At 44.7% G+C, this 57,671-nt stretch carries 50 protein-coding genes and 1 other RNA gene (1 of these 51 cut by a window edge); 6 read left to right on the forward strand and 45 right to left on the reverse strand.

What is annotated here, in order from left to right; translation table 11 throughout:
• Nucleotides 1–60: 60 nt before the first annotated feature.
• From sigE to M2444_RS09120, 27 genes are all read right to left on the reverse strand, one after another.
• A complete protein-coding gene (gene sigE, locus M2444_RS08990; protein WP_028530613.1) occupies nucleotides 61–783 on the reverse strand; it encodes an RNA polymerase sporulation sigma factor SigE in 723 nt (240 codons plus the stop codon).
• A gap of 91 nt (nucleotides 784–874) precedes the next feature.
• Nucleotides 875–1,822: a sigma-E processing peptidase SpoIIGA gene (gene spoIIGA / locus M2444_RS08995; RefSeq protein ID WP_094873089.1), complete on the reverse strand. Its 948-nt coding sequence runs from the start codon at nucleotides 1,820–1,822 to the stop codon at nucleotides 875–877.
• A gap of 273 nt (nucleotides 1,823–2,095) precedes the next feature.
• Nucleotides 2,096–3,217 carry a cell division protein FtsZ gene (gene ftsZ / locus M2444_RS09000; protein WP_094873067.1) on the reverse strand — a complete coding sequence of 374 codons (1,122 nt, stop codon included), beginning with the start codon at nucleotides 3,215–3,217 and terminating at the stop codon, nucleotides 2,096–2,098.
• Between the two features lie 61 nt (nucleotides 3,218–3,278).
• Entirely contained in the window at nucleotides 3,279–4,541 is a 1,263-nt protein-coding gene (ftsA, locus tag M2444_RS09005) for a cell division protein FtsA (protein ID WP_094873069.1), read from the reverse strand.
• Nucleotides 4,542–4,885: 344 nt separating this feature from the next.
• Nucleotides 4,886–5,644 (reverse strand): cell division protein FtsQ/DivIB, encoded by a 759-nt coding sequence (locus M2444_RS09010; protein WP_280786761.1) that lies wholly within the window; start codon nucleotides 5,642–5,644, stop codon nucleotides 4,886–4,888.
• 63 nt (nucleotides 5,645–5,707) lie between these two features.
• Complete coding sequence (gene murA / locus M2444_RS09015) at nucleotides 5,708–6,991, reverse strand: UDP-N-acetylglucosamine 1-carboxyvinyltransferase (protein ID WP_094873072.1); 1,284 nt, start codon at nucleotides 6,989–6,991, stop codon at nucleotides 5,708–5,710.
• Between the two features lie 308 nt (nucleotides 6,992–7,299).
• The gene (gene murG / locus M2444_RS09020) at nucleotides 7,300–8,412 is read right to left on the reverse strand and encodes an undecaprenyldiphospho-muramoylpentapeptide beta-N-acetylglucosaminyltransferase (RefSeq protein WP_094873073.1); all 1,113 of its coding nucleotides are present in this window, start codon (nucleotides 8,410–8,412) and stop codon (nucleotides 7,300–7,302) included.
• A 5-nt stretch (nucleotides 8,413–8,417) separates the two neighbouring features.
• Nucleotides 8,418–9,515 (reverse strand): stage V sporulation protein E, encoded by a 1,098-nt coding sequence (spoVE, locus tag M2444_RS09025; RefSeq protein WP_042130238.1) that lies wholly within the window; start codon nucleotides 9,513–9,515, stop codon nucleotides 8,418–8,420.
• 54 nt (nucleotides 9,516–9,569) lie between these two features.
• Nucleotides 9,570–10,991, reverse strand: a complete 1,422-nt coding sequence (murD, locus tag M2444_RS09030; RefSeq protein WP_280786762.1) for a UDP-N-acetylmuramoyl-L-alanine--D-glutamate ligase — start codon at nucleotides 10,989–10,991, stop codon at nucleotides 9,570–9,572.
• A 3-nt stretch (nucleotides 10,992–10,994) separates the two neighbouring features.
• On the reverse strand, nucleotides 10,995–11,960 hold the full coding sequence (mraY, locus tag M2444_RS09035; RefSeq protein ID WP_042190854.1) for a phospho-N-acetylmuramoyl-pentapeptide-transferase: 966 nt from the start codon (nucleotides 11,958–11,960) through the stop codon (nucleotides 10,995–10,997).
• Nucleotides 11,961–11,981: 21 nt separating this feature from the next.
• Nucleotides 11,982–13,388, reverse strand: a complete 1,407-nt coding sequence (locus tag M2444_RS09040; RefSeq protein ID WP_280786763.1) for a UDP-N-acetylmuramoyl-tripeptide--D-alanyl-D-alanine ligase — start codon at nucleotides 13,386–13,388, stop codon at nucleotides 11,982–11,984.
• Nucleotides 13,385–14,872: a UDP-N-acetylmuramoyl-L-alanyl-D-glutamate--2,6-diaminopimelate ligase gene (locus M2444_RS09045; protein WP_280786764.1), complete on the reverse strand. Its 1,488-nt coding sequence runs from the start codon at nucleotides 14,870–14,872 to the stop codon at nucleotides 13,385–13,387. The genes M2444_RS09040 and M2444_RS09045 overlap by 4 nt, the downstream gene beginning before the upstream one ends.
• Nucleotides 14,873–14,927: 55 nt before the next feature.
• Nucleotides 14,928–16,853 (reverse strand): stage V sporulation protein D, encoded by a 1,926-nt coding sequence (locus M2444_RS09050; RefSeq protein WP_076284763.1) that lies wholly within the window; start codon nucleotides 16,851–16,853, stop codon nucleotides 14,928–14,930.
• 80 nt (nucleotides 16,854–16,933) lie between these two features.
• Entirely contained in the window at nucleotides 16,934–19,165 is a 2,232-nt protein-coding gene (locus M2444_RS09055; protein ID WP_280786765.1) for a penicillin-binding transpeptidase domain-containing protein, read from the reverse strand.
• 45 nt (nucleotides 19,166–19,210) lie between these two features.
• On the reverse strand, nucleotides 19,211–19,603 hold the full coding sequence (locus M2444_RS09060) for a septum formation initiator family protein (protein ID WP_094873081.1): 393 nt from the start codon (nucleotides 19,601–19,603) through the stop codon (nucleotides 19,211–19,213).
• Nucleotides 19,604–19,626: 23 nt separating this feature from the next.
• Nucleotides 19,627–20,580, reverse strand: coding sequence for a 16S rRNA (cytosine(1402)-N(4))-methyltransferase RsmH (rsmH, locus tag M2444_RS09065; RefSeq protein ID WP_042190866.1), 954 nt, complete (start codon nucleotides 20,578–20,580; stop codon nucleotides 19,627–19,629).
• A 37-nt stretch (nucleotides 20,581–20,617) separates the two neighbouring features.
• Complete coding sequence (mraZ, locus tag M2444_RS09070; RefSeq protein ID WP_036683674.1) at nucleotides 20,618–21,055, reverse strand: division/cell wall cluster transcriptional repressor MraZ; 438 nt, start codon at nucleotides 21,053–21,055, stop codon at nucleotides 20,618–20,620.
• 365 nt (nucleotides 21,056–21,420) lie between these two features.
• Nucleotides 21,421–22,692, reverse strand: coding sequence for an adenosylhomocysteinase (locus tag M2444_RS09075; RefSeq protein ID WP_280786820.1), 1,272 nt, complete (start codon nucleotides 22,690–22,692; stop codon nucleotides 21,421–21,423).
• A gap of 224 nt (nucleotides 22,693–22,916) precedes the next feature.
• Entirely contained in the window at nucleotides 22,917–24,548 is a 1,632-nt protein-coding gene (gene bshC / locus M2444_RS09080) for a bacillithiol biosynthesis cysteine-adding enzyme BshC (protein WP_280786766.1), read from the reverse strand.
• Between the two features lie 231 nt (nucleotides 24,549–24,779).
• Nucleotides 24,780–25,700 (reverse strand): ABC transporter ATP-binding protein, encoded by a 921-nt coding sequence (locus tag M2444_RS09085; RefSeq protein ID WP_179281599.1) that lies wholly within the window; start codon nucleotides 25,698–25,700, stop codon nucleotides 24,780–24,782.
• Nucleotides 25,697–26,692, reverse strand: coding sequence for an ABC transporter ATP-binding protein (locus tag M2444_RS09090; protein WP_094870344.1), 996 nt, complete (start codon nucleotides 26,690–26,692; stop codon nucleotides 25,697–25,699). The genes M2444_RS09085 and M2444_RS09090 overlap by 4 nt, the downstream gene beginning before the upstream one ends.
• Before the next feature lie 11 nt (nucleotides 26,693–26,703).
• A complete protein-coding gene (locus tag M2444_RS09095) occupies nucleotides 26,704–27,618 on the reverse strand; it encodes an ABC transporter permease (protein ID WP_042194363.1) in 915 nt (304 codons plus the stop codon).
• Nucleotides 27,619–27,651: 33 nt separating this feature from the next.
• On the reverse strand, nucleotides 27,652–28,584 hold the full coding sequence (locus M2444_RS09100) for an ABC transporter permease (RefSeq protein ID WP_076284768.1): 933 nt from the start codon (nucleotides 28,582–28,584) through the stop codon (nucleotides 27,652–27,654).
• A gap of 222 nt (nucleotides 28,585–28,806) precedes the next feature.
• Complete coding sequence (locus M2444_RS09105) at nucleotides 28,807–30,516, reverse strand: peptide ABC transporter substrate-binding protein (protein WP_094870343.1); 1,710 nt, start codon at nucleotides 30,514–30,516, stop codon at nucleotides 28,807–28,809.
• A 151-nt stretch (nucleotides 30,517–30,667) separates the two neighbouring features.
• Nucleotides 30,668–31,054, reverse strand: a complete 387-nt coding sequence (locus M2444_RS09110; RefSeq protein WP_280786767.1) for a DUF3397 domain-containing protein — start codon at nucleotides 31,052–31,054, stop codon at nucleotides 30,668–30,670.
• A gap of 27 nt (nucleotides 31,055–31,081) precedes the next feature.
• Nucleotides 31,082–32,038, reverse strand: a complete 957-nt coding sequence (locus M2444_RS09115) for a ketopantoate reductase family protein (RefSeq protein ID WP_280786768.1) — start codon at nucleotides 32,036–32,038, stop codon at nucleotides 31,082–31,084.
• 164 nt (nucleotides 32,039–32,202) lie between these two features.
• Complete coding sequence (locus M2444_RS09120; RefSeq protein WP_042130271.1) at nucleotides 32,203–32,853, reverse strand: RsfA family transcriptional regulator; 651 nt, start codon at nucleotides 32,851–32,853, stop codon at nucleotides 32,203–32,205.
• A gap of 345 nt (nucleotides 32,854–33,198) precedes the next feature.
• Here M2444_RS09120 and M2444_RS09125 point away from each other — a divergent pair, with 345 nt between their 5' ends.
• Complete coding sequence (locus M2444_RS09125; protein ID WP_042130273.1) at nucleotides 33,199–33,435, forward strand: DUF2626 family protein; 237 nt, start codon at nucleotides 33,199–33,201, stop codon at nucleotides 33,433–33,435.
• A 324-nt stretch (nucleotides 33,436–33,759) separates the two neighbouring features.
• Nucleotides 33,760–34,887: a coiled-coil domain-containing protein gene (locus tag M2444_RS09130; RefSeq protein ID WP_256989818.1), complete on the forward strand. Its 1,128-nt coding sequence runs from the start codon at nucleotides 33,760–33,762 to the stop codon at nucleotides 34,885–34,887.
• On the opposite strand, the gene M2444_RS09135 is transcribed toward M2444_RS09130, so the two are convergent.
• The gene (locus M2444_RS09135) at nucleotides 34,879–36,105 is read right to left on the reverse strand and encodes an extracellular solute-binding protein (protein ID WP_280786769.1); all 1,227 of its coding nucleotides are present in this window, start codon (nucleotides 36,103–36,105) and stop codon (nucleotides 34,879–34,881) included. The genes M2444_RS09130 and M2444_RS09135 overlap by 9 nt on opposite strands.
• A gap of 383 nt (nucleotides 36,106–36,488) precedes the next feature.
• Nucleotides 36,489–37,820, reverse strand: a complete 1,332-nt coding sequence (locus M2444_RS09140; RefSeq protein ID WP_094870338.1) for a PhoH family protein — start codon at nucleotides 37,818–37,820, stop codon at nucleotides 36,489–36,491.
• A 105-nt stretch (nucleotides 37,821–37,925) separates the two neighbouring features.
• Between M2444_RS09140 and M2444_RS09145 the strand changes: the two genes are divergently transcribed.
• Entirely contained in the window at nucleotides 37,926–38,501 is a 576-nt protein-coding gene (locus M2444_RS09145) for a YhcN/YlaJ family sporulation lipoprotein (protein ID WP_280786770.1), read from the forward strand.
• Between the two features lie 29 nt (nucleotides 38,502–38,530).
• Here M2444_RS09145 and M2444_RS09150 read toward each other — a convergent pair whose 3' ends face one another.
• The 6 genes from M2444_RS09150 to M2444_RS09175 form a co-directional block, all read right to left on the reverse strand.
• Entirely contained in the window at nucleotides 38,531–38,983 is a 453-nt protein-coding gene (locus M2444_RS09150; protein WP_094876444.1) for a PNPOx family protein, read from the reverse strand.
• 101 nt (nucleotides 38,984–39,084) lie between these two features.
• Nucleotides 39,085–40,182 carry an LCP family protein gene (locus tag M2444_RS09155; protein ID WP_280786771.1) on the reverse strand — a complete coding sequence of 366 codons (1,098 nt, stop codon included), beginning with the start codon at nucleotides 40,180–40,182 and terminating at the stop codon, nucleotides 39,085–39,087.
• A gap of 86 nt (nucleotides 40,183–40,268) precedes the next feature.
• A complete protein-coding gene (locus M2444_RS09160; RefSeq protein ID WP_280786772.1) occupies nucleotides 40,269–40,565 on the reverse strand; it encodes a YlaH-like family protein in 297 nt (98 codons plus the stop codon).
• Nucleotides 40,566–40,690: 125 nt separating this feature from the next.
• Nucleotides 40,691–42,532 carry a translational GTPase TypA gene (gene typA, locus M2444_RS09165; RefSeq protein WP_042190900.1) on the reverse strand — a complete coding sequence of 614 codons (1,842 nt, stop codon included), beginning with the start codon at nucleotides 42,530–42,532 and terminating at the stop codon, nucleotides 40,691–40,693.
• A gap of 206 nt (nucleotides 42,533–42,738) precedes the next feature.
• Nucleotides 42,739–43,248 carry a hypothetical protein gene (locus tag M2444_RS09170; RefSeq protein ID WP_094870335.1) on the reverse strand — a complete coding sequence of 170 codons (510 nt, stop codon included), beginning with the start codon at nucleotides 43,246–43,248 and terminating at the stop codon, nucleotides 42,739–42,741.
• A gap of 183 nt (nucleotides 43,249–43,431) precedes the next feature.
• Entirely contained in the window at nucleotides 43,432–44,091 is a 660-nt protein-coding gene (locus M2444_RS09175) for a TerC family protein (RefSeq protein WP_280786773.1), read from the reverse strand.
• A 173-nt stretch (nucleotides 44,092–44,264) separates the two neighbouring features.
• Here M2444_RS09175 and M2444_RS09180 point away from each other — a divergent pair, with 173 nt between their 5' ends.
• Complete coding sequence (locus tag M2444_RS09180) at nucleotides 44,265–44,957, forward strand: TerC family protein (protein ID WP_094876447.1); 693 nt, start codon at nucleotides 44,265–44,267, stop codon at nucleotides 44,955–44,957.
• A gap of 37 nt (nucleotides 44,958–44,994) precedes the next feature.
• On the opposite strand, the gene thiI is transcribed toward M2444_RS09180, so the two are convergent.
• The 6 genes from thiI to M2444_RS09210 form a co-directional block, all read right to left on the reverse strand.
• The gene (gene thiI, locus M2444_RS09185; RefSeq protein ID WP_280786774.1) at nucleotides 44,995–46,281 is read right to left on the reverse strand and encodes a tRNA uracil 4-sulfurtransferase ThiI; all 1,287 of its coding nucleotides are present in this window, start codon (nucleotides 46,279–46,281) and stop codon (nucleotides 44,995–44,997) included.
• Nucleotides 46,282–46,284: 3 nt separating this feature from the next.
• Nucleotides 46,285–47,436 carry a cysteine desulfurase family protein gene (locus M2444_RS09190; RefSeq protein WP_094876448.1) on the reverse strand — a complete coding sequence of 384 codons (1,152 nt, stop codon included), beginning with the start codon at nucleotides 47,434–47,436 and terminating at the stop codon, nucleotides 46,285–46,287.
• 127 nt (nucleotides 47,437–47,563) lie between these two features.
• The gene (locus tag M2444_RS09195) at nucleotides 47,564–48,274 is read right to left on the reverse strand and encodes a lytic transglycosylase domain-containing protein (protein WP_280786775.1); all 711 of its coding nucleotides are present in this window, start codon (nucleotides 48,272–48,274) and stop codon (nucleotides 47,564–47,566) included.
• 182 nt (nucleotides 48,275–48,456) lie between these two features.
• Nucleotides 48,457–48,870 carry a hypothetical protein gene (locus M2444_RS09200; RefSeq protein ID WP_280786776.1) on the reverse strand — a complete coding sequence of 138 codons (414 nt, stop codon included), beginning with the start codon at nucleotides 48,868–48,870 and terminating at the stop codon, nucleotides 48,457–48,459.
• Between the two features lie 12 nt (nucleotides 48,871–48,882).
• The gene (locus M2444_RS09205) at nucleotides 48,883–49,104 is read right to left on the reverse strand and encodes a DUF1540 domain-containing protein (RefSeq protein ID WP_042190912.1); all 222 of its coding nucleotides are present in this window, start codon (nucleotides 49,102–49,104) and stop codon (nucleotides 48,883–48,885) included.
• A gap of 240 nt (nucleotides 49,105–49,344) precedes the next feature.
• Nucleotides 49,345–49,842, reverse strand: a complete 498-nt coding sequence (locus M2444_RS09210) for a YpuI family protein (protein ID WP_042190914.1) — start codon at nucleotides 49,840–49,842, stop codon at nucleotides 49,345–49,347.
• Between the two features lie 309 nt (nucleotides 49,843–50,151).
• Between M2444_RS09210 and M2444_RS09215 the strand changes: the two genes are divergently transcribed.
• Complete coding sequence (locus tag M2444_RS09215; RefSeq protein ID WP_094876450.1) at nucleotides 50,152–52,092, forward strand: S8 family peptidase; 1,941 nt, start codon at nucleotides 50,152–50,154, stop codon at nucleotides 52,090–52,092.
• Nucleotides 52,093–52,095: 3 nt separating this feature from the next.
• Here the strand turns inward: M2444_RS09215 and pdxR are convergent, their stop codons facing one another.
• On the reverse strand, nucleotides 52,096–53,535 hold the full coding sequence (gene pdxR, locus M2444_RS09220; protein WP_280786777.1) for a MocR-like pyridoxine biosynthesis transcription factor PdxR: 1,440 nt from the start codon (nucleotides 53,533–53,535) through the stop codon (nucleotides 52,096–52,098).
• 93 nt (nucleotides 53,536–53,628) lie between these two features.
• Between pdxR and M2444_RS09225 the strand changes: the two genes are divergently transcribed.
• Nucleotides 53,629–54,849, forward strand: a complete 1,221-nt coding sequence (locus M2444_RS09225) for an aminotransferase-like domain-containing protein (protein ID WP_094870328.1) — start codon at nucleotides 53,629–53,631, stop codon at nucleotides 54,847–54,849.
• A gap of 533 nt (nucleotides 54,850–55,382) precedes the next feature.
• Here the strand turns inward: M2444_RS09225 and rnpB are convergent.
• The 3 genes from rnpB to M2444_RS09240 form a co-directional block, all read right to left on the reverse strand.
• Nucleotides 55,383–55,798: RNase P RNA component class A (gene rnpB / locus M2444_RS09230), an RNA gene on the reverse strand.
• Between the two features lie 64 nt (nucleotides 55,799–55,862).
• Entirely contained in the window at nucleotides 55,863–56,978 is a 1,116-nt protein-coding gene (locus M2444_RS09235) for a Nif3-like dinuclear metal center hexameric protein (RefSeq protein WP_094876451.1), read from the reverse strand.
• On the reverse strand, nucleotides 56,954–57,671 hold the 3' portion of the coding sequence (locus M2444_RS09240; RefSeq protein ID WP_280786821.1) for a tRNA (adenine(22)-N(1))-methyltransferase. The gene runs 53 nt beyond the window's last position; only the last 718 of its 771 coding nucleotides appear in the window; its start codon lies beyond the right edge, outside the window; its stop codon occupies nucleotides 56,954–56,956. The genes M2444_RS09235 and M2444_RS09240 overlap by 25 nt, the downstream gene beginning before the upstream one ends.

Consider the following 57,671-nt stretch of genomic DNA (forward strand, 5'->3'; position numbering starts at 1 on the left):
GAGAAACATTACTGTACATTATCTCCCGGGTTGGCCATTTTATTCCTTGCTAATTTCACCTTATACCATCTTGTTAAACTCCTTACGCAGCCGCTTAATAATTCGTTTCTCCAGACGAGAAATGTAAGATTGGGAAATTCCGAGCAGATCCGCCACATCTTTTTGCGTCTTTTCTTCGCCCCCACGCAGTCCGAAACGCAGCTCCATAATGAGTCTTTCCCGTTCACTCAGCTTTTCCAGCGCCTTTTGCAGCAGCTTGCGATCGACCTGTTCTTCAATGTTCCGATAAATGGTATCATTTTCCGTTCCTAATACGTCTGAGAGCAGCAACTCATTACCATCCCAATCGATATTAAGAGGCTCATCAAAAGAAACCTCACTTCGTGTCTTGCTATTACGCCGCAGATACATCAAAATTTCATTCTCTATGCAACGTGATGCATAAGTTGCTAGTTTTATTTTTTTCTCGGGATCAAAAGTGTTAACCGCCTTAATTAATCCGATAGCCCCTATCGAAACCAGGTCTTCAATATTGATTCCGGTATTCTCGAATTTACGAGCGATATACACTACGAGGCGCAGGTTACGCTCAATCAGCATCGCACGAACAGCTGCATCGCCGCTGGATAGCCGCTGAAGCAGATACTCTTCTTCTTCCCGTGTCAGCGGTGGAGGTAGAGCCTCGCTCCCGCCGATATAATAGATTTCCTGACTCTTCAACCCCAGTAGAAACAGCATGCGGTAATATTGCAGCTGCAGAGCAATTTTCCATTTGACCATTATTGTTCCTCCTCCAAGAAGTACACGGTTAGCGTATAAAGCTTTTAATTCCCGCTTTCAGCCATCAGAAGTTTGGTTCAGCTAGCTTTAAAGATTAGGAAGGTAGTGCTGCATCAGTGGCGCTCTCTTTTTGAGTTAAATCTGGATGTATGACCGCCCGATAGGCTCCATCTCCTGAGAGTGTCCCGCCATCCAGCCCAATTAAGACTCTTTTACTATAAAAGATATCTTCACCGAGCTTTATCGTCACAAGGTCTGGCTTCAGTGCGAGCATAAATGATGCCCCTCGGTTAATCCCCCTGTAAGGTACTAGTCGCATCCTATCCTGCCAAGCAAACGACTGCCCGTCCGTTTCTAGCAAAAGTTTGTCCGCACCATCCTGAGTGAGTCTCCCTTTCCATGCAGCAGGCAGATGCCCCTCCCAGAGCGTCGATTCCATCACCATCACCGGTATGCGGGTCAAAGGATCACAGAGACGATTACCTGTGTCTAACAGGCCAGGACAGGAAACACTTACACCATCAATTTCAACAACCACCTCACCGATATAGGTTTCAAGCTGCTCCCTTCTGATTCGTGAAGAATGCACTGCCTTGAAGCAGATTAACACCAGGGGGAATACTGCAATGACAAACCAAAAGCCGATCTTTAAGCCGTAGGCATGCCCTCCTGAAGCAGTGAACATAATACCATTCCAAATGTCGCTGGAGCTCTGCAGCAAATAGTGAATACCAACAATTCCACCTGCGGCTGCAAAATTGATAATATAGAAAGCTCCCATAGTGCGAAGATAGCTTTGCAGACTCCCAAAACCAAAGGCAATCCATAACATAACTACCGACAATCCAAACTTGATAAGGAAGGTATACATGAAAGACAGCTCCGGTACAAACATCATCACTACATACAGTGCGCCAACGAGAGCTGAGACGATTAAACGCCACCATGAGATTCTCAGCTTAACCATCCAGCCTGTCAGCCACAAAAGAATTCCGTCGATCACTAGATTGGCGGCGAATATCAAGTCAATATAAACAACCAGTGCATTCACCTGCTTAATGGCGGAATCTATCCTCTAGCCAAATTGGATCAGGCTCTGTTTTTTGGACGATATGATTAGTATAGAAAGTCTCGCTTTCAAAGTCTGTCTAAACTTGGGGGGCATTCTTGCGGTTTTTTTGTCGAGTTATAGCGCGTGAGGATTTATTCCTTCTTCATGGAATTTTCGGATCTTTTATTTCAAAAAAAACACCGTACCGCCATAGCTAATTAGCTAAGCGATACGGTGTTCTCGTATTAACTTGATTCTCTTTAATTAATCGTTGTTGCCCCGAGTACGATTACGCAGGAACGTCGGAATATCGAGCTGGTCAGAAGAACTCTGATTGCCGAAAGGACGTAAATTTGCTGCGCTCTTATCCGGTGCTGCCGCAGGCTCGTTATTCGTCGAGACCGGACGACGTCCTGGAGTTTCAGGCGAAGGTTTATGTTCAAAGCCAGTAGCAATTACTGTTACTTTGATATCATCCTTCAGATCCTCATCTATAATCGCACCAAAGATCATATTCACTTCAGGGTCAGAGGCGGATGTAACGATCTCAGCCGCTTCATTCACTTCGTATAGAGAGAGGTTGGATCCTCCCGTAATGTTCATAATTACGCCACGAGCACCTTCAATAGACGTTTCTAAGAGTGGGCTCATGATGGCTTTGCGTGCGGCTTCTGACGCACGGTTCTCACCATTTGCGATACCAATACCCATGAGCGCTGAACCGCGCTCGGTCATGATGGTCTTCACATCCGCAAAGTCAAGGTTAATTAGACCAGGAACCTTAATTAGATCAGAGATACCTTGAACAGCCTGCCGGAGAACATTATCTGCTTCACGGAAAGCTTCTAACATCGGTGTTTTCTTATCAACGATCTCAAGCAAACGGTCATTTGGAATGACGATTAGCGTGTCGACTTTTTCTTTCAAAGCTTCGATACCAAGCATTGCCTGGTTATAACGTTTTCTTCCTTCAAAGGTGAACGGACGAGTAACTACACCCACAGTCAAGGCTCCGCACTCTCTAGCAATTTCAGCTATAACTGGCGCAGCACCTGTACCGGTACCGCCACCCATTCCTGCAGTAACAAACACCATGTCTGCACCTTTAAGGGTATTCGAAATCAGATCACGGGATTCCTCCGCTGCTTTCTTACCGACTTCAGGGTTGGCGCCTGCACCCAAACCGCGGGTTAGCTTGTCCCCAATCTGCAGCTTGTGCTCCGATTTGGCCATATGCAACGCTTGGGCGTCTGTATTAACCGTAATAAACTCTACACCCTGAACGCCGTTTTCAATCATCCGGTTGACAGCATTACTACCTCCGCCGCCCACGCCGATGACTTTTATTTGCGCCAAGCTCTCCATTTCAAAATCAAATTCTAACATATAGTTCCATCTCCCCCTCAATGTGCTTGGATGGCCGGTCCAAGTATATCTGGACTTACACTTATATAAACTCGCTGAACATGTTCTTTAGACGCTCGACAAACCCGGTCTTCTGAGCCGTTTCCTGATTTGGAGTGGCGTTCTGCTTACTCCGGTTGACCGTCTTTTTGTTGCTGCTTCCACCACTGCTTCTTCCACGGAAGCTACGGACAACATTATGCAGGATACCAACACCTCCGGTAAACCCAGGGTCCCGTACACCGATATAATCCGGTACAGCGATGCGTACAGATGCGGCCAATTCAGTCTGGGCCGCCTTTAATACGCCAGGCATCGAAACAGTTCCACCCGTTAGTATATAACCTCCAGGTAGTTCACTGTAACCAAGCCGTTTCACTTCCTGTTTAATCAGATGGAAGATTTCTTGCACCCGTGGTTCGATAATTGCCGCTAAATCCTCTTGGTTAAATTCCTTCTCTACATTACTGCCAATGCGCAGCACCTTGAAGACAACGTCAGAGGCTGCATCGTCAATCCATGCGCAACCATACTTTAGCTTTACTTTCTCCGCTTGATCAGTAAGTGTACGTAGTCCGTATGCAATGTCATTTGTTACAAATTCTCCGCCGATCGGAATCGTAGAGGTTGCACAAAGGGAACTTTCTTCGTATATGGCTATCGTTGTCGACCCGGCACCGATATCAACCAGAACAGATCCCATCGATTTCTCGTCCTTGGAAAGCGCCAATCCACCAGCACCAAGAGACATCAGCACAAGATCCTTCACTTTCAGCCCTGATTTCTCAACACAGCGCAGTAGATTATGTATTGGCGTCTTAGCACCCGTAACGATGGTTGCGTCCACTTCTAAACGAACACCAATCATTCCGCGCGGGTCCTGAATACCTTCGAGACCATCGACGATAAATTGTTTAGGAACAACATCAATCACTTCTCGCTCCGGAGGCATAGCGATGACTTCCGCAGCTTTAATAACGCGATCGATATCATCCTCACCGATTTCACGATCCTCATTCTGAACGGCCACGACACCGTGGCTGGATTGCAGGCCAATATGATTACCGGAAATGCCTACATAAACCTCTGATATTTGAATACCCACCATTTGCTCTGCATGATCTATAGCACTTTTGATCGATTGCACAGTTTGGTCGATATCTACAATCGCGCCTTTACGTATTCCTTCCGAATCAGCAGATCCAACGCCAATAATATTAAAGGTTCCATTGGTAACTTCCCCAATTATTGCCCGAACTTTGGATGTACCGATGTCCAAACTAACAATGATGTCATTGTTGCTCAAGTCCTATGGCACCTCCTGTTATAATCGAAATAATTTGCATAACCTTATCCCGGTCCCGGGAAACTTCTCTGTACATATTCAACATACCTAACCCTTTCCCTCTTTTTTCTACAAATTTTTTGAACGGAATAATATTCCAACATCCCTAAATGTGATTAGTTACTCATAATTTTTTATAAGAATGATAATTATCACAAGAAATATAAGCCTTTTTGGTTATTACTAACCATATATAGTATTATATTTCAAAAAAATCGAAGAAAAAAGAGGGATATAGCTTCTTGCCCGTAAATCCGATTGTAGCATTTTTTGAACTCTATTAGTAGGGACTATTGACCTCTACTCTACTCTTGCTCATCGCCCTTTTGCTCCTCACTTTCGACCTGAAAAGGAACATACGAGTCGGCTTCAAGCATCGTGATAAGTCCAGGCTCCTTTGTCTCTATTACCTGATTCAAGTATGACACTTTGCTCTTTAATAAAGAGATGGATGTGATCACTTCGAAACGGGATCTAGTATAGAGCTTGATACGATCCGGAAATGACAAGGTTGGCGACGGAACAATCTCAGAGATATCACTTGTCAATTCATTAGTAATGCTTGCTAACGCTTGACATAGCTTAGCCTTATTCGGATCGTCCGGATCCCAGTTAGTTAATATGGGCTTCTCAACGGCTATCCCCGTATCATTTACTGGCACTGCAGCTCCACTCGACAGAATCGCCTTCAAGATGCCACCCTGTTCCAGTTCATAGGCCACCGCAGGGAATTCTTCAATCTTCACTGTGATTACCCCGGGAAAATCCTTCTTTACGGCCACTGCCTTAACCGTCTTAAGCTCCAGCAGAGATTGTTCCACAGACTTCGTAGAAACGGCAAAGAATTGTCCACCTATATGAATTCCACTTTGCGAGAGTAATTCTTCACTAGTAGAATACTTGCTTCCCTGAAAATCTATCACTGTAATGTGACTAATAGACGATCTAAAAAAAATCACAGCAAGAAGTGCAGTGAACAGTAGCAGAAGGATCGCCGTAATCTTACGGCTCATTTTTTTCTTAGGCTTGTCCTCTTTAAGAAGAGGTAATCGGGTTGTTGTCATTCTCATATCTCCGTAATAAGGCCCTGTCTCCTTCCTTGGTAGAACTGAAGGAGACAGGGAGCTTTAATTGGCCAAATCAAGTGGATCCGGTACGGGTACCTTGCGGCTTATACGCGCGCCAAGCTTCTGAAACAGCTTCTCTATTCCGTCATACCCGCGGTCAATATGGTGTGCTTGCTCAACGACTGTAGTCCCTTGTGCAGCGAGCCCAGCAATGACCAGAGCCGCACCTGCACGCAAATCAGTAGCTTCCACAGTAGCACCATACAATCTCTGAACGCCGCGAATAAACGCACGATTCATATCAATAGAAATATCAGCGCCCATCCGCGCCATTTCTTCAACATGCTTGAATCGTCCCTCAAACACCGTCTCCTTGATTACACTGAAGCCATCAGCGAGAGACAACAGCACCATGACCTGAGATTGCAGATCGGTTGGAAAAGAAGGATAAGGAGAAGTCACAATTCTCTCAACAGCACGTGGACGCCCCATACAACTGATATTAATTATATCATTGCACACTGTGATTTGAACACCAGCCCGCTTGAGCACATGAATAAGCGAAGTCAGATGCCCCGCGTTGGCATGTGTCAAAGTCACATTTCCTCGTGTAGCTGCCGCAGCAATCATTACGGTTCCAGCCACAATCCGGTCAGGTATCACCTCGTACGTACAGGGATATAGGTTTTTCACCCCTTGAATTGTGATGGTGTCCGTACCTGCACCGATAATCTGAGCACCCATACTATTTAGAAATTGCTGTAGGTCCTGTATCTCCGGCTCTCTCGCGGCCCCCGATATCGTTGTTGTTCCCTCTGCCTTTGCGGCAGCCATCATAATATTCTCCGTTGCTCCTACACTTGGATAGTCGAGATGAATATCACTCCCTATAAGCTTAGAACCCCGACAGAATATTCTTCCGTTGCTCTCCTCGATCTCCGCCCCTAACGCCTTAAGTCCTTGTAGATGAAGATCTATTTTACGCTCTCCGATCGCACAGCCCCCGGGCTGATAGATCGTTACCTCTCCAAATCTGGATAACAACGGTCCCATTAGAAAAATAGAAGATCTCATCTGCCGCATTAAATCCTCAGGGATATGAGATGTCCCGACGGCAGACGTATCTATCGTCACCGTATCCTCTTGATGCACGCACCTGCAGCCCAGCCGATCTAGGATGTCTAGCATAGTCTCGATGTCCAGCAGCTTCGGCACATTATGCAGTGAGTGAACTCCTTCGGCCAGCAGGCTTGCCGCTAGAATCGGCAGCGCCGCATTTTTTGCTCCATGGATACGAATGGTGCCTGACAGGGGACTTCCACCCTCAATCACCAATTTGTCCAATGTATCACCTCCGAGATTACCGCTCACCCACCACAAACACTTCCGTTACAAGCTCATATGAAATGTACAAGTATAAACGTCTTCGGCGTCCTTTATAAGGACGATAGGCGTTTAAGCGAGAAATATAAGGATGATGTATAACGTGAAACTTATACTTTCTTATATTTCAAGAATATCCTGCACTACATCTCAGGTTTGGAAGTGTCCTGGGTGATTGTCACGATTATAGGATTATCCTATGTTCGTTCCTCCAAGTGTGTGACAGAGAGCTGCCAATAAGGAAAACCCGTATGGAAAACGATGATATCTTAAGACTTCTTACCTGCAAGTCTTCGGAGCTCGCTTGTGATTACTGCCGCAGAATCTCTTTTACCAAGTCGTTTGGAGGCCGCTGACATCTCCTCACGCACGGCTTCAGTTCCGATGATTTTTTGAACCGCCTCAAATAGAGCCGTGCCGTTTAAATCTTTCTCAAGCAGTACCACAGCAGCACCTTCACGTTCCAACTGTCTTGCATTCGCCTCCTGATGGTTATTCGTCACATTAGGAGATGGAATAAGTACAGAGGGAATACCCAGCGCTGTAATCTCAGCGAGAAAAGATGCTCCCGCCCGATTAACGATCAAGGAGGTACAAGCCAACACCTCTGGCATATTATGAACATAAGGAAGGACATGCAACCAGTTTGGTAAGCTACCCAGCTTTTGACGTAATTCCGCCCGTGTCTCTTCGAAATAGGGTTCACCTGTAACATACACATAATGAACACCATTACCCTTACCCACTTTAGGGGCCATTTCAATCATGGCTCTATTAATAGCCTTAGCCCCCTGACTGCCACCAACCACCAAAACCACTGTACTGCCATCCGAAATCCCCAGCGATGCGAATCCACGTTGTGGGCTTGCAGTAGTAACTGTTGTAGCACGTGGATTACCAGTATAGATCACATTTTTGCTGCCCGGAAAAGAGGACTCTGTTCCTTCAAAGCTTACGGCAACTGTACTCGCATACCGACTCAGAAAGCGATTGGTCAGACCTGGTATGGCATTTTGTTCATGGATCAAAGTAGGGATGCCCAACCGGGATGCAGCATAAACGACTGGACCACACACATAACCGCCTGTTCCAATCACAACATCTGGTTTGAATTCTCTTAGCATTTCTTTGGATGCCTTAACACCCTTCAAGAAACGCATCACGGTCTTGACATTGTCTATGGATAGCTTGCGCCGAAAACCAGTGATGTCAATAGATTTGAAAGGGATATTCTCTTGAGGAACAAGCTTGCTCTCTAAGCCGCGCGTTCCACCAATATACAGGAAGGTAGATTTGCTATCTTCCAACTCCATTTGCCTAGCAACAGCGACTGCAGGATAGATATGTCCACCCGTGCCTCCGCCGCTTAATACGATACGCATCTCTTTCACCTCGCAAAACGGGATAAGTTCAATAGAATGCCAAGGGATGTTAGCATCAATGTAAGTGAAGATCCGCCATAGCTAATCAGAGGAAGCGTGATGCCCGTTACAGGCATTAGACCAATAACAACACCAATATTAATAATGACTTGCACAGCCACCATACAGACGATGCCAACGGCCAGATAGCTTCCAAAACGGTCAGGCAGACTCATCGCCACCTTCATCCCGCGCCAGATTAGAATAAGAAATAGGATCAACACAGCCAAACCACCGATAAACCCCAGCTCCTCGGCCAATATAGAAAAAATAAAATCTGTTTGTGGCTCAGGCACATAACTGTACTTCTGCCGACTCATTCCTAATCCAAGGCCACCGAGCCCCCCAGGACCGATCGCATATAGCGACTGGATGATCTGGTAACCTGCACCAAGGGGGTCGGACCATGGATCAAGAAAAGCAGTAATCCGCTGCAACCGGTAAGGCGCTGCTGCAATCAAAGCAACAAACCCTGCCGCACCAGCTACTCCAAGGGAAAGTAAATGCTTCATTCTAGCCCCTGCTGTAAAAACCATCATCAAGGCTGCACCAAACATGACAGTACCTGTACCCAAATCCGGCTGGAGCATGATCAACGCGAAGGCTGACCCAATGAGCGCAAGCGGTGGGAGCAGGCCGCGTGTGAAGGAAGTGATGTCGTATTCCTCTTTTCCTAGCCAATTGGCTAAGAATAGAATCATCCCCATCTTCATGAATTCAGAAGGCTGGATCCCGAAGGAGCTAATTCCTAGCCAGCTGCGCGCTCCCCCGCGTACTACACCAATACCCGGGATAAGCACAATAACAAGTAAGAAAAAGCAGATTAGAAGTGCCGGCTTAGCCAGCTTTTTCAGCACCCTGTAATCGGTATTCGCCGTAACGAACATTGCGACTAGGCCTAGTCCTGCAAACAAAAGCTGTCTTTTTACAAAGTAAAACGAATCTCCATAATTGCGGAAGCCCAGAACGGACCCGGCGCTGTATACCATCACCATGCCGATCACCAGCAAAGATAGAATAGGAATCAGCAACCAAATATCGGGAGCATGACGAGTTTTGTTCATCAGGAGCACACCTCTTGCATCCGTAGTAGGGATGGGGCTTATCCACCCCCCTACTTAAAGGTTATGCACCGCCTCTTTAAAAATACACCCGCGCTCTTCATAGGATGTAAACATATCCCAGCTTGCACAGGCAGGAGACAAAAGAACAACATCTCCTTCTTCCGCCAGAGCGGAAGCTTCCTGCACAGCTTGCTCAAGCACGGCAGCGGCACTCTCCCCATTATCGACGGAGATAATCTGCTTTAATCCTGCCAACTGTGCTACATTTGTTAGCTTGTCCCTAGTCTCCCCTAACGCCACTATCGCTTTGACTCGGCCGCTCAGGACTGGCAGCAGCTCCATATAATCGGAGCCACGATCTAATCCACCAGCGATCAGCACTACGGGACGCTGGAAGGATGTTAGTGCCATAATCGTCGCTTTGGAGTTAGTTGCTTTGGAGTTATTATAATAAGTGACTCCAGCCTTATCAGCTACATACTCCAGCCGGTGCTCCACACCGCGAAATGAAGCAAGCACTTCACCCAATAAAGAGGGGTCTGCTCCAGCAGCGATGGCAATTCCACATGCAGCAAGTGCATTCTCCACATTGAAACGCCCCGGAAGGCTAATGGAATCTACATCAGCAATGATTGTTTCTTGGCCTGCAGAATTGCGATAGATAATGCGACGCATCAGATCGTCATCTTGACCTGTAATATAGGACGGGCTAACAAATACGCCGTAGGTCAGCTCCTCAGACCTAGAGAATGGGAGAATCGAAGCCTTCACATATGGTACCAGTTCCCGGCAAAAAGGATCGTCCCAGTTCAGCACAGCCGTATCCGTAGCTACTTGATTGGCGAACAGCTTTGATTTGGAATCGACATAATCCTTCATGCTGCCATGATAATCCAGGTGGGTCTCCGCAATATTCAACAAACAACCTATTTTGGGGCGGAAAGTCTCCGTACCTTTGAGCTGGAAGCTGCTGAGTTCGACCACCATCCAGTTATCCTCTGTAGCTTCTTGCGCCGCCTCACAGAGAGGCGTGCCAATGTTACCTGCAACAATCGGATTCATACCTGCAGCTTCCAGCATTTGACCTACCCAGGTCGTCGTTGTCGTCTTGCCATTGGATCCCGTGATGCCAATTATCGGCGCTGCACAAAGACGGTATGCAACCTCTACCTCTGTAACTACTTCAATGCCAAGCTCAAGAGCCTTTTGTACAGGAGGCGCAGAATAAGGAATGCCTGGATTCTTAATGACCAGACTTACGCCTTCATGAATCAGTCCATCCGGATGCCCACCGCTTATAACACAAATTCCCAAAGATTCCAATTCGGAAGCTTCGGGACTTTGATCTCTTTCCTTTTTATCGTTCACCGTAACTACAGCGCCTCGATCATGCAGCACTTTAGCAACCTGGACACCGCTTTTTGCGAGTCCAAGCACAACAACTTCTTCACCACGGTACATATCTGGATGTTTCATTTGCTACAACCCCTTGCTAATAAATAGTCCAACAGCAGCTAATATCAAGCTTACCGCCCAGAACGAAATTACCACACGCCATTCCGACCAGCCACCAAGTTCAAAATGATGGTGAATCGGGCTCATTCTAAATACACGTTTGCCACGGGTTTTGAAAGAAACCACCTGTATCACGACTGATAACATTTCCACCACAAACACACCGCCAATAATTAAAAACAGCAGTTCGCTCTTTGTGACAATAGCAATCGCACCTATCGCACCGCCAATACCAAATGAACCGGTATCTCCCATGAATACCTTAGCAGGATGGGCATTAAAGACCAGAAATCCAAGAACAGCCCCGATCATAGCCGCTGCACACACTCCAGCTGCAATTGACGTAGCCTGCATCGCTACAACAGCATAAGCTGCCAAAGCAATAGCACTTACACCAGACAGCAAACCATCTACTCCATCGGTAAAGTTAACAGCATTCGTTACGGCCATCATCATAATAATAATGAATGGATAGTAGAAAAAGCCGCCCCAATCAAAGCTGAAATCAGTACCCGGAACGCTGATGCTTGTGCTATGTCCTGCAGAAATCAGCAGACCGCACATCACAGCACCTACCAACAGCTGCCCGAACAATTTTTGACGCGCCGTAAGGCCCAAAGAACGCTTGAATACGATTTTGATATAATCATCCAAAAATCCGATCAGTCCAAAACCAAGCGTAGCCACTAGTAGTACGTAGAAATCGTTATTCACCACAGAAAATTTCAGATAAGCCAATGTAAAAGCCACGATGATTACGATACCGCCCATCGTCGGCGTTCCCGCTTTCTTTAAATGGGATTGCGGTCCGTCATCTCGCACCTGCTGTCCGAATTTCATCCTGCGCAGTAGCGGAATGAAGAGCGGAGCGGCAATGACCGCAAGGATAAAGGAAACAGCAATAGTCAATAACAATAGTTGATAATCCATGGGTACACCCCCTCCATTTATTTAGGTCTCTTTAATCTCTTTACTCAGGCTCTGAAGAACTTCCTCAAGCCTCATCCCTCTGGATCCTTTGAATAGTACAATATCCTTGGAGCTGCTTTTCCCGATAAGGACGGCTGTTAATTCTGACTTATCCGTAAAAGCCAGCACACGCTCGTTTCCGAATCTTTCCTTTGCAGCTTCTGCAATATGGACTGACAATGGGCCATAGGTATATACAAAATCAGTCACTGCGGGGTCTAGATAGTAGCCAATTTCTTTATGAAACTCTATTTCATCCGGCCCAAGTTCCAGCATGTCCCCCAGTACTGCGATTTTTTTGCCACTGCATTTCATAGTTTGAAGCACATCAATGGCCGCCTTCATAGAAGTCGGACTGGCATTATAAGCATCATTCAAAAGGGTAAGCCCGGAAGAAGTTTGAATCACTTCAATCCGCATACCTGTCAACTTAAGCTTACTTAACCCATTCTCTACATTTTGTTCTGTAACTCCAAAATGGCGAGCAACCGCTAGTGCAGCCAACGCGTTGACAACGTTATGCTGGCCTGGCAGCGGTAATGTAAAAGCATGTTCCTTATGAAGGCTTGACGTAAACGTCATACCACCATTATGGGACATCATCCCTGTCGGATAATCATCATTATCTCCGTTCAGGCCGAAACGGAAGGACACCATCCCCTCCGGAGCCTCAAAAGCGGACTCTTGCATTACCTCAGTCAGCAGCGGTTCATCACCGTTATAAATTAGCAATCCCCCTGGCTTTAGCCCTTCGACGATTTCCAGCTTGGCACGGGCGATTTCTTTGCGGGATCCCAGTTGCAGCAGATGCGACTCACCTATATTAGTAATGACTGCAACATCTGGTGCAGCCAAAGAAGCCAGCAGAGCAATTTCTCCCCGCGAGCTCATACCCATTTCAAGCACTGCAATCTCTGTATCCTCAGCCATGGATAGAATCGTGAGCGGAAGACCAATATGATTATTGAAGTTTCCCTCTGTCTTGTGCACCTTGTACTGCATTTCGAGCATGGCCATAATGATATCTTTTGTCGTAGTTTTGCCATTACTCCCCGTAACAGCGACAACCTTCGGAGCGACCTCATTTAAATACGAAGCGGACAGCTTCTGAAGCGCCTGTAGCGTATCTTCAACAATAATGACTCCGCCACCCTCAGGTGCAGGACCTTTATCACGCTGCCATAAGGTCCCAGCAGCACCGGCAGCAATCGCTGTAGCTGCATAATGATGACCGTCGAATTTGTCTCCTGTTAGAGGAACAAACAGGCAACCTGTAGTTATCTTACGGGAGTCAGTAACGACGCCCGTAACAGTTATATTCACAGTTTCAGCAGCAGGAACTTCACCTGCGCACATCACAGCAATTTGTCCTAGTGTTCTTGTAATCAATAGATTCGACCCCTTATAACTTCTTTAGCGACGATGCGGTCATCGAAATCGTGAACCACTCCGCCAATCAGTTGGTAGGTCTCATGACCTTTCCCCGCAATCAATACTACATCGCCAGAGCTTGCCATTTCAATAGCCTTCCCAATGGCTTCTCGGCGATCAACAATCATATGATACTGGTCAGAGGTGACTCCATCCTCTACTAGCCCTGCTTCTATATCCTTCAGAATGAGCTCAGGGTCCTCCGTCCGAGGGTTGTCAGAGGTTATGAATACCATGTCGCTATATTTTGCGGCAATCTTACCCATCAAAGGTCGTTTCGTGCGGTCTCTATCTCCTCCACATCCAAACACAGTAAGCACTCTACCTGTAGCAAATTCGCAGACTGTTTTTAATACATTTTCCAGCCCGTCTGGTGTATGTGCATAGTCAACGATAACGGCATAGTCTTGCCCCTCATCTACTGACTCCACCCGTCCAGCTACACCATCAATCGCTTCAAGACTAGTCTTGATATCTGACAGTGACACATCTTCCAACAACGCTGCCGTAATCGCCGCAAGTGCATTATAGACATTGAACTTACCAACCATACGAAGTGAAATGTCCGTCTCACCCTTAAACGTATCCACATGAAAAAAAGTTCCTTTTGCAGTGATCGAGATTTGCGAAGCTCGGACATTAGCGTTGTTATCAATGCCATATGTAATCACTTCCGCTGCAGTTTGGGTTGCAAAATAGTGGCTCGCCTCATCATCAGCATTAAGCACCGCATATTTGCGTTCTTCTTTCCAAGGAGAGATCACATTTCCTAGTCTAGAGAAGAATAGACCTTTAACCGCCCGATACTCCTCCATTGTATGATGATAATCCAGATGATCCTGGGTTAAGTTCGTAAATATTGCTGTACGGAAGTCTGCACCCTTCACACGTCCTTGCTGAAGCGCATGGGAGGAGACTTCCATTATGCAACATTCCACACCTTTGGAGGCCATATCATGAAGCGAGCGCTGCAGATCTAGTGATTCTGGAGTGGTCCCTGACATAGGGTAGCTTTTGCCGTCATAGCGCATTTGAATGGTCCCAATCAGACCCGTCTTCATATTCTGGTCTTGCATAATTCGCTCAATAAGATAAGTCGTAGTTGTCTTCCCATTTGTACCCGTAACCCCGATCATTCTCATCCGGCTGCTAGGTGAGCCAAAGAAGGCATTCGACATGACAGACATCGCAAAACGGCAGTCATCCACAACGATCTGTGGAATATCAAGCTCTAGCTTATGCTTACATACGATAGCAGATGCTCCAGAGGCTACGGCTTGCGGCGCAAATTTATGTCCGTCTACGGTGTGACCCGGTAAACAGATAAACAGATCACCCGGACTTACACGGCGGGAATCAATCTGAAGATCAGTAATCTCCACCTCCCCGTCCCCGTATAGACGCGAAGTAGCAAGACAAGCAGATAATTCATTAACTTTCATAGTAATCCCTCACTCTACATTTTCGGATACAAACTGAACCCTTATATCTTTATCATTATTCACTAGAAGCTCCCATATAAATCCTGATGGTTGAGCCCTGTTCTACTCTTGCCCCAGCTTTCGGAGCCTGATTGATGACCGTATTGCCAGAGCCTGAACGCGCCAGATTAAAATTCATATTTAAATCCTCATAGATATCTTGTACGGTTGCACCTGTAAGGTCAGGCACGGTCACAATCGGAGTTTCACCGTATTTATAGGTTTTTGGAAGCTGATCACTGCGCTCAGGAACCTTCATATAGTGCAGCGAGTCTTCCAAAATATTTTGCACGATTGGAGCTGCAACTACACCCCCAAATTGAATCCCTTTCGGGTTATCCACTGCAGTGTAGACAACGATCTGTGGATCATCCGCCGGCGCAAAGCCAATAAAAGAAACAATATGCTCTGTCGGAGAATAACGTCCATTTACAACCTTCTGTGCAGTACCCGTCTTGCCACCTACACGATAGCCGTCGATAAAAGCCGGCCGTCCCGTGCCTTTGGCAACCACGCTCTCAAGTGCTGCCCGCACCTTCTTGGATGTCTCCTCCGAAATCACCTGCCGCACAAGCTCAGGCTTCACCTCTGATACCGTCTCTCCCGTTTCCGGATTAACCCATGACTTTGTTACATGTGGTTTATAGAGATTACCACCATTGATAGCCGCGGACACCGCAGCAATCTGCTGAATAGGTGTAACCGAGACCCCTTGGCCAAAGGCCGTAGTTGAAAGCTCTACCGGACCTACTTGACTAAGCTTGAACAGAATCCCATTAGATTCTCCGTTTAGATCAATTCCCGTTTTGCTGCCGAAACCAAAATCACGAATATATTTGAAAAGTGTTTCTTTGCCCAGCCGTTGCCCAAGAGCAACAAAACCAGGGTTACAGGAGTTCTCAACCACCTGAAGGAAGGTCTGGCTGCCATGGCCGCCTTTTTTCCAACAGCGCAGCTTCGCACCCGCCACTTCGATAAACCCAGGATCATAGAAATGATCGTTTTGCAGGTCTACCTTACCTTCTTGCAATGCTGCAGCAAGTGTGATGATTTTGAACGTCGAACCAGGCTCGTAGGTCATCCAAATGGGCAAATTCCGATTATAGATCTGCGGATCATATTCCTTATATAGACCCGGTTCATAACCCGGTCTACTAGCCATAGCCAGAATTTCACCATTCTTCGGATTCATCGCTATAGCCCAAGCGCCCTGCGCCTGATATTTCACCATAGCTTGATCCAGCTCACGTTCCATAATGGATTGAATCTGTTTATCAATCGTCAATTGCAGATTAAGCCCATCCTGAGGGGCAGAATACTTCTCCGATGATCCAGGCATGAGTCTTCCACCTGCGTCAGACAAATACGAAATATTGCCTGCTATTCCTTTAAGTAAATTATCGTAAATGTTCTCGACGCCGGTAATCCCTTGGTTATCAATACCTGTAAAGCCTAGTATATGCGCGGCAAGATCGCCGTAAGGATAATATCTTTTGCTATCCTCAGCGACAACGATGCCCGGCAACTGCAAATCACGGATGCTCGCGGCAAGTTCCATCGTAATTTTGCGGCCGCCGGGCTGTAGTTTCACCGACATTGATTTTTTAGTCAGCAAGCTCATCAGCTTCTCCTCGGTCATCCCAAGTAGAGGCGCCAATTGCTGCGCTGTCTTTTGCTTCTCCTTCACCTGCACAGGCACCGCATAAACCGTAGGCGTACTGATATTATAGGCCAGCGGTATACCTTCACGATCCAAAATTTCACCACGCTTGGCTGTAAAAGGAATATTCCGGCGCAAGGAATCTTCTACCTTGTCACTTAATTTCTCGCCTTGGGATAATTGCACGTAAGCAAGACGTACGACCAGCGAACCGAATAACACTGCCAGTCCCAGCAGCGTCCATAGCATTCTCCGCCGTGTTACGACCTTCGAAACCTTCATTCCGTTCTCCCCCGCTTTCACCTATAGACATGAGCTCTTATCTTCATGACTATTCGGGACAAACTGGGGTTAGAACAAGCCTATGGCCCACTCTGCGATTCCGTACCCTCATCAGCAGACGAAGTTGCCGGAACATCTTCACTATTATCATTGAATGGTTTCAGCTTTAATGTAAGTAGTGGTTTCCCATTTTTTGTTCCTTCAATCTGCTCGGACACATATCCTTCGCCTTCTACCGCTATCTCCACTTTTAGAAGGGTTAGAACCTCAAGAGCATCGCGCAGCGACTCTCCTTGCAAATTGGGAATAGTAGGCTTGTCCCCTTGCTTGCTTAACAGGTAGATACGCTGGCCAGGAGAAAGCTTCGTTCCAGCCTCTGGATATTGGGTTTCCACAGAAGCTTCTTCACCGACAACAGCAAAATCAAATCCTTGATCCAGAAGCGTCTCTCTTGCTTCCTTCATCGTTTTCCCCTTCAGATCAGGTGTAGTTCGGAGCACAGGTGCATCCGATTTAACTGTTTTTTTACTGTCCTTATCACTAGTTTCAGTTGCTAATTTAGGAACTCCCATGTATTGCAGTGACTGCGATACGATTTCTTTAAATACAGGAGCTGCAGCTTTACCGCCGCCAACCTCAACGTTCGGTTCATCAATAATAACAATAACAGCGATTTTCGGATCATTCACAGGCGCATAACCAATAAAGGAGACCAATACTTTGGACTTCACGTAGTCCTTACCTTCAACCTTAATAGCCGTTCCTGTCTTCCCCGCCACACGGTAACCTTCAATGTGAGCGTTCCGTCCTGTCCCTTTGACTTGGTCGGCAACTACCTGCTCCAAGTATTCACCGGTTTGCTTGGCACTTGCCTCATCAATCACCTGACGCACTACACTAGGCTGAGTAACCTTAGTATTTCCGGTGTTTGGGTCCGTAACCTCTTTTACCACATATGGAGTCATCAGTTTCCCGCCATTGGCGATCGCAGATACAGCAACCAATTGTTGAAGTGGGGTAACTAGCACTTTACCATGCCCATATGCGAGTGTAGCAATTTCGATAGGACGCCCAAGGTTAGGGTTAACGACCCCACTGGCTTCCCCTGGCAAATCGATTCCTGTCTTTCCATTAAAGCCAAAATCATCAATATACTGTAAAAGTCTATCTTGTCCGAGCATTTCATAAAGTTTTACAAAAAGAACGTTACTAGACCGCTTCACACCTTCCAGGAAGCTGATTTGCCCCCAACCGGAACGATTAATATCATGCAATGCCTTACTGTAGCCCTTAATTCTGATAGATCCTGACAGAAATGTTGCTACGGGATCAAAAAGCTTCTCTTCTACAGCTGCTGCAAGTGTAACAATCTTGAAGGTGGAACCAGGTTCATAAGTTGATTTGATAGCATGGTTGTAGAAACCCGCTGCATCAGCACCCGTATCCATATACTTATTAGGATCAAAGGTGGGCATATTCGCCATCCCCAAAATCTCCATCGTATTCGGATCAGCGGCAATGACACTCATACTTTTCGGCTTATATTGCGCATATGCCTTTTCCATGGCCGCTTGTATATATTGCTGGATCGTACTGTCGATGGTAAGCTTGAAATTACTGCCATTTACTACAGGTTTATAGGTATCTTTTGAATCCGGCAGCTTAACCCCTTGACCGTCACTTTGATAAAGCAGCTTGCCATCAGCACCCTTAAGCTGTGCATCCAGGGACTTTTCCAGACCCATAATCGCCTTGCCATCCCGATCTGTGTAGCCTAATATATGTGCAGCAAGCGAACCCTTAGGGTAATATCGTTTCTGCTCTCTAACCAGACCAATCCCGGTCTCTTGAATTTTATGCTCTTTACCCAGGGCTACATAAAACTCTTTCACCTTATCAGCAAGTTCCTGATCAATCTTCCAGCCTTCATTACGAATTTCACGATTCTTGAGGTATTTGCCATCCTCGCCTTTAGCCTCAATCAGCTTCCGCAGCTCATCTTCTGGCTTGCCGAGTAGCTCATGCAATCCCTTGACGACCTCATCACCAATTCCCTTTTCAGCAATGACTGCCGGGTTTACAACTACAGTATAAGCAGGGACATCACTTGCGAGCACACTCCCATTACGGTCAGAAATCGTTCCTCGCTCGGCTTTGATAGTCGAAGTGTGCGCCCAAAGTGTAGCAGCCTTTTCTTGCCATTCTGAACCCTCCATAACTTGAATCCAGAAGACTCTAGCTATCAAAACAAGAAAAAAGAGGGTAATACACCCTCCTATAAACAGCGTGCGAAGTTTTATTCTCTTTACCATAAGCGAACCTCACAATTTTTTTATTGCGATCTTGCCAATCGCTCACTAATTATCGCCTTCTGTCGATATCGGATTCGCCGGAATAAAGATGGTAGCATTTTCATCCGGTGCTACATATCCAAGATCCTTTGCCTTTTGGGCAACCTTCTGCTCCAAATTCTGCTTCTCCATCTCATACGTGGAAATTTGCTTCTTAGCGGTCGCTATATCCTTATCTAATTTCTGAGCCTGCAAGTTCAAATCATAAATGTGAACGTAACGTGAAATCAGGGTGATAGCCACTAAAACGCATACTCCTAGCGTCAGCATATACAAAAGTTTCTCTTGCAGCGGAAGTACTCTTCGTTTGGTAACTACTTTTGTCTTCTCGCGGTAAAGGGGGTTTACTTCTTCTTTTCTTTTGGGCTGAACTGCTAAATTGCCGCGGGTATAGGCCATCTCTGACTCTCCTTTATCGTCAATTACAATTTTTCTGCAATGCGCAGCTTAGCTGAGCGGGCTCGAGTATTAAGCTCAAGCTCTTCCTCAGAAGGCACAAGCGGTTTGCGGTTGATTAACTTAAGCGTGCCTTTCGCGCCGCATACACAAAACGGAAAGTCAGGCGGGCATGTACATCTGCTTAAATAGCTGCTTAGTATTTGCTTGCAAATTCGGTCCTCGAGCGAATGAAAAGTGATAACGGATACTCTACCTTCTGGTGCAAGGCAACGTACTGCGCTATGTAATCCTTCTTCAAAAGCACCCAACTCGTCGTTTACAGCAATCCGTAAACCTTGAAAGCTGCGTTTAGCGGGATGTCCTCCCGTTCTTCGTGCAGCCGCCGGAATACCTTCCTTGATAAGCTCAGCTAATTCTCCTGTGGTCTCCACAGGACTTTCTTCTCTTCTGTCTACAATTTTCTTAGCGATTCTCCGCGAGAACTTCTCTTCTCCATATTGGAAAAGCACACGGGCAATCTCCTGCTCAGACCACGTATTCACAATATCAGCAGCCGTTAATAGCGCTGTCTGATCCATCCGCATGTCCAGCGGAGCATCATGATTGTAACTAAATCCGCGTTCTCCCTCATCAAACTGGGGAGAGGATACGCCAAGATCAAAGAGGACTCCATCCACTTGGGGAATGCCATCTTTTTGTGGTACAAAGGGCACATCCTTAAGTACACTCTCCAGATCACGGAAATTGGTCTTAATGAGTACAACCTTATCTCCGTATTCAGCTAGTCTTTCTTTTGCGTTCTCCAGAGCCCAATCATCTTGATCCAAACAGATTAATCGGCCTTCGCCGCTAAGTTTGGAAGCGATTAGTGCGCTGTGGCCTGCTCCACCGAGAGTGCAATCTACATAGATTCCGTCTTTTTTGATGTGCAGCCCTTCTGTCGCTTCTTCTTTAAGCACCGTGATGTGGTGAAACAAGCTGCATCCCTCCAGGACAGTATTCGATATTGTGTTTTTATAGATCAAAATTGAAATCCACCAATTTTTCGGCAATTTCGTTGAACGATTCCTCGGACTGTTCGAAGTACTGCTCCCATAGCTCTTTGTTCCAGATTTCCACCCGGTTCGAAACGCCCAGAATAACACAGTCTTTGTCCAGTTTGGCATACTGCCTTAAATTGGCCGGCAGATTTACCCTTCCCTGCTTATCCCATACACATTCTGTTGCGCCTGAGAAAAAAAAGCGACTGAATGCACGGGCATCTGATTTCATCAGTGAAAGGCTTTTTAGCTTTTGTTCCATGATTGCCCATTCTTCCATGGGATAAACAAATAGACAGGAGTCTAGACCACGGGTCGTCACAAAGGAGGTTCCAAGCAATTCACGGAGTTTAGCCGGAATAATAATTCGGCCTTTGTCGTCAATGCTGTGTTGATACTCTCCCATGAACATCCTTTTTCCCACCCCTAATCCCCGAATCCCCACTTTACCCCACTTTTCACCACTTAAGCATAATAGATTCGCCATTAAAAATCAAAAACCTTTTTCTGGCGAAAGGAATTTTTTGCTAAATCAAATAGATCATTACCCAATTCACAATTCGCCACATAAAAAAAGCCATGCAATCGGAATCCTGTCCGCTGCATGGCTTTTCAAGCATTAACGCCTTCGTCTTCCTTATAAGGACAACGAAGCGTCTATGCGAGAAATATAAGGATAATGTATAGCGTAAAACTTATACTCTCTTATATTTTACAAAAGTTGCTTCAGTTCAAGGTACTCTTGGTTAATATACTTTATTGTTGTGCATTCCGTAATTAATCGTTCAGATTCCAGCTGTCCAAATAATCCACTTGTGCTGAAGTCAGGCTATCAATGTTAATGCCCAGACTTTGCAGCTTGTAGCGTGCTACCTGCTCATCGAGCTCATAAGGAACATTCTCAACTTTTACGCCTATGCTCTTATAATTATCATTAACATATTTCAACGACAGTGCTTGTAACGCAAAAGTCGTATCCATAATTTCGGCAGGGTGTCCATCCGCAGCACCCAGATTTACAAGTCTGCCTTCTGCAAGCAGATATAGTTTACGTCCGTCGCGAAGCTGGTACTCTTCGATATTTTTCCGAACAGTACGCTGAGATATGGATCTTTCAGACAATTCAGGCTTATTCACTTCAACGTCGAAATGACCTGCATTGCACATGATTGCGCCATCCTTCATCACATCATAATGTTCACCGCGAATGACATAACGGTTACCCGTTACTGTAACGAAGAAATCACCAACCTTAGCAGCTTCCAGCATAGGCATAACTTCGAAACCATCCATATGTGCTTCAACGGCTTTAATAGCATCCACTTCTGTCACAACCACTTTTGCGCCCAACCCTTTGGCACGCATAGCAACACCTTTACCGCACCAGCCGTATCCGACAACAACTACAGTTTTGCCAGCAACGATCAGGTTGGTCGTCCGAATAATTCCATCCCATGCGGATTGGCCTGTGCCATAGCGGTTATCAAACAAATATTTGCAATAAGCATCATTTACTGCGACCATTGGGAACTTCAACACACCTTGCTTTTGAAGAGCTTTTAGACGAATGATGCCGGTTGTTGTTTCTTCAGCACCCCCACGAATATTCTCCATTAGATCAGGACGCTCCGAATGTAGCAAGGTAGCAAAATCCCCACCATCATCAATAATCAAATCCGGTTTGCTTTCCAGCGCCTTGATATTAAGGGCTTTGAACTCTTCAGGAGAAGGGTTGTATTTAGCAAATACGGTAATTCCGTCCTCTACAAGCGCCGCACATACATCATCCTGTGTAGAAAGTGGATTGGATCCAGTAATGGTTACTTCTGCACCGCCTGCTTTGACTACCTTCGCCAGATAAGCGGTTTTAGCTTCCAAATGAAGCGTAATGGAGACTTTCAGTCCTTTGAACGGCTGTTCAGCTTCGAACTGCTCACGGATACGGTTCAATACCGGCATATGTTGACGAACCCAGTCGATTTTCAAATGACCTTCGGATGCGAGTGACATATCCGCCACGATACTATTTTGTTTTGATGAACTCATAATGAAACCTCCTAAAAGTTTTGTGAGCGTTACTTCACTGTTCTACTTCGTACAAAACTTGCTTCGTAAGCATACGCTTTGTTTTGTGAGCATTACTTCTTGAATCTACTTCGTACAAAACTTACTTCGTAAGCATACACTTTGTTTTGTGAGCATTACTTCTTGAATCTACTTCGTACAAAATTTACTTCGTAAGCATACACTTTGTTTTATGGAGCAATACTTCTCTACATATAAATGATGCGATGCGTCCCACTATAATCAGGTTCAATAGCCATCAGCTCATCTAACCATGGAAGTCCGTAGCGGTTCAAGTAATACATGATATTGTACACTCTTTCTTGCAGTTTACCCAGTGGCATTAACGACAGCTCGATTCGCTCCCATTGACGGATTGCAGCTTCATTCTGTTTTGCCATTGCATCTTGAGCTTTCGCTTGTAAAAAAGTAATCTGATCTAAAATCTTATCTTTATTGTTATTCCCTAGTTTTAGCAGACCTGCCTGAATGGTTCCAAGCTGCTCAATCAGTGGTTCGTACATGGCGGAGAAAGTAGCTTTAGTTTCTTCGAAACGTAGTTCAATCCCCAGCTCATCCTGTGCAGCCAACCACTCATGTCTTTTACGATCTAAACCCTGTCTTACATCCTCAAAGCTTAGTTGGTATTTATCCATATGCTTATGAAGCGTACCTTCCACCACTGTGAAAGACATTCTCGGGATGATCAGGGGCATTTGTCCTCCAATGGTCTCAAACGCATGATGCGGAATGGCCCAATAAGCAATCTCACCTTGACCTAGCACCGTAGCTAGAACCGGCAACACATAATCCTGCATAAGCGGACGTGTCAGCACGTTGTTACTGAATCGTTCCGGATAAACCTTCACTTCCTCCAGTAGTTCATCACGGGTGAACGATACCTGGCCCTTGCGATCGGAAAAATTGCCATCTTTCTTATGAAGCAATAATCGTACACCTTCATGTATATAAAAGAGGTTGGCATTGCCTGCCGTAACGTCAGCTTGAAGCTCATATCCTGCGTTTACGATATCAGAAGCAGAATTCATGTACGCTGTTTCCAGTGCATCATTCTGCATAATTAGCGAAGTGAAGAAAGGCTCTTCTACCTTACGAAGGTTAGGATCAGCAGAATCAAGCAGGATCAGACCGAATTTACCAAATAAAGAACCCATCAGCTTGGCAAAAGCATCCGTCATACTGTCTGATCTAAATGAAGAAGATCGAATAAATTCCATGATTTGCGGTTTAAAGTCACTATCTTGAAGTAGCGCATCCAGCTGCTCCACTACTTGCTGCCAGCTTTCCTCTTCTACGTGAATATTACTCACCGAGGAGCGTTTCTCCTCTGATTTTTCTATCTTAATCTTTGTAATCTCTTGCGTACGATTCAATACATACGTATGATTCACTTCGTCCCAGTCATGATCCTCTCCTGCAATCCAGAATAATGGGACTACAGGCCGACCGAGCTGTTCTGCTGCTTCTTTTGCCGCCATAATGGTTGTCATTGCTTTATATACTACAAGCAGTGGTCCTGTGAAAAGTCCGCTTTGCTGCCCACCAGTAACCACTAATGTTCCCGGCTGTTCCAAAAGCGCCAGCGAAGCCATCACCGCATCATGTGAGTTATGCTTTTCATTATATTGTCGCAGACATGCAGCAACTTGTGTCCGGTCCGCACGGAGACCCTCACTACGATCCAGCCATTCCGCCCGAATGCTTCTACTCTCTTTACTTCGGAAATCCCCACCATACAAATGACTAACCTTCTCAAAATTTTCTATATAGTCGCGCGCGAGTGCAGATCCACCCGGGAGCGGTTCCTTAACAATATTCATTTGCTAGTGCCTCCAGTTCTACTGAGCAGTTATATGTAAATCCAAGTTCGTAAACTCTATATGATTGTATCCAATGTCAGGGGCCGCGTCAAAAGAATTACATACCTGCAAAAAAGCAATGCAAGAGCAGCCGTTTTATTTTCTTATCCTTTAAAAGGGTTATTAAATATCCCCACTACATACAAGAGGCGAGAGCATAACGCTCCCGCCTGTCAAATACTCGCTATGGATTTAAGCAAATTTTTTGCTTACCCAGTGTCCTTTGGATACTTCTACTAATTCAAAGTCACTATCATTGCTCTTTTCGTTAGCAGAATAAATAGGACTACCAAGCTCATCATGCAAGTGAATGCGTTTCTTGTTCACTTCAATTTCCGGATCCGGAATTGGAATAGCTGACAAGAGAGATTTGGTATAAGGATGGATTGGATTAGCATAAAGCTCTTCACTTTCCGCCAATTCTACCATTTTACCTAAGTACATAACTGCTACGCGATCACTGATATGTTTAACCATGGACAGATCATGCGCGATGAAAAGATAAGTTAATCCCAGACGATCTTGCAATTCTTTAAGCAAGTTTACGACCTGAGCCTGGATGGATACGTCAAGCGCGGAAATCGGCTCATCACAAACGATGAACTTAGGATTTACCGCTAACGAACGGGCAATCCCAATACGTTGGCGTTGTCCCCCAGAGAATTCATGCGGATAACGAGTAGCGTGATCATGGTTAAGACCAACCATATCGAGCAGCTCTTCGATCCGTTTTTTACGTTCTGCACGGCTACCAGCCATTCCGTGAATGTCCAGAGCCTCGCCGATGATATCAGAAACCGTAAAACGCGGGTTAAGTGATGCGTACGGATCTTGGAAAATCATCTGCATGTCACGGCGCATTGCTTTCATTTTGTTAGAAGGCAATTTATAAATGTCTGTACCATTATATTTCACACTTCCGGCAGTTGGCTCATACAAGCGAAGAATTGTACGTCCAGCAGTAGTCTTACCACAACCGGACTCTCCTACCATTCCAAGCGTCTCGCCCTCACGGATCGTGAAGTTAATATTATCAACAGCCTTAAGAACCTTGCCTTGACCTACATTAAAATATTTCTTAAGACCTTCTACCTCTATTAGGTTCTTACTCAAGAGTACTGCACCTCCTTGGCCATCGAATGCAGATTCCAGCAACGCGCCATATGCGTTTCGCTGAATTCTGTGGCGCCGGGATCGATTTGTTCGCAAACATGCATTGCTTCATTGCAACGCGCGGTGAACGGACATCCGATCGGCGGCTTGATCAGATCTGGCGGTGTGCCGATGATCGGAATAAGCGGCTCGCCTTTCTTTTGGTCCAGACGCGGCATTGAGCGCAGCAGACCTTTGGTATATGGATGCTGTGGATTCTTAAAGATTTCCCATCTTGTTCCGGTCTCCACAACTTCACCTGCATACATTACAATAACCCGATCACACATACCGGCAACGACGCCAAGATCATGGGTAATCAAAATGATGGAGGTACCTAGTTTTTGCTGCATCTCTCTCATAACTTCCATGATCTGCGCCTGAATGGTTACGTCAAGAGCCGTTGTAGGCTCGTCCGCTATGAGTAAAGCCGGACGGCAGGCTAGCGCGATTGCAATCATTACACGCTGGCGCATACCGCCTGAAAACTCGTGGGGATATTGGTTAAAGCGAGCCTCAGCATTTGAGATACCAACTAATTTGAGCATCTCAATACCTTGCTTTTTCGCTTCGGCCGCTGACATTTTCTGATGTTTAATCAAAACTTCAGTGATCTGTTTGCCCACTTTGATGGTTGGGTTCAAAGAAGTCATCGGGTCTTGAAAAATCATGCCAATATCTTTACCGCGAATGGATTCCATTTCTTTCATGCTTTTGTCTAGCAGATTTTGTCCTTGGAAAATAATTTCTCCCTTTTTCACTTTTGAGGGTGGGGAAGGGATCAACCGCATAATCGATTGTGCAGTTACACTCTTACCGCTGCCGGACTCGCCGACGATGGCAACCGTTTCACCTTTGCCAATTTCAAAATTCATACCACGGACAGCTTGCACTTCTCCGCCTTTAACAAAAAACGAAACATGCAAATCTTTGACTTGTAAAATAGGTTCCATCCATAACCCTCCTACTTCTTCAGCTTAGGATCAAGCGCGTCACGAAGACCATCACCGAAAATATTGAAAGAAAGCATGGTTAAACTGATCAGAATGGCAGGGAACAGGAAGCGCCATGGATAGTACAACCAACCGGTGAGAGAATCGTTAATCATAGATCCAAGTGAAGCGATAGGAGCTTGTACACCAAGACCCAAGAAGCTTAGGAAAGCCTCGGCAAAAATTGCATTTGGTACAGAAAGTGTAATCGTTACAATAATCGGACCCACTGCGTTTGGCAGAAGGTGTTTGAACAACAGTCTCGCAGAACCGGCACCCATGGAACGGGAAGCCAATACGAACTCGCGATTCTTGAGCTGCATAATTTCACCGCGTACAATCCACGACATCGTAATCCAACCCGTAATGGTTAAGGCTAGGATGATGGTACCAAGACTTGGTTCAAGCACAACCAAGAGCAAAATTACAACAAGCAGATAAGGAATAGAGTACAAAATTTCGGAGAATTTGTTCATGATATTATCTACACGGCCGCCGAAGAAGCCCATAATACCTCCATAGATAACACCGATGAACAAGTCGATGGCTGCCGCAGCTAGACCAACGATCAAGGAGATCCGTGCGCCGTACCAAGTACGAACGAAAATATCACGTCCAAGATCATCCGTTCCAAACCAGTGATCGGAGGAAGGGGGCTTATTGGTATTCATCAAGTCATTGGAATAATAGTTATATTTCGAGAATAAGGGAGCGATAATCGCTGCTAGCACGATCAAGCCTAGAATCCCAAGCGCGGTCATCGCCATTTTGTTCTGACGCAACCGTTGCCAAGAATCTTTCCAGGCAGAGAGACTCTCCCGCTGAATTACCTCGGCTTCTTTTTCATCTACACCGACTTTTTGAAAGTCTTCCGGTTTTAGATTCATGTTCTTTAACAAGTTATTATCAGATGCCACTCTTTAGCCCTCCTTTCCTCCACTTAATTTCATACGTGGGTCAATCAATACATAAGCAATATCAGTAATGAAACGGGCTACCATGAGTAGTACACCATAGAAAATGGTAATCCCCATAATAACGGTATAGTCACGGACACCAATCGCTTCCACGAACTGTTTACCAATACCCCCAACGCCAAAGATCTGCTCGATAACAACCGAACCTGTTACGATGTTAGCTGTCATAGGTCCCATGTAAGTAACAACCGGCAGGATACCGTTACGAAGTACGTGACGGCTTAGAATAGCCATCCAGCTTAATCCCTTAGCCTTAGCCGTTTTGATATAATCCGCATTCAGAACTTCAAGCATACTTGAACGTGTCAAGCGCGCTATAAATGCTATCGGCTGAGCCGAGAGCGCTGCTACAGGAAGGAAATAATAGATTGGCCCTTTAAAACCTGAAACCGGTACCCAACCCAATTTGAAAGCGAACACATACTGTAATAATGACGCGACTACAAAGCTCGGAACCGCAATCCCCAGAACGGCCAACACCATCGCGGCGCTGTCCAGAAACTTTCTGTGATAGAGTGCCGCTAACATGCCGAGAAGAACCCCAACAATAACCGCCACAACAATTGCGACGAGTCCCAGCTTCAGCGACGCTGAAAAGGTTTGGCCAATCAAATGTGATACATCTTGATTCAGGCGTTTCATGGATACACCCAGATCACCTTGGACAATATCACCTAAATACTTAAAATACTGATGAGAGAGCGGCTTGTCCAGACCATATTGCTCCATCAAACGCGCTTTAATTTCTGGCGGTACTTTTTTCTCAGAAGTAAACGGATCCCCTGGAATAGCTTTCATCAAGAAAAAAGTTGCAGAAATCAGTACAAATAATGAAACCAACATATAGAAGAATTTATTTGCGACATAACGAACCATCCCCATCACACCTCCTCCGACAATTTTTTTGAGAGCATTATATTGATTTTATGAAAAAAACGGATTTTTGTCCATTTTCTAAATATGTTATAAATAACAATAAATAACAAATAGACGGAAATACAAAAAAAAGGGATATATATGGAGTTCCACATATATATCCCGAAGTATTGTGTTACTTCAGTCAACTAACTATTCTGTTTAATTTACATGAGCTAAATCTTAGTGCTCAAGCAAGTATCCACGAGTCAAGTCAATTGCACCACTGAAGTCAAGAGTAACACCTTTGAGGTACTCTTTAGTCAGGGAGTTGTTAGTGTAGTAGTACAATGGAATCAAAACTTGATCTTGCTCGATGAGCAATTTCTCAGCTGCTGCAAACTTGTCTTGACGTTCTTTCAAGTCAGTACTTGCTTTAGCTTCGCTGATCAATTTGTCATACTCAGGGTTAGCGTAACCAGTATCATTGTTACCGCCACCTGTTACCCACATATCAAGGAAAGTCATTGGATCATTGTAATCCGCAGTCCAACCAGCACGTGCAACTTGGTAGTTCAGGTTTTGACGGTTTTCAATAAATACAGCCCACTCTTGGTTAACGGTTTGTACGTCAATACCAAGATTGTTTTTCCACATATCAGCAATCGCCAAAGCGATTTTCTTGTGACCTTCACTTGTGTTGTAAGTCAAAGAGAATGTAGGCAGTTTATCCATACCTTCTTCTTTCAGACCTTCAGCAAGCAAAGTTTTAGCTTGTTCTAGATCTTCAGTGAAGTAACTATCTTTAACTGCTGCACGGTATTCACCATCAGCACCAGCGATACCCGGAGGTACATAACCGAATGCTGGGAATTGTCCACCTTGTACTACATTGTCAATCAAAGCTTGACGGTTAATGGACATTGCAAGAGCTTTACGGATTTTAGCGTTTGTGAATGGTTTTTCAGTGATATTGAATTCGTAGTAGTATACGGAAGCAATACCTTTACGGCTGAATTCTTTAGGAAGTTCTTTTTGCACGATTGGAATTTGTTCTGATGGAATTTCACCAGTTGGTCCACCGGCACGATCGTATTCACCGTTCTTGTAGCTGAGCAGTTCAGTTGCACCGCTGTTTACAAGGGAGAAGTCGATTTTGTTAAGTTTAATGGAATCTTTATCCCAGTATTTATCGTTTTTAGTTACAACAAGTGTTTGACCTGTAGTCCACTCAGTAAGAGTGAAAGCACCGTTAACGATCATAGTATCTTTGCTTGTTGCCCATTTTGGATTACTCTCAATGGATTTGTGTACAGGGTAATAAGTGTAGAAGGAAAGCAATCCAAGGAAGTAAGGAGTTGGGGCTTCAAGAGTAACTTCAAGAGTTTTCTCATCAACCGCTTTGATACCTACTTGACTGAAATCGGTAATTTCCTTGTTGTAGAACTTTTGAGCATTTTTGATGTAGTACAATTGATAAGCGTAAGGTGCAGCGGATGCAGCAGCAGGATCGAGCACGCGTTTCCAAGCGCGAACGAAGTCTTCTGTTGTTACAGGATCGCCATTACTCCATTGTGAATCACGGAGTTTGAAAGTATATACCAGACCGTCAGCGGAAACATCCCAGCTTTCAGCAACACCTGGTTCAGCTTGACCAGATTCAGCATTCATGCGAGTTAGACCTTCGTACATTGTTGTCAGGACAGTGTGAGCTTGGCTATCTTGAGCCAATCCTGGGTCAAATGTTGGAGGCTCAGAGCTTAGGTTAATTCTCAGTGTTTGGTCCGCAGCCAATTTCTCTTCTGTAGCCGCATTACCAGTTCCCGTGTTACCAGTGTTACCAGCATTACCTTTATTGCCGCTGTTCGCGTTGTTTCCGCCGCAGCCAGCAAGCACTGTGCCGATAACAAGTACTAATGCAAGCATTAGCAATAGACTTTTACTCTTCTTCATCTAGCAGTTCCCCCTAAATAGAATGTGGTATATGGTTTATGATTATACAACCAGTGGTCAAAAAAATCTAGTGGTATGTTTTCAGAAAATTCTTTTTTTATTAAAACTTTAAACTTTTGTGACGTTGCCGCTTCACCGGAGCAGTGGAACATTACATCGCTTGTGATATGTACTTAATTAGCCCTACAAACATAAATAATAAATATCCGGCACTCATAAAAAAGAAGGAAAGTCTCCAAACTGCCCGAAATAACCGCTTCCCATCTACTTTTCCTTTTAGTCGATTCTGAGCGCCGCCAATCAGTCCAGTGGATATTAATACAATAAGTAGTATAAGATAAAACCCAAAACCGTTATTAAACAAGTTGTTAAATAATGCAGAGACCGACAATAATAAAAAAAATGTAGTCACGTCCATAGCGAGCATAAAAGTTTTCTTTTTATCTTTTTTCAAGCCTTTTCCAATGAAATAAACAATTATAAACGGTATTATTGGAATCAAGCTTAAAGTAACGACCGAATTCATCAGCAATCCCATAGCTTCACCTCTCCTCCGAGATCATACCTATATTCCCTCTACTAATTGGCAGATCAAGCGATGTAAAGGAACCAATGTTCCAGTGCGTTCTGCCATTTCTACAAGACTCCCATTGATCCAATGAATTTCTGTGCTCCTTGAAGCTAGAACATCTGCCAGCATGGATGAAGTATTGCCCGCGGTTGTCCTGCACACTTTAAGAATGTTATCCCACGCATCATGATCATAAGTAACTCCGCAGGCATCATATACCATAGTAGCTTCTCTAAAAAGTTCTCTCATTAACTGCAGGCGCTCTTCTGAAGCAAGCAGTTCACCATTTGGAATACGCCAAATCGCTGTGAGCGGATTAATAACGGCATTGATTAGGAGCTTCCGGTAAATCATGGTATCCACTTCATTCGACAAAAAGGCTGAGAATCCTGCCATAATGAGAACTTCTATTAAATAATTCACTTGTAAATCAGTATGTATACTGTGGGCTTGTCCATTCTTTAAGCTCCATTTCCCTACCCATACCTCACCCGCACCTGCATGAATGACTTCAGTTAAAAACTTTCGCTTCGCAGCTTCTGTTGTTACGGCAGCATATAAATTAGCTTTCGGCAGCAATTTACTGAGCATCTCCATATGTCCAATGCCATTTTGAAAACAAATGATGTGTACCTGTAGTTCCCTAAGAGGGGACAGAAATTCAGGTAAAACATTATGTAGTATGTCCTGTTTAACCGTTACTATGATCCAATCACTGGGCTCACGAAGATAGGCAGCTGCAAATCCCTCTATTGGTGCGGACACAAATCGATCCCCTGAAATCGAAATCGGATCGCGGCCATCCTCATAGCTCACAGTTAAGCCCTCATCTTTTAATTTCCGGCACTGCTCTACCCCTCGACACCACAATCTCACTTCATTCCCGGACTGGGTCAGTCTCCCTGCCAAAAGCAGCCCAAGTGAACCCGCACCGATTATATCGATTTTCATCTGATCCTCCTGTTGATCTCAAACGCAATTTTTCTAAGTATAGCCTTAATATACCAAGAAGAACTACCGTTGTCGTCCTCCATAAATGACAATACAAAACCAAAACGCCCGCAAATGGCGCTAATAAAGCGAACCACTTACGGGTGTTTTAGTTTGCCTATCTTTTATTCAATACGTTCTAAATTTCCATTCCCATCCATTTTGAAACGAGTCTTCATTTCTTCTTCTTCTTCGTTTAAGAAAGCTAGCCTACGCGCACGATCCATAATCTGAATTAAAGCTTTGTAATCATCATTGACTACCCGGTAGTCACTTTGAGCAAGATTAACCTCTTTTGACAACCGCTCATTCTCAGATCTTAATTCAGTTAATTCATCTTCCTTCTCGCGCAAATCTCTCTCCAGCATTTTCAGCTGGCGTCCTGCCTCCTGGATTGTACCTTTCCATTGTCTCAGGAAACGTATAACCGCATCAATGGATAATGTGTTTTCACTTAATCCTTCGCCTCGTCCGAACTCCTCATCGGTATCCCCGAGAATCAGACCCGCTACCTGCGCTCCTCTTACTGACGGTTGCTTTTTCAGGTAACTTCTCTTTTGACGTTGGCCTTTAGCGATTCCAATTGCACCTTCATAGCTTTTTCGAACACAGCTGTTCCAGCGGAATCCGCATGCAGCCGACGTTCTGCCGATTTTTTCACCCACTTCTTCAAAAGCAGCAAGTTGTGTGCTGCCCTCCCGAATGTGGCGCAAGGTTACTTCTGCCAGTATTAGATCATCTTCTGCACTCCAAGCATCCTGTCTAACGGCTGTCATCCAACCAAACCTCCTAACAACATCTTGAAATAACCATCTCCATAACCGACAGCTCTGCCGGGTAGTGAATAGGGATAAAAGCTGCTTACTCCATTTCTATGCTTCTCATAGAGTTCATAGAATCTATTTGATACTAAATTGTATTTCCATTATCTGCCCACATCATACGCTTTAAGTAATAAATTCTCTTTTTTCAAGCACTAAACACTTCAGTCAATTATAAAAATCACATTTTTTCAAGATTAGTGTATTTTTTTTAATGAATTCGTTTACACATTTTTACTGAACGGGTATAATAAGTCGAAGGAATATTCGTGAGATACATACTGGAAGGGGGACTCTCTCTTGGACCGCATGTTTCGGGTATTAGGTTTTTTTACATTGGCTATAGGATTGATGGCTTTCGCCGGAGGTCTGACAGAAATGGCCTTGCTTTTCTTTTTGCAAACCGCTTTTTTCGTAATTCTCGGTTATTTGAAATTTACTGAAAAAACTTATGTCCTACTTTTCTGGGCATACATGATTTTGACTTTCACCGGTTTCAGCTATTGGACGATCTTTCAAATGGGTCTTCCACTATAAATTGCAGTACACTCTTGAAGCGGATGAGGTCCTTATTTAATAAGGATCACTTCCGTTTTTTTGTTTATCAGTTAGTATATATATGAGGCCCCACAAATACCTCAGTACGCATTGAAGGATAGCCTCACTTTGTGGGGATTTTTTGTATGTATGCTATTTTAGAAGGGTTAAACATATTATTAGTACATACATATATCCATTCAAGAAGAAACGGTTTTGCCGTCTTTTAGGGACAGTTTCCATTTCTACGAGAAATAGAAGGATGATCTATGGAGTAAAACAGATAAATTATTATCTTAAATTTCAAAAAAAGGTGGTGGTGTGGTGCGCTCCCGCAATGCCCAAAGCCGCATGATGGCAACCATACTAATTCTCTTCTGCTGTACATTATTTCCGTTACAATCTACGATGTACCTGTCTGCCGATCCTAGCGGTTCTTTTTTCAATTCCTCTATACCAGATAATGAAGAAACCCGTAAACTTCTGGAGCAGACCTTATCTTCCGCAGAAATTGAACGGGAGATCATCAAGATTACAGCCGAACAAAAAGCGCTTGAAGAAAAGGTAGATTACCTAGAAGAGCAAGCTATCCAGAAAAAATCCGCCATCGTAAATCAACAAGAGCGTGCAGGTGCGGTCCTTCGTTCTTATTATATGGGGGATAGAGACGGTCTCTTAGCCGCATTTCTATCCGCGAAGAGCATTAGCAGATTCCTGGCACTATTCGATTATTATGAAATAATTATTGGAAATGACCGCAACATTCTCACACAATACGAGGACCAATATAAGGATCTAAAGAAGACCCTCCAGACTGCACAGCGCAGCTCGAAGGATCTTGCACAGCTGCGAACCGCTCTGGAGGAACAGAAAATTCGGGTAGCCGCGCTCAATAAAGAAATTGAAGGTGGGATTAAAGACAGTAGTGATCCTGATAATATGAGCGCTCTGCTTCAAGAATTCACATTATATTGGGAGAATATTGGTTTGCGCGAGGTAAAGACCTACTTCAAAGCATTATCTACCGCAATGAATAAATTACCGCAGTTTGTCCAGAATCGAGAGGGTGTTCTTACTCGTAAGGGGATGACTTATGTTCTGAATCTGAAGGAAGAGGATTTAAACGAATTCCTTCAGTCCCAGAATAAGCTATTTAACGATTTCGCATTTCATTTTAATGACGGAACGATTACTGCTACAGGAAAAAGTGGAGCTTTAGCCCTTTCATTAACCGGCCACTACGTCATACAGGAAGAACCCATCAACGGACTTATATTCCAAGTCGATCATGTTGTATTTAATGGACTCGAATTACCTGACACCACCAGAAGAACACTTGAGGAGGAATTTGATTTAGGCTTTTACCCTGCAAAAATTGTTTCTTTCCTACGTGCCACAGAAGTAGATAGCAAAGAAGGCGTCCTCCAGGTTAAACTATCTATCTCATTCTAAGCCTTCCTTGATGAAATCTTTGTACCCGGCCGCATCAATTTTTCCTGTAAGCAGTAAGGATACTGCTTCAACAATCTTCCTCCAGCCGCCTTGGAATTCGACCTCCGGGGCGGTTTCTTCTGTCAGTAAAAGTTCGACTCCAAAAGGAAGCCTATATTTGAAATCATTTTCCGAACGATATAGGACATCCAGCGCAGGCAAGCTCCCCGTGTTCTCCAGCCAGTCCATCTGAGAAGCTTCAGAGGTGATAAACGTCAGCCAATTCACGGCTTCCTTTGGATTTGGGGATTGAGCTGGAAGTGCAAAGGAACGACTGTAATAGGATTCAAGTCCTCTCCCGTTACTTACGGTCAGCGGTGCTTCAGCAACTAAAGATGAATTCCCATGTTTTTTCCACTCAGAAAGCGGTAGAGCAGCAACAGCAACGCTTCCGCTCTGAATCATATCCCAAACATCTTTGTTATATCGACTGGTAAGGTAAAAATAACTGCGGGCATTTTGAGTCCACTTTATCACTTCTTGGTTATCCGATAGCAAGCTGCTGTTCATACTCTCCATAACGGCGGACAATCCATATGGATTACGTGTATCCATCGCGAGTAAATATTTCCCTTGCTCTTTGAGCACATTCTGAAGTAATGTGTTCCACTGTTCCAGACTTCTTGGTAAGGTGGTGAATCCCAGTTCCGCAAGCCGCTGTGGTGAATAAACAAGTACATAAGGGTCGATATCCAGCGGCACTCCCCAATTATATCCGTTCCATTGCATCCAGGGGATTAACTGAGTTAACGGTGCAGTTCCCGGAATGCTCTGATATACATCCACCGGCAACAAATATCCACGTGTAGCCCAGTCGAGAATACTTCGTCCATCCGCCATAACGATATCCGGGCTATCCCCGATGGTTAGATCACGCTTCAAAACTTCGTCTGCATCCTCGCTATCAATATTTCTTAATATTACCTTTACTCCACTTTCTAAAGTATAACGATTGCTTAGAAGCTCCAGTTCACTGAATTCCTCACTATTTAAGGATACTGTTATGCGCAGGCTATCTATAGATCCCTCTTCCCCTGAAGAGGGGTTTGTCGACTGACTTTGTGGTTTTTTCATAGGATGTGGGTCGTTATTGGTACTCAATTCCATACTGGGTGACAAGCTTGTCAGCGATAGTAGTAAAATTGCAAAAAGCAGCCAATAATTTTTGCGTTTCAGCACATTTCCCCACCTTCCCCATGATTACTCACCCCTATTTTACCAAACCCGCCGCTGCTTGTCTTTAGAATGTGAAAACGTTCTCTTACTATTATATAGGTGAAATGATAGAGAAATTTAAAACGTTCATGATTCTCTGAGTGCGAGGGGCGCTCCGTGTGCGGATTATTCTTCCAATCGCTGTAGTCTCCAGATTTATTGATTATATTCCTAAGCGGTATAAATCCGGAGACAAAGGCGAACGCTAGTGCTTCTACAGAACAATTCCTCCCCCTCCGCTTTCCGCTCTTCATCTCATAACCATAACCTGATAAACTCCTCCGCCGTTTCTGGGCGGCAGGAAAAAGCCGGGAGGTCTGCTGCTCCCGGCTGAGATTGAAAATAAGTTAGAGAAGATCCGCGGCCAATTGGGCCAGACGGGAACGCTCGCCTTTTTCCAAAGTAATATGTCCGCTAATCCCTTGCTGCTTAAACTTCTCAACAATATAGCTAAGTCCGTTACTCGCAGCATCCAGATACGGATGATCGATTTGCTCCGGATCCCCCATAAGAATGACTTTACTCCCTTCACCCGCTCTGGAGACGATCGTCTTCACTTCATGACGGGAAAGGTTCTGAGCTTCATCAATAATAATGAACTGTGCAGGGATTGAACGGCCACGAATATAAGTTAAGGCTTCTACCTGTATGCTGCCTAAGCCCATTAATATTTTATCGATATCGCCAGCTTTTTTGGTGTCGAACAAGAACTCCAGATTATCATAAATAGGCTGCATCCAAGGTCTGAGCTTCTCATCCTTCTCTCCAGGTAAATATCCAATATCTTTCCCCATTGGAACGACTGGACGGGCAATGAGCAGTTTTTTGTATTTATGCTCATCCTCAACTTTGAATAGTCCAGCAGCAAGTGCCAATAATGTCTTTCCTGTACCTGCCTTGCCTGTAATGGTTACAAGCGGGATTTCATCATTGAGAAGCAGCTCCAATGCCATTCGTTGTTGAGCATTTCGCGCGCTAATCCCCCAAACTGAATCATTGCCCAGATAGAGCGGCTCCAGACGGGTTGCCTCACTATTCACCTTGAGAAGAGCTGATTTGCCCGTGCCTATCTCATCCTTAAGGATCACAAATTCATGAGGGTAGAGCGGGTACGACAGCGCGAGCTGTTTAACCGTTAAAGAACGGTGACTGTAATATTCATCAATCAATGCCGGATGAACCTGCAAAGATTGGTAACCGGTGTAAAGTTCATTTAAATCCCCAGTACGATCTGATAAATAATCCTCTGGTGTAATTCCTAGCACATCCGCTTTTATACGGACCAGCACATCCTTACTCACAAGCACTACGGGACGCGGATCAGGCTTCTCTTTCTCTTCAATTAAATAATTGAGCGCTACAGCCAAAATCCGATTGTCGTTAGACACCTCTCCAAACATTTCCTGTACTTTCACAAAACTGCGATGGTTAAGTTCTACCTTCAGCTTGCCTCCATGCTCCAGCTCCACACCACTATGCAGATGTCCTAGTTCACGAAGTCCATCCAGCAATCGGGAAACCGTGCGGGCATTCCGACCAATTTCGTCAGCGTTGCGCTTTTTGGAGTCGATTTCTTCCAGCACAACTGCTGGAATAACCACCTCATGCTCCTTGAAAGAGAAAATCGAATTGGGGTCGTGCAAAAGCACGTTGGTATCTAGCACAAATATCTTGTTCATATTATCCCCTCCACAGCGCCTGGTTTGATTGATCATACATAACTCTTTCCGCCAAGGGAAAAGATAAGGTACAGAAACGATCTTGGCTGAAAGGAGTAATCACATATGAGAAAATCAATATGTCTGTTGCTGGTACTGCTGCTATTGACAAGCTGCGGTATCGCTAATAAAAAGACATCACCCTCTCCTCAGAATAAACAATCTGCGAATGCTGTAAAGGGTACGGGAAACCATGAGGTCCGGCAATTGGCCAACGATGGTGCAACTAATCCTAAGGCCACCTCAAAAGCTGGTCACACCGTCAGTGTTAAGGGCGAAAGTGAAATTGCACTTAAGGATCATTTTGAACAGTTGGCCAAAAGAGTTCCTGGTGTGAATGGCGCACACTGTGTAGTCATGAACAAAGTAGCCATTGTAGGTCTTGACGTAGAAGGTTCTCTAGACCGATCACGTGTCGGAAGCATTAAATATTCTGTAGCGGAAGCTATCCGCAAAGACCCGAGAAGTGTACGTGCACTTGTCACAGCCGATATGGATCTCTCCAGCCGCTTAGCGGACATGAGCCGCCATATCTCTCAGGGACATCCGATTTCCGGATTCTCATCCGAACTGGCTGATATCATCGGTCGAATCATGCCGCAGCTGCCAGAAGATACTACACCGATTAAAAATGCAGAGTAGAGGTTAAAAAAAGCCCAGTGATATTCTCACTAGGCTTTTTTCATGGCAGCAAATACTTGTCCGTCCAGCTTCTCAGCGGCACGTCCATCATAAACCTTTGCATATCTTGGGGCGGATTCAAGCTGCGCTCCATAAAAAAGCGCGTTACGCACCGCCATAATTTCAACATCAAAGCAGCACATCTTGAAAGGCACATCCTGAAGTGGATCCTGCTTTACAACGGCACTGCCGTTAATCGCATAGACAGTACCCTCACCGAACACAGTGACGGTTACTAACGGGTTAACCTTCATGTTGTTCACGAGTCTGGAACGATGATCTACAGCCAGACGCACAGTACTAGGACTAACTGCATAAATCCACGAAATGGCCGTGGACGTTGGACCTCCTGTTTCCGCATCAACGGTGTTGAGAAGAACAAAAGTTTCCGATTGCAGCATCGATAACAAGGTTTCGTTCAGCTGAGCAACGGCTTCGGACATAAGTACTGGCCCCCTATGCGGCGTAAATTCATTCGATTTATTATATTATAGCACAGGCTGAAACTTGCATTCAATTTTAAGGTGAAGTGTTATCAAGGACTTTAAGGCGCCTCAGTGGATTCTGAAGTGGAACTAGCAGAAACTCCTGCTAATCGATCCTGCAAGCTTTTCTTGGCCGCCTCAAGCTCCTCATCATTAATATATACATACGGACTTCGCCATGTTCCAGTCACGGGTTTGAATTCGATATCATCTTTGGAAATCTTCCAATAAGTCGCAATCATATCTTTAATCTGCGAATTTTCGATATCAGTCTTCATATTACTGTCCACTGCGTCAAGAACCTTGCCTATTTTTAATACTCCACCAAGCGATTGCATCTGATCCACCAGTGAATGTAGGACCTCATTCTGACGTTTGTTCCGATCAAAATCGTCTGAAGCCTTAGTCTTAGGCTTACAATTAGATTTACGATATCGCACATAATCTAGCGCTTTATCTCCATCAAGCTCCGCCGGACCTTTTTTCAGATTGATATTCGTACCATCTACGCTGTCTGTATAACACATATTATCGCTAATGTTGACTTTGACTCCGCCAAGCTCGTCCACCACATCACGGAAGCCTTGAAAATCCAGGATCGTTGTATAATCTACGTCAATATCTAGATATTTCCCCATCATGGTCTTCATCTCATCTTCTGCCAAAATACCAGAGGAATCTTCTTTTCCCTTAAATCGAGCATAGAATTCGTTAATCTTCGTTTGCTTGTATCCATTGAGCTCAACTAAGGTATCGCGTGGAAGAGAGACAATGGTTGCTGATTTTGTCTTAGGATTAAGCGCTGCAACCATAATAACATCTGTTAATCTAGATGGATGTTTTGGTCTATTATCCGTACCCAGGATAAGCATTGTCAGTGGTTTTTCTGTAGCTGAATGCCCTGGAGCAACCGTTCCTTTATTACCTGCATTAAAGACCCCATTTTCAAGCTTCCAATACAGATAGCCCCCGTAGCCCAATACACCAAGAATCGCAATAATGAGTAAGGTTAACAGGATTCTAACTAATCTGCCAAAAAAGCCTCTCTTTTGCGGTTTTTTCTTTTTTTTCTTAGGAGCACCCTTCACAGGCTGTTTTCTATTATTCGGTTGTTGACCACTTGCTCGTGGAGGTAAACTGCTGTTTCGTGTACTCATAGTAGAATAAAGTCCTCTTCATTTCATTTGGAATTAAAAAAATTGCTACACTTAAATAGACGTTCCATAAGCAGTAAAAGTTTCGATTACTGTCTTTTTGCTGCAGCTGCAGCCTTTCTCTTCTGTCGAGCTTCTACGATATAACGTATCCGTACCATCAGCATTAATCCGACAGCGACCAGCAGACACTGAATGATCGGTAGCTTATCATGTTGAAAAATGAGGAGCATGCCGGAACCGATCGCCATCATTATGTACAGCATAATCTCTTTGCCAATCGATAACTTTTGATTCACACGAAATACCTGATTATACACAAATGTAAGCAATATAAAAATAACAATATAAGCGATGATTGGATGCTCAGCAAACCAGACTTGCATAGATACCGCACTCCTCCCAAATTTAAGATACGTTTACATTATATCATCAGTAAGGGAAGTTTTTGTTATAAAAAAAACCGCCGAAAGTTAAACCTCCGACGGCTCTTTACTATGATAAGCTGATCTTACGCGTTTGCTTGTGCCATTTTACGTTGCTTCTCTACACGTTCGCGTTCGCCTTTGTTCAGAATCTTTTTGCGCAAACGAATGGATTTAGGTGTGATTTCACAATATTCATCATCATTCAAATATTCAAGTGCGCCTTCCAAAGAGAAGGTACGTGGTGTCTTCATTTTTACAGTATCATCCTTACCTGAGGTACGCATGTTGGTAAGTGCTTTTTCTCTACAGATGTTAACGATAATATCGTTATCACGGGTATGCTCGCCTACGATCATACCTTCATAAATTTCTGTACCTGCATCCAAGAAGAGAATACCACGATCCTCAACGCCCACAATTCCATATTGTGTTGTTGATCCAGTCTCACTGGCAACAAGCACACCTTGATGACGTCCGCCAACTTGACCAGCAACCAGTGGAGCGTAGCTGTCAAAAGCATGGTTCATAACGCCGTAACCGCGTGTCAAAGTCAAGAAGTAAGTGTTGTAACCAATCAAACCACGTGCAGGAATCAGGAACTCCAGACGTACTTGACCCGTACCGTTGTTAATCATATTGACCATTTCGGCTTTGCGAGTGCCCAGACTTTCCATAACAGAGCCCATGCTTTCTTCTGGAATGTCAATCATAAGACGCTCAAGCGGCTCCGATTTAACACCATCGATTTCTTTAATGATTACTTGTGGTTTAGAAACTTGCATTTCATAACCTTCACGACGCATATTCTCGATCAGAATACCAAGGTGAAGCTCACCGCGTCCAGAAACGATAAATGCATCAGGACTATCTGTTTCATCCACACGCAAACTCACATCTGTCTCAAGTTCTTTAAAGAGACGTTCACGAAGCTTACGGGAAGTTACCCATTTACCTTCTTTACCAGCAAAAGGACTGTTATTTACAAGGAAAGTCATTTGCATTGTTGGCTCGTCGATCTTAAGAACAGGCAATGCTTCTGGATTCGCTGGATCAGCAATGGTCTCACCAATGTTAATGTCCTTGATCCCTGCGATAGCAACGATATCCCCTGCGCCCGCTTCTTCTGTTTCAATACGTTTTAAACCTTGGAACCCGAACAATTTCTCAATACGTGCGGTTTTACTCTTACCGTCACGCATAATTACAGTTACAGATTGACCTTGTTTGATCACCCCGCGGTTTACACGGCCAATAGCAATACGACCCAAGTATTCGTTATAATCCATCAACGTTACGAGGAATTGAAGCGGGTCTTCTACACTTTCAGTTGGAGCTGGGATATGCTCAACGATTGTTTCGTAAAGTGAAAGCATTGTCTCATCTTGCTTCTCAGGGACCATGCTTGATGTTCCGTTAAGAGCAGATGCATAAACTACTGGGAATTCCAATTGTTCATCGTTAGCTTCAAGCTCGATGAACAAATCCAGTACTTCATCAATAACTTCCTTCGGACGTGCAGCCGGACGGTCAATCTTGTTCACGACAACGATTGGAGTCAGCTTCTGCTCCAAAGCTTTACGCAATACAAATTTCGTTTGCGGCATGCAGCCTTCATAAGCATCAACAACCAGCAATACACCGTCAACCATTTTCATAATCCGTTCTACTTCGCCACCGAAGTCAGCATGTCCAGGTGTATCCACAATATTGATCAAAAACTCTTTATAAGTAATTGCTGTATTTTTAGCTAGGATTGTAATTCCGCGTTCCCGCTCGATATCGTTAGAGTCCATAGCGCGTTCTTGTACGTGTTCGTGTGCGCTGAAGATCCCCGATTGCTGAAGAAGCTGATCGACGAGTGTTGTTTTGCCATGGTCAACGTGGGCAATGATCGCAATGTTGCGAATATCTTTTCTTGAATGCATGATTTGTATCCAAATCCTCTCATTTATCAAATTAAAACTGTTAAAATTCTTAGCATGTCACGGCAGTCTCACAAAAGAAGCGCCAGGCAGAAAGCCGACGCTTCAACATAACATTAATATTATAGTGAAAGCACTATGAAAAGCAAGTCTTTTTATGAAAAAAACAGTTACCAAATTCCGTTTTTTTTCACAAGATCCAACATTAATTAACTTCGATACCATCTATTTCGGCCACGAGTTCTACCCCGGCCTGTAATCAGCCAAATCCCTGCAGCGATGAATACAATACCAATCAGATAGATTACACCCGTACCCATGAGACTGAAAATACAAAGCGCTATGCTTAGAACGCCTAATATAACAGCAATTGCAGATAATCCCCCTGTCCGTCTTGGAGAATTAATGGAATATTCATACAGACCTACGGCAATGCCAAGCAGAAGCACAGGCCATAAATATTTCATAAGCCCCCATCCCCATATATTGCAAAGACCAAACAGTAAACCATATACCGTTAATATTCCAGCGGGAATCAATACCGTTGCCGAAGCACGGCGGCTAAAAAATAACATATGTAGAACTAATCCTGGAAGTAAAATCACTAACGGCCAAAGGGCACGTCCCAAAAATCCGAAGACGCCCAGCTTACCGAATAAAATCAAGACGCCCGCAGCTACAATGAATATACCTAGTCTCATGTCATTCTTGGAAGACATCCTTCACCCATCCCTTCAAATTCACGTCTACCTCACTACCTTGTCCTCACTTACCCAGAAAACGACAGGTTTCTCATTCATATTATCTGAAATATACACAAAATGCCATCACTGACCTCGCAAAAAAAGGACAATTCCAATTTATGGAGATGTCCATTTAGTATTGCCTTTTATTGCAATATATTAACCTAATGATGTTGTTCTTCGTTTAACTGCTCCTGTAACAACTACTAATATCCCTAAAGCGATCGGCAGTATGGAATGTGTGGATGGGAGTAAAAAAGAGAGCATTGTCCCTAATTTTGCATCCTGAAGCATCATATCACCTGCTGTAAAGGCTAAAATATAAGCGCCGATAAATTCGAGTATCGGAAATCTATGCAACCACCCCACAATGAGGCCACTTCCCCATACTACAATCGGAATACTGAGCGCAATCCCGATGACAATTAAAGCCAAATCCCCTTTGGCTAGACCGGCAATCGCCAGAACGTTATCAAGACTCATAATAAAATCAGCCACGAGAATCGTTCGGATGGATTTCCAAACGGAGGACGTTTCCGCGACTCTAAGGTCCTCCTCTTCTTCCAGCAGCAGCTTGAACGCAATCCATAGCAGCAGAATTCCTCCTCCAGCCTGGATATAAGGGATTTTCAACAGTAATACCGCGACAAAAGTAAGCAAGCAGCGCAGAACAACGGCTCCCGCAGCTCCCCACCATACCGCAGTCTTCCGGTGCTTCTCCGGAAGGTCCTTACTGGCCATTGCGATGACCATAGCATTATCTCCACTCAGTACAAGATTGATCATCAATATTTCACCAAGGAGCAATAATGATTCCATTCGCTCTTACCTCCCCGAATCACATGTAACTACATGTATGTCCGGAAGTGACAAGCTATGCTTCCTGTCCAACTTTTTTTTGAGGATAAAAGCATGTATGCTCTTTTTTTTGCGTATACAAAACTAAGCATATCTTCGTGCTCATCTTAACAAATTTTAGGGGTGACTGCGCCTTGAATACATCCATATGGGAGTTTGTCTTATCACTGCTCAATATTATTTTCCTAGATCTGATTCTGGCGGGAGACAATGCCATAGTCATCGGGCTTGCTGCACGTAATTTACCGAACAGCACTCAAAAAAAAGCAATTGTGCTTGGAACAGCAGGTGCCGTCATATTACGGATTTTCGCAACGGTTCTGGTCGTATGGTTATTAAAAATCCCTTGGTTACTGCTGGCAGGCGGGATTTTACTTATTCTAATAGCCTATAAGCTGTTAACAGATGAGAACAATTCAGCGAATATCAAGGCGGGTCAAAGCTTAGGGGCTGCTGTGGGTACAATCATTCTAGCCGATGCTGCGATGGGACTGGATAATGTCATCGCCATTGCGGGAGTCGCTAAGCACAATATCTCTCTAGTTGTCATAGGACTATTAATCAGCGTTCCAATTGTGGTCTGGGGGAGTACTCTTTTTATTAAATTAATCAACAAATATCCATTGATTATTTATATTGGCTCAGCAGTCCTAGGGTTTACAGCCTCAAGCATGATTACAGATGAGCAGCAGCTATCCCCATTTTTTGAGCAGCATCCACTATTGAGAGCTCTGTTTATATTCGTGATCATTGTTGGCATCTTAATTGGAGGACACTGGAGACGCCAATCAAGCCATAATAATTCAAAAAAGCTGCCTCAACCGTAGATGTTGCTACGAACGAGACAGCCTTTTGTTTATAATATTAGAACCATTCTTCCTGTAATCCAGCCTGAGCACTTACTACATCTCTAGGCTTCTCATCTCCATACGGAGTGATCAGTACAGTCTCCGTGGCTCCGATCGCTGCTTCCAGCAATGCAGCATATCCAGGAAGCGTAGCTTCAATCTTATCTACAATCCGTAAATTCGGGTTCGTTGCAGGTGATTTTGGTACAAATAAAGTGCAGCAATCCTCATAAGGAAGGATAGATAAATCATAGGTACCGATATTCTTAGACAGCTCCACAATATCACTTTTGTCCATCATTACCAGCGGACGCAGTAGAGGAAGTTGTGTAGCACGGCCGATCACGTTCATGCTTGATAGCGTCTGGCTAGCGACCTGCCCAAGACTTTCACCGGTTACGATCGCGAGTGCCCCCTCACGTTCAGCAAGCTGTGTAGTAATTCTCAGCATCGCTCGACGCATCAATGTAATAATCAGATTATCCTGACCAATTCCAGTAAAAGACGTCTGCACCTCTGTAAAGGGTACTAAATGTAGCTTGATGACTCCCGCATATCGTGACAATACCCGCGTAAGATCAACCACCTTTTGCCGGGCAAGCTCACTTGTATAAGGATAACTATAGAAGTGAACACACTCCACCTCGAGTCCACGACGCATGGATGACCAGCCGGCTACAGGACTATCAATACCTCCGGACAGCAATAACATCGCTTTTCCATTCGTACCTAGCGGAAATCCACCAACACCTGCAATATTTTCGCAGAATATATAAGTATGGCCTTGACGAATTTCGACCTTCAGCTCCAATTGAGGTGACTTTACATCCACAGTAAGTCCGGAATAGCCTTGCAGCAGGGGTGTCGAAACTAGCTTATTCATCTCCATGGAGCCATATGGGAACTCTTTCCATACCCGGCGTGCATTAACTTTAAATGTAGTTCCCGGTGCAGGCGCGATGATCTCCAAAAAATGACGGCCGACAGCCACAATATCCTCGAGCTCTGACTTGGCCACCTTAACCGGACTGACAGAAGCGATTCCGAATACATTCTTCAGCGCTTCTACCAATGGGGTCGCAGGTTCTCCATTCAGCTCCACGTAAATTCTTCCAAACTCTTTGGTTAGAATCACCTTTGGATAAGGCTTAATCATTTCTTTCACATGACGTAGTACCGTTTTCTCAAATCTGGCACGGTTCTTGCCCTTTAATATAAACTCTCCGAAACGCAAAAGCAGCATATCGGCATAATCAATACTATTGGCACTGCCTTTAGCAGATTCCTGATTTATCACACTCATTAGTTACTTCATACCTCCTTCAGCAATCTTTAAAGCTCGTACCGCAGTAATTAGTGCTTTCTCAAGCGCCGCGACATCTTCTTCAGTATGACTATCACCGAAACTGATGCGGATGCCTCCTGAAGCTACAGAGATATCTTTCCCCATAGACAATAGAACACGACTAGGTTCTGCCAGCCGGGAGGAGCAAGCCGATCGGGTAGAAACAGCCATCCCCAGTTCCTCCAGCTTACGGGCGAACACTTCCCCTTTCATGCCAGGATATGAGAAATGCACAATATGAGGGGCTCCATCCTCTCTGCTGTTTATAACAAATTCAGGAACGCTGTGCAAGAAGCGTAACAGTCGATTTCGAAGTGCCAATACTCGGGCATGGAAGGATTCGCGTTGTTCACCACTCATCCGCACTGCTTTGGAAGAGGCAACAATTGCAGGTACATTCTCAGTTCCGGCACGTAGTCCCTCTTCATGAGAACCACCTGAAAGTAAGGGAAACAGTTGAATTCCTTCTTTAATATAGAGAAGCCCCGCTCCGCGAGGACCTCGGATTTTATGAGGAGACAAGCTGTAAAGATCCGCTTTCCATCCTTTAAGGTCAACAGCAAGCTTACCATATCCCTGAACGCCATCCACATGAAATAAAGTTCGTGGATTTACGGATTTAATTAGCCTGCCAATATCCATTAGCGGCTGTACTGTTCCAATTTCATTATTTACATGCATCACACTTACGAGTACGGTATCACGCCGTACTGCAGCAGCCACTCGCTCTGGATCAATCATTCCAGTGCTGTCAGGCGCTACAAAAGTAATCTCCCAGCCATTTCGCTGCAGCTGCAGACAACTTTCATACACAGAGGGATGTTCTATTTCCGTAGTTATCAGATGACGTCCTCTTGACTGATATTGCAAAGCAGCACCTTTAATGGCCAAATTGTTACTCTCCGTAGCCCCAGATGTAAATAGGATCTCCTTTGGTTGTACAGATAACGCAGCCGCGCATACTTCTCGTGAGCGCCTAATCAGCTTTGCCGCCTCATTACCGGCGCGGTGTAAGGAGGAAGGGTTAGCATAATGCAGCTTCATAATTTGTTCCATCGTCTTCACCACGTCTTCATAGGGTGGTGTGGCGGCGGCATAATCCCAGTAAAGCATATATCGATTGTCTCCTTTACTTCTTTAAAGTACAGAATCATTCTTTTTTAAATTTTGAAAAAGGATCAAACGGTGATCCCAAATACCAGCATGTGGTTTAAGGGAACTACCCGTTTGATCCTTTTTATTATACAGCGTATTCCGCGCGAGCGCGTTCTATTTTAGTGAGATAAGACTGCGTCTCTTTTGGGAGCAGTGTAAGTTTCTCCAATAATTCCTGATCATTGCTTACCCCTAGATTAATTACCCTTCCAGGCCCTGCATTATAAGCTGCTAATGCCATCTTTTCCTGTCCGTCAAATCGCTTCAACTGATAAGACAGATAGCGTACACCACCATCAATATTTTGAGCAGGATCGAATGAATCAGAAACCCCTAAACCACGCGCTGTTCCATCCATTAATTGCATTAATCCTTTAGCACCAGCCGAAGAGACAACATTTGGATTAAAGGAAGATTCTGTATCAATCACAGCTTTTATCAAATCGACTGGCACCCCATACTTAGCACTTGCCGTTTGAATCAGATCATCATAGCTTGTTGGTTTAGTATCCGTTATTTCCCCGGAAATTACACTGTCGATGTTTTCAGCTGTTCCGCCGATCTGTTGCCATAACAGGCTACTTACAGAGGATGCATCCGGAAGTGACGTCAAGAAGTTTGTATTCCCGTCATTAGAGGAGTTAGAAGATAAAGCTTGAAGCATAGCTGCAAATTGAGAGGCCGACGCGCCCGATCTTTCCGTTTCATTCGCTGAGCTACTTTTGTCGGTTGCACTCTTTAAGCTTACCCATTTAAGCTGCCCTAACCCATTGGTTACAGCGGGATTAATCTCCATACCGGCGCACTCCTTTGATCCTGTTGAATCATATCTATTGGTCTAACCTTAGATTTCGATGAATTACGGCTTAATATTACATTTTATCCGAGATTATTGCTATATGCTGGAATGAAAAACAGACTTCAGACCCTGATATTTAGGTCTAAAGCCTGTTATAATTCAAACTTACCAGTTCATTTTTAACGAGCAAAGGGTATCATCACAAAGTAACTAAGTGTGGATACAATCCCTAAGCCCATCGCCCATGCCCCAAGCGTTTTTTGCTCCTTGGCATATGCATAATAACCAATCACAACTGAAATGGGCCCAAGAATGATGGACCAGAGAAACAAGGAGGCAATACCCATAGCAAGCCCAGTATAACCCATCGCTTTGCTTCCACTATATTCCTCTTCATTCTCCTTAGTTTCACTCGCCACACGTGGTGTTATATCCCGGATCGGCATCGAAACCGGATTCACCTCTGCAGCATATTCCTCTTGATGTTCTCTGTCCCGGCGTGGATAGTCTACTCTGCGCGGACGCAAAATAACTTTTCTCGGACCGGATGGTCCATTTGATGAACTTGATTCATGTTCCTTTTCTCTGTCCATTAGGGCGGCCTCCTAGGAGTTCGGCTTAAATGTTAAACAGCATGTTGCAGACGATGTTGCGACTTGATCGTGGTGACCTTCATTCGTCATTTCTTCAGCATATTCTTCTTTAAATCCACTACCTGCGTGCTTGTCGATCTCAATAATAATTTCTTCTGCCCGGCATAAATTATGCTCGCCCCAATAATGACAATTGCTTACACTGCATTTGACTAATGGCTTTACACTCGACATATTTATCACCTCGGCTTCATTATGTCCGCACGATTTACCCCCTATTCGACAGGACAGTTTCCAGTTGATGTAACGATGCCCACGCAAAATATCCCCACAAAGTGGGGGGGGTGCTTCGATGCGTACTCAGGTACTTTGTGGGGGCCCCAAATATATAAATTCTAAATACGTCAAAAAAGGATCAGCCCTCGTCATTATAAATTGACGAAGTGCTGATCCTTTACAGGAATTAGTTAACTGTTAAACCTGATTTTGCATACGTTTCTCAGTCAAATAGTCGTTTTCATAATAAGTAAGGTCATCGCGTAGCTCTTCATAGGTCTTGGTAATTTCTAGAATGATATCACGAGCCGGACGAACTGGCTTTTTACGGAAACGGATAGCATCCTGTCCAGTATAAGCATAACGTCCATCTTCAGAATAGCTTTCGTTCTTTGGATAGAAGAAGTTATTCACGCCATAGTGATATACATTATAAAGCGCTTTCTGCGCAAAAGATTCATCGAATGTAGCACGACGCAGCGCAACTCCCAGCTTCTCATAAGACATTTCCGAGAACACTAACAGATGACGAACATCGGACAGAAATCCTTGATAAAATTGTACAGTTTCTTCATCATCTTCTGTTACAAGCTGAGGCAATGCATGCTCGTTCAGAAAAATCTCCATCTTATCAATTACATCTTTAAGTTTGTCTCTCGTCGATTCACATAATTTCTGCACATTGGCTGCTGACATGGCGGTTGCTCCCCCTTATTATTCCCTGCTCTTGTAGTCAATAAAGTTAATCTTATGAAGAAATAGTCTTTAGACATATCTCTTTATTCTTGCAATATCAGGATGCAAACACAGAGAAGTCTAACCTTCTGAAAATTAAAAGAACATCTATCGACGTATCTCCTGCAATATCAGGATGCGAACTCAAGATGCTTATTCTCTCTGATATTATCATAAAAAACGTTTGGAAGGTATCCTTTTCTAAGATGCATAAAACATACGCTCTCTTCTAAACCTATAGCCATTACAATGCGTAGAGGAGCGGAAATCATGTCACGTAAAAATCTAACGGTTGCAGGTTTAGTAACAGCTGCGTTCACAGTTGTATTGCTTACCTTTGCACTACGTCCTGCCACTAATGGGACGACGACCAGAGAAGTCGCTAATGTTGCTGTACCAAATCCTGCTCCAACTTCAGCCCTACATTCAGCACCAAACCCATCACAGGAAAAATCATTAAAGAAAAGCTCCTTATCTCAAGATGTTGATGCGACGGATCATCTGAATAGAGTGGATGTCAGCAGACATTTGACTAAGCTCCTCTCTGAAACGGATGGAATGTCTTCGCTTCATGATAAATCAGTGTATGCGAAACGGTTGCAGCAGAACCACGGATTTATCACTATGCTTATGTGGATTGATTTTCGCAAGCATAAAACGGAAACCTTTAAGTCCTCTTCCTTTCCTCAAGGAACCGAACAGGAGAATCAGCAGCTGCAAAAATATCTTAAGACGGCGAAATCAGCGATCCATGGTCATCAATCCTATGAATCTCCAACCTTTACAATCGGTAAAGAGAAATATTACTTTATCGCTCAGCGGAACAAAGAAAAAAATATAGGCATCATTGCACTTATTAACCAAAAGGTGCTTGGTCGTGTGGCAGACCATCAGCTGAAGAACCTTCGGCTCATCCCTTATCCAAAGGAAGGGAAGTACCGTGTAGAATCCGTCCATACCGATAATTTAAAAGATATTACCGTTAAGACCGGTCATGATAACGAAAACGCCAGCCATTTTTATGAGAATGAAATTGTCGTCCGTTTCCGCAATAACTCCCCTACGCCGGGGCAGCTTCAAACAATAACCGCTGATATCAACGGCAAAAAGCCACGTAAGCTTGGGTATGCCTATATTTTCCGTTCAGAGAAGCTGACTTATTATGAGCTCAAAGACTATTTCACCAATAAATGGCACCCCGAATATACGGAGCCTCACTATATGTATTTAACCAATGACACGATATCTAAAAACGCAGAGGGAACCGTTACTCCAAATGACATGTTATTCTCCACCTATCAATGGAATTTGCCGGCGATCGAAACGGAGCTGGGCTGGAATCTCTCTAAGGGAAGTAAAGAAGTGATCGTGGCCGTAGTGGACACCGGAGTCCAGATCAATCATCCTGATTTGAAGGGGAAGCTTTTGACAGGGTATAACGCGATTACCAATGGTTCCACTCCAGAAGATGATGTAGGACATGGCACACATGTATCTGGAATTATAGGCGCCCTGGTCAATAACGGAGAGGGAGTAGCTGGAATCAGCTGGTATAACAAGATCCTTCCGGTAAAAGCACTTGATAATTCAGGAGCAGGTACCACTTATTCTGTTGCAGAAGGAATCATTTGGGCAGCGGACAACGGTGCGAAAGTCATAAACTTAAGTTTAGGGAACTATGCGGATTCCCAGTTTCTTCATGACGCGATCAAATATGCCTACGACAGAGATATCGTCCTCGTATCTGCTGCTGGCAACGATAATACAGAACGACCAGGATTTCCTGCTGCGTATCCCGAAGTGATTGCAGTAGCTGCAACAAATGCTTCAGGGGAAAAAGCTTCCTTCTCCAACTACGGCGATTATATTGATGTCGCAGCGCCCGGAGAAAGTATAGCAAGCACTTACCCAGATAGCCAGTATGCCGCTTTATCCGGTACATCGATGGCCAGTCCTCATGTCGCTGCGCTAGCGGGTCTGGTGCGTTCACTAAATCCGAATCTGACGAATACGGAAGTTATGGATCTTATGACCAAAAATGCTGTTGATTTAGGTACTCCCGGGCATGACAAATATTTTGGCTGGGGTCAGGTCGATATCTACAAAACCCTGCAAGCCGCTAGCGGCAATCAGGTTCCCCTTCAGCTATGGCCACAGCATGTACAAAAGCAAATGAATCATTTGAAACAAAGATTAAGTAACTCTAAGTAACACCTAGCCACCACTCTGCAAAAATCTACCAAGCAAACGGAGAAATAATCGTAAGCCTTCCTCCATATCCGTTTCATTCATTTGTGAATAACATAAACGGATATACCGGGAAGGGGTCTCCGCGGAGTAACAAACATCACCCGGTAAAAAAGAAATGCTCTCCTGTTCGGCCAGCTCATGTAGCCTTCCGATATCAGGGGAAGCCGGCAACTCCAGCCAGAGGTTAAGACCACCCTCTGGGAGAATATATTTTACTCCAGGCGGCGCGTAAAGCTTCAGAAGCTTCGCCGCCTTTTCCATACGAACACGGAGTGTAACTCGTAACTGAGCAGCATAGGCTTCATACTTGCCCGCTATGAATGGCAATACCGCCCTTTGTGTGAGCAGCGGACTCCCTAAATCACTTGCGGACTTCGCGGCGATAAGCCGTGACAGAATATTCCCACCAGCGGCTACACAGGCAATTCTGCAGCCGGGTGCAATAACTTTACTGAAACTCTTCATATAAACTACATGCCCTTCGGAATCCATCGATTTGATCGTAGGCGGCGGAGGCGCATGGAAATATAAATCACTAAATGGATCATCCTCAACAATAAGACAACGGTAACTGCGGGCTAATTCCAGCAGACGTTGTCTTCTTGCTATACTCATGGTTACTCCGCTAGGATTCTGAAAAGTAGGGATTGTATAAATTAGCTTAGGCGGTCTTTGATCACACATTCTTGTAAGAATATCCACCCGCATCCCTTCACTGTCCGTAGGTACAAAAATCATCTCTGCACCTCGTCCTGCAAAAACATCTATAGCCCCTGTATAACTAGGAGCCTCAAGATACACGGTGTCCCCAGGTCCGACAAAGGTACGAGCCACCAGATCAATGCCTTGCTGAGTTCCGCTTGTGATCATTACATCAGAGGAAGTAAGTGCAATTCCACGTGTTTTTAAATGATCGCTCATAATTCCTCGCAGCTCCAGATCACCTTGGAAGTTCCCATAGGTTGCCATAAGCTCCGGCTGCTGCATAACTAAAGATGCGAAGGAGTCACCAATATTTTTTAGAGGAAGTAACTCACTATGAATTGCAGCTATATGAAAGGGATACTTTACTTCAGAGTAATCAAAATTGCGCCAAAGCTGAGCTCGCGGCAAATAATCATCATATATATCCTGCCAGCGGCCATCTTCCTGACGTCGGGTGTGTTCAGGGTCGGCTACAAAGCAGCCTTTTCCTTGCCTGCAATAAATAAGTCCCCGCTTCTCAAGCACATTGTATGCCTTGCTTACTGTAACCTGGCTTACTCTCAAAGCTGTAGCCAAACTTCTTACGGAGGGCAGCCGGACACCTTGCTGGAGCAATCCTGATGAGATCCGCTGACTTAGGGTTTCACTGATTTGATGAGGCAGAGATTTACTGCTATTGCGAATCAAATCGATGTGCATGAACCCTCCACCTCCACTGTTATATTCAACGCTTTACTGTTATACAGTACTCCTATTATGATAGCACCAAATTGAAAGGTGGAGAACTCATTTATGGATATCAAATACTCGACCGCAGCCAATCATCTAGGATCATCAGCCGTTCGTGAGATTCTAAAAGTTACACAGGGCAATGACATCATTTCACTTGCAGGCGGGCTGCCTGGGGAGGATTTGTTTCCCTTGGAGGCAGTACGAGACGCTTATAACCGTGTACTCTCCAGTGACACCTCAGTGCTTCAATACGGATTAACCGAGGGCTTTACTCCACTACGTGATAAAATCGCCGAAAGACTTACTCGGCAAGGAATCCCTGTTACAGCATCTGAGATGATCTTGACTACAGGTTCCCAGCAAGCCATTGATTTATTATGTAAAATACTACTTGATCCCGGTGATGCTGTACTTGTTGAAGCCCCCACTTATTTAGCAGCTTTACAGGTACTCGGCTCTTACCGGGCTGATATTCATACGATAAATAATGACGAGCAAGGCATGCTGCCAGATCACCTGGAAGATCAAATACAAAAATTACGGCCCAAACTCCTATATGCAGTTCCGACCTTCAACAATCCTTCAGGAGCAACCTGGAGTAAGGAACGCCGTGAGAAAGTGGTGGAAATCTGCCGCCGCTACAATGTTCTTATCTTGGAGGATAATCCCTACGGCGAAATAACCTTTGAGGAGAATAAAGATCTTTATCCACCCTCACTAGCATCCATCGACAGAAGCTATGGCGGCGATTATTGTGTCGCTTACACTGGAACTTTTTCCAAAATCGTAGCCCCTGCCCTTCGTACCGGCTGGATTATCGGCGATTCCAATCTAATCAAGACCATCGCCAAAGCAAAGCAAGCCGCTGATCTGCATTCTAGCACCATTGACCAACGGGCTTTAGATGAACTGCTGCTGCATTTCGATATTGAGCAGCATATCCGCGTCATCTCACGAGAATATTATTCTCGAATGAAGCTCTTATCCGCGGAACTCCGATCGCAGAACTGGGAAGGCGCTCATTTTCTGGAGCCACGTGGCGGTATGTTCCTGTGGCTAACACTTTCCCAAGAGATCAACACGAAGGAATTACTTCCTCTAGCAGTAGAGAACGGTGTTGCTTTTGTTCCCGGTGAAGTGTTCTATTCATCACAGCCCCACAAGAATAAGATGCGTCTGAATTTCACCCATACGCCACCTAAGCTTGTACCCGTTGCTGTTCAGCGTCTGGAGAAGGCGTTGGTACAATGGCGGGAGAGTCAGGCCGGCATTCGTTCATAAGCATGACAAAACCCGGATTCTTCATCCTGTATGGGATTAGGAAGCCGGGTTATTTTTATTTCTCAGCCATGCTTAGCGTAATTTACTTCTTAGATACTTCTATGCTATCTTTATTGAGCCTAAAATATCCATTTTCAACGAAAGACATGATTCGACTGACACTTACCCCTGTTTGAAGGGATATATTTAATACCATCGTGTCGGGTGAAGTCTCTACGATACGCCTGATTCTCTGATACATCTCATCACAACTATTGCACATCCTCTTATTGTTTCGTTCATATAAATGTCCGCAGAACCCGCAAATCTGATAATTACCCATGTTATACATTTCCCTCTTTCTACATATCTTCTTGCCACGAGCATAAACACCTTCGGCGTCCTTATAAGGATGGTAAGCGTTGCGAGAAATATAAGGATAATGTATAAAATGAATCTTATACTTTCTTATATTTTAAAAAAGCGACGTGATCCGGTTTCCCGAGATACGCCGCCGCTTGTATGGTTGTTGTTGTTTATCATAACGTTGCAGTTAGGAAAGTTTGCCGTAAGCCGGGTTCTGTGCTCGTCGTGGTTCAATCGGGAACTACCCTCCCACCATAAGCGACAATCATCTATCTAGGCCGTACATTACTGCACAGCTCCAGCGACCAACCTAGACGCGCCTCAGGCTAAGGCTGCCTATTCCAATACAGGAATTTGCTGCGTCTCATTAGGTCTTGCTCCAGATGGGGTTTACCAGGAACGAAGTCACCAGCGTTCCTCGGGGTCTCTTACACCTCGGTTCCATCCTTGCCTGTGCCGCCCTAAGGCGGCCATCGGCGGTCCATTTCTGTGGCACTATCCTTCGACTCGCGCCGACTGGACGTTATCCAGCATCCTGCCTTATGGAGCCCGGACTTTCCTCCCGTGACGTCTACACGTCACCGGCGATTGTCTGTCAAACTTTCCGAACAACATTATATATTATACAGACATCGCATGTCTGGCACAAGCTTTATTAAATGGAATTTTTATAGGAACTTAAATGGCTCCGTATTCACCTGCGAAGCATGTACAGCTGTACCATACCTATGCTCCACCAGTTTCCCAGTCATCCACTCTGCTACTTTCTCTTTCATGATCTTCTCCGCATTATGCCCTGGATCAATCAGAGTGATCCCAGCGAGCACGGCATCCTGTGCTGTATGATAATCAAGATCTCCTGTAACCAGCACATCTGCACCGCGGAAAATAGCACTGTTATAATACTTTCCACCCGAACCGCCGAGAACAGCGGCTTTACGAATCGGACGATCCAAATCACCCACAACACGTACATGGTCTACTTTCAGACCTTTTTTTACCGTCTCAACGAATTGCCCAAGTGTTGTAGGTTCTTTGAGCTTTCCAACCCGCCCAAGCCCTAAACTGCGGCCTTTAAGATCCATCGTGTACAAATCATAGGCAACCTCTTCATAAGGATGAGCCTTGAGCATAGCCTGTACCACTTTATTGCGGATACTGTGTGGCACGATCGTCTCAATACGGATCTCCTCAGCACGCTCCATCTTCCCTTTTTCCCCGATATAAGGATCTGTGCCTTCTCCCGGAATAAAAGTCCCGTATCCCTCAATATTGAAGCTGCAATGACTATAGTTGCCGATTGCCCCTGCTCCTGCATTCAAGATGGCATCTAATACCTTCTGATGATGATCCTTTGGTACAAATACCACCAACTTAGACAATTGCTCTGAATGAATGTCTTTGATGGGTACTCCGTTCTCAATGCCCAGAGCTTCCGCCATCCAATCGTTCATTCCACCTTCGGTAACATCCAGATTAGTGTGACTGATGTATACCGCGATGTCATTTTTAATCAGTTTTTCATACATTCTACCCATTGGAGTGTCTGTTTGAATCCCTTGCAGCGGACGGAAAATAATCGCATGGTGGGCAATGATTAGATTACAGCCGAGACTTATTGCCTCTTCAACGACTTCATCATTAACATCCAGTGCAACCAGCACATTGGTTATCTCTTTCTGTAAGGAACCTAGTTGAAGACCGACTTTGTCCCACTCTTCGGCTAAATGCTTCGGAGCCAGCTGCTCCATATATTGAATTACTGTTTGTCCTTTGGCAAGCATTGCAGCACCTCCGTAATCTCCTTGATCTGATCTCGAATTAATTTCCGTTTATTCTCCGCAGATTCGAGCTCTGAACGTGACAAGGATGTCAAAATGCCTTCCAATTTCTGTATCTCCCCTTGCCACTTGGCAAAAAACACAGCATTCGGTGCTTGTAATAGAAAAGGTCCCATCTGTAGCAAGGTATCCTGACCACGAACCATAGCGGAATCACCTAACGTTACCTCTCGATATACATTGGCATTCGTAATTCCGGCACTCGCATCCTCTGGTACAGCCGTTAATACTTCATATAACTTCCCATCTTCTTCGAGAATACTTTCAGCTATAAGAACCCAATTATTAGCTAGTAGCCAGCGACGCAAAATATCCTCGCCCACATTCGGCTGAAGGACCAGTGTTGTAACATCCTTAAGCTTACCTTGGCTCTGACCACGGTCTAAAATCGAGGCAATTAAAGCCCCTCCCATACCAGCGATCGTGATACAATTAACTTCATCAGGTTCCAGTACCTCAAGGCCATCCCCTCGCCGCACCGAGATCACCTTTCCTAATCCGGCCTCTGCAACGCCTTTACAAGCAGCATCAAAAGGACCTGGGTTTACCTCACCTGCTACTGCGAATATCGCCTTACCGCTTTCTACAGCAGCTACAGGAAGCAGCGCATGATCAGAACCGATGTCTGCCAACCTG

The organism is Paenibacillus sp. PastF-3, assembly GCF_029893135.1.
Classification (GTDB): domain Bacteria; phylum Bacillota; class Bacilli; order Paenibacillales; family Paenibacillaceae; genus Paenibacillus_AQ; species Paenibacillus_AQ nitricinens.

What these genes read in the sequence shown, in the direction of transcription:
- ftsZ (WP_094873067.1), bottom strand. Translation starts at nt 3,217, where the DNA reads ATGTTAGAATTTGATTTTGAAATGGAGAGCTTGGCGCAAATAAAAGTC.
- M2444_RS09010 (WP_280786761.1), bottom strand. Translation starts at nt 5,644, where the DNA reads ATGACAACAACCCGATTACCTCTTCTTAAAGAGGACAAGCCTAAGAAA.
- murG (WP_094873073.1), bottom strand. Translation starts at nt 8,412, where the DNA reads ATGCGTATCGTATTAAGCGGCGGAGGCACGGGTGGACATATCTATCCT.
- spoVE (WP_042130238.1), bottom strand. Translation starts at nt 9,515, where the DNA reads ATGAACAAAACTCGTCATGCTCCCGATATTTGGTTGCTGATTCCTATT.
- murD (WP_280786762.1), bottom strand. Translation starts at nt 10,991, where the DNA reads ATGAAACATCCAGATATGTACCGTGGTGAAGAAGTTGTTGTGCTTGGA.
- mraY (WP_042190854.1), bottom strand. Translation starts at nt 11,960, where the DNA reads ATGGATTATCAACTATTGTTATTGACTATTGCTGTTTCCTTTATCCTT.
- M2444_RS09045 (WP_280786764.1), bottom strand. Translation starts at nt 14,872, where the DNA reads ATGAAAGTTAATGAATTATCTGCTTGTCTTGCTACTTCGCGTCTATAC.
- M2444_RS09050 (WP_076284763.1), bottom strand. Translation starts at nt 16,853, where the DNA reads ATGAAGGTTTCGAAGGTCGTAACACGGCGGAGAATGCTATGGACGCTG.
- M2444_RS09055 (WP_280786765.1), bottom strand. Translation starts at nt 19,165, where the DNA reads ATGGTAAAGAGAATAAAACTTCGCACGCTGTTTATAGGAGGGTGTATT.
- M2444_RS09060 (WP_094873081.1), bottom strand. Translation starts at nt 19,603, where the DNA reads ATGGCCTATACCCGCGGCAATTTAGCAGTTCAGCCCAAAAGAAAAGAA.
- mraZ (WP_036683674.1), bottom strand. Translation starts at nt 21,055, where the DNA reads ATGTTCATGGGAGAGTATCAACACAGCATTGACGACAAAGGCCGAATT.
- bshC (WP_280786766.1), bottom strand. Translation starts at nt 24,548, where the DNA reads ATGAATATTGTTAAGGAACCGCTCCCGGGTGGATCTGCACTCGCGCGC.
- M2444_RS09090 (WP_094870344.1), bottom strand. Translation starts at nt 26,692, where the DNA reads ATGGAACCTATTTTACAAGTCAAAGATTTGCATGTTTCGTTTTTTGTT.
- M2444_RS09095 (WP_042194363.1), bottom strand. Translation starts at nt 27,618, where the DNA reads ATGAATCTAAAACCGGAAGACTTTCAAAAAGTCGGTGTAGATGAAAAA.
- M2444_RS09100 (WP_076284768.1), bottom strand. Translation starts at nt 28,584, where the DNA reads ATGGTTCGTTATGTCGCAAATAAATTCTTCTATATGTTGGTTTCATTA.
- M2444_RS09105 (WP_094870343.1), bottom strand. Translation starts at nt 30,516, where the DNA reads ATGAAGAAGAGTAAAAGTCTATTGCTAATGCTTGCATTAGTACTTGTT.
- M2444_RS09110 (WP_280786767.1), bottom strand. Translation starts at nt 31,054, where the DNA reads ATGGGATTGCTGATGAATTCGGTCGTTACTTTAAGCTTGATTCCAATA.
- M2444_RS09115 (WP_280786768.1), bottom strand. Translation starts at nt 32,038, where the DNA reads ATGAAAATCGATATAATCGGTGCGGGTTCACTTGGGCTGCTTTTGGCA.
- M2444_RS09120 (WP_042130271.1), bottom strand. Translation starts at nt 32,853, where the DNA reads ATGACAGCCGTTAGACAGGATGCTTGGAGTGCAGAAGATGATCTAATA.
- M2444_RS09140 (WP_094870338.1), bottom strand. Translation starts at nt 37,820, where the DNA reads ATGAACAAGATATTTGTGCTAGATACCAACGTGCTTTTGCACGACCCC.
- M2444_RS09145 (WP_280786770.1), top strand. Translation starts at nt 37,926, where the DNA reads ATGAGAAAATCAATATGTCTGTTGCTGGTACTGCTGCTATTGACAAGC.
- M2444_RS09150 (WP_094876444.1), bottom strand. Translation starts at nt 38,983, where the DNA reads ATGTCCGAAGCCGTTGCTCAGCTGAACGAAACCTTGTTATCGATGCTG.
- M2444_RS09155 (WP_280786771.1), bottom strand. Translation starts at nt 40,182, where the DNA reads ATGAGTACACGAAACAGCAGTTTACCTCCACGAGCAAGTGGTCAACAA.
- M2444_RS09160 (WP_280786772.1), bottom strand. Translation starts at nt 40,565, where the DNA reads ATGCAAGTCTGGTTTGCTGAGCATCCAATCATCGCTTATATTGTTATT.
- typA (WP_042190900.1), bottom strand. Translation starts at nt 42,532, where the DNA reads ATGCATTCAAGAAAAGATATTCGCAACATTGCGATCATTGCCCACGTT.
- M2444_RS09170 (WP_094870335.1), bottom strand. Translation starts at nt 43,248, where the DNA reads ATGTCTTCCAAGAATGACATGAGACTAGGTATATTCATTGTAGCTGCG.
- M2444_RS09175 (WP_280786773.1), bottom strand. Translation starts at nt 44,091, where the DNA reads ATGGAATCATTATTGCTCCTTGGTGAAATATTGATGATCAATCTTGTA.
- thiI (WP_280786774.1), bottom strand. Translation starts at nt 46,281, where the DNA reads ATGAGTGTGATAAATCAGGAATCTGCTAAAGGCAGTGCCAATAGTATT.
- M2444_RS09190 (WP_094876448.1), bottom strand. Translation starts at nt 47,436, where the DNA reads ATGCTTTACTGGGATTATGCCGCCGCCACACCACCCTATGAAGACGTG.
- M2444_RS09195 (WP_280786775.1), bottom strand. Translation starts at nt 48,274, where the DNA reads ATGGAGATTAATCCCGCTGTAACCAATGGGTTAGGGCAGCTTAAATGG.
- M2444_RS09200 (WP_280786776.1), bottom strand. Translation starts at nt 48,870, where the DNA reads ATGGACAGAGAAAAGGAACATGAATCAAGTTCATCAAATGGACCATCC.
- M2444_RS09205 (WP_042190912.1), bottom strand. Translation starts at nt 49,104, where the DNA reads ATGTCGAGTGTAAAGCCATTAGTCAAATGCAGTGTAAGCAATTGTCAT.
- M2444_RS09210 (WP_042190914.1), bottom strand. Translation starts at nt 49,842, where the DNA reads ATGTCAGCAGCCAATGTGCAGAAATTATGTGAATCGACGAGAGACAAA.
- M2444_RS09215 (WP_094876450.1), top strand. Translation starts at nt 50,152, where the DNA reads ATGTCACGTAAAAATCTAACGGTTGCAGGTTTAGTAACAGCTGCGTTC.
- pdxR (WP_280786777.1), bottom strand. Translation starts at nt 53,535, where the DNA reads ATGCACATCGATTTGATTCGCAATAGCAGTAAATCTCTGCCTCATCAA.
- M2444_RS09225 (WP_094870328.1), top strand. Translation starts at nt 53,629, where the DNA reads ATGGATATCAAATACTCGACCGCAGCCAATCATCTAGGATCATCAGCC.
- M2444_RS09235 (WP_094876451.1), bottom strand. Translation starts at nt 56,978, where the DNA reads ATGCTTGCCAAAGGACAAACAGTAATTCAATATATGGAGCAGCTGGCT.